This is a genomic window from Motilibacter deserti (genome assembly GCF_011250635.1).
In the GTDB taxonomy this organism is placed as follows: Bacteria; Actinomycetota; Actinomycetes; order Motilibacterales; family Motilibacteraceae; genus Motilibacter_A; species Motilibacter_A deserti.
The window spans coordinates 668,324-725,994 of sequence record NZ_JAANNP010000002.1; the positions used below are offsets into that span (position 1 = coordinate 668,324).

A 57,671-nucleotide genomic window follows, 5' to 3' on the forward strand; every position below is an offset into this window, starting at 1 on the left:
GGTCCCAGCCGGCCCGGAAGCCGTCGGCGGCACCTGACGACTATCGCCGACGGCACTGACAAGCGGCGGACGCTGCCTGAGCCGGCCAGAGCGGACCGAAAGCGAGCAGGGGGAATGGCCCGCCGTCTGACACGCTTGTCACAACTTCGGACAAGGGTGTCCGTGCCGAGCCGTGCCCCGGCGCGCCCCGACCCGGGGTGCCCGTGCCGGCCGGACCGACCGCCCGAGCCGGGCAGACCCTCTGCGAAGGACGACGCGCATGACCACCACGCTGGGCCCCGCCACGCAGCCGGGGGACCCGACGCAGGAGCGGGATGTCGTCGCCCCGCGCGAGCGGCTCCGCCTGGTCGCCGTGCTCGGGCTGCTCGTAGCGCTCGGGCCGTTCACTATCGACCTCTACCTCCCGGCGCTGCCCACGATCACCGACGACCTGGACACGACCGAGTCGGCGGTGCAGCTGACCCTGACCGGGACGATGTTCGGCCTCGCCGTCGGCCAGCTCGTGCTCGGGCCGCTGTCCGACGCGCTCGGGCGTCGCCGCCCGCTGCTGGCCGGGATGGCGCTGCACGTCCTCGCGTCGGTCCTCTGCGTCGTGGCGCCCAACGCCGCGGTCCTCGGTGTGCTGCGCGTGGCCCAGGGGCTCGGCGCCGCCGCAGCGACGGTGATCGCGCTCGCCGTCGTCCGCGACCTCTTCTCCGGCCTCGCGGCCGCCACGATGTTCTCCCGGCTCATGCTCGTGCTGGGCACGTCCCCGGTGCTCGCCCCGACGATCGGCGGCGAGCTGCTGCGCTGGACCGAGTGGCGCGGCGTGTTCGTCGCGCTGGCCGGTCTCGGCTTCGCCCTGATCGTCCTGGCCGGCCTCGCGCTGCCCGAGACGCTGCCGCCGGAGCGCCGCCGCCGAGGGGGAGTGCGCGACACGGCGGCGGCCTATCGCGGGCTGCTGCGCGACCGGCCCTACGTCGGCCTGGTCCTCGTCGTCGGCCTGTCCATGGCGTCGCTGCTGGCGTACGTCGCCGGCTCCTCGTTCGTCCTGCAGGACGAGTTCGGGCTGTCCGAGCAGGAGTTCGGGCTGGCGTTCGCGGTCAACGCGGTCGCGGTCATCGGCGCCACCCAGCTGAACGTCCGGCTGCTCCGCCGCTGGGGGCCGCAGCAGCTGCTGGTCTTCGCCCTCCTGCTCGGCACAGGTGCAGGCCTGGTCATGCTCGCGCTGGCGGTCGCCGGCGTCGGCGGGCTGCTCGGCGTCCTCGTCCCGCTGTTCGTCGCGCTGGCCGGCTTCGGCCTGGCCGGGCCCAACGCGCAGGCGCTCGCCCTGATGCGTCACGGCGAGGCGGCCGGGACCGCCGCCGCCCTGCTCGGCGCCGCGCAGTTCGGGATCGGGTCGCTCGCGTCGCCGCTCGTCGGCGCCCTCGGCAACGATGCCGCCGCGATGGCCGCCCTGGTCGCCGGCGGCATGGTCGCCGCACTGCTCGTGCTCGCGACCGTCGTACGCCCCTGGCAGCTGGGCGGCTTCGAGGCCGCGGAGCGGGCCGGTCGCTGACGGGACGCCGGCCGAGCGCACCGCCGCAGCCGAGCGCACCGCCGCAGCCGAGCGCACCGCCGCAGTCGAGCGCACCGCCGCAGTCGAGCGCACCGCCGCAGTCGAGCGCACCGCCGCAGCGGAGCGCACCGCCGCAGTCGAGCGCACCGCCGCAGCCGGGCGCACCCGTCAGCGCGGCGCCACCAGCTCGCCTGCGGCGTCGACGAGCTGGCCGTCGGGCACCCCGGCGTCCAGCCGGTGCGCGGCCCGCTCTCCGCGGCGGGCGAGAGGCGCGACGCCCAGCGCCCGCCCCAGCCCGTAGGCCGGCATCCCGACGTAGACCGCCTCCCGCTGCCCGCCGGGCACGACGTAGGTCTCGTGGAAGATCCCGGCGGCCGGTCCCGCCGAGCGCAGCCGCTTGTTAGAAGGCGCGCCAGGCCGGCAGGTGCTCACGGTCGGAGGCCCGGGCGTACGCGTCGAGGTGCTCGAACGAGCTCCAGTACTGCACGACGAGGACGACGCGCCCGGACACGTACGACCGGGCGTCGAGCAACCCGAGCGACGGGTCCTTCGCCAGCTCGCGGAGCATCCGCGGCATGGCCGTGACGGCGGGCAGCCAGGCGCGGACCGCGCGCAGCCGGTTGATCCGCATCCCGATCAGGAAGACCACGAGGTCGTCGTCGCTCGCCGCCGTCATCCGCCCCGGAACCACCTGCGCGCTCATGCCCGTCCTTCCCTCCGTTGATGTGTACGCTGTCAACATGACAGCCGATGTTGACGGTGTCAACACGCGCGCCAAGCGGCCCTACCACCACGGCCGGCTCCGGGAGGCGCTCCTGGAGGGCGCGCTCGAGCTCGCCCGCGACGGCGGCCCGGGTGCTGTGGGCGTGCGCGAGGTCGCCCGGCGGGCCGGCGTGTCGCCCACCGCGGCGTACCGGCACTTCGCCGACCGCGACGGGCTCCTGGGCGCGGTGCGGGACGCCGCGATGGGGAGGCTTGCGGACCGGATGCGCGTCGAGATCGCGGGTGCGGACCGCTCGCCCGCCGGCGCCTTCCGGGCCACCGGGGCGGCGTACGTCCGCTTCGCCCTCGAGGAGCCCGGGCTCTTCCGCGCGGCCTTCGCCCCGTGCCCGGCCCCGCCGCAGGGCGGGCCGGAGGACAACCCGTACGCGCTGCTGGGCGCCGCCCTCGATGCCCTCGTGCAGGCCGGGGAGCTGTCGCCCGACGCCCGGCTGGGCGCCGAGGACGTGGCGTGGGCGTGCGTCCACGGCGTCGCGCAGCTCGTGCTCGAGGGGCAGCTGGGCCCGGAGGGGGGAGAGGCCATCCGCGAGCGGGCCGTGGACAGCCTCCTGGACCGGGTGCTCGACGTCGTTCGCGACGGGCTGGCCGCCGGGCCTGCGGTCAGGCCGGAGCGACCGACAGCGTGAGGCCGGCGGCGCGCAGCCGGTCGGCCAGCCGCCCGCCCAGCGCCGTGGCCGGTGTGAGCACGCCGGCGCGGTCGGGCAGCTCGTCCCGGTCGAGGGCCAGGCACAGGGCGCTCTGCGCGAGCATGCGGGCCGTCGCGGCGTAGCCGGGGTCGTACGGGCCACCGACGACCGCCGCGTAGCGCGCGCCCTCCGTCGTCACGGTGCGGGTCGTCGTCCGGAAGTGCCCGGGGCGCCCGTCGTGCAGCGACGGCCCCTCGCCCGGAGCGGGCAGCGCGCGGTCCACCACCCGCCGGGTCGCCGGGGCCGCCAGGAGCAGCCCGAGCGCCCCGAGCCCGAGCGCCGTGGCCGCGGCGAGCGGGGGCCCGGCCGGCCCCTCGGCCACCCGGAGCGCCTCTGAGTAGTCGAGCCCGCGGCCGTACGCGAACCCGAGCAGGGCGTTGCTGCGCCGCACGACTCTGCTGTTGAACGGAGCCATCGGGAAGGGCGCCGTCCAGGCCCCGCCGAGGCGGTCGACGACCGGGCGCCCGCGCGGGTCGGGCGGCTCGCTCCGGCGGTCGGGGCTCAGGGCGTACGGGTCGCGCAGCACCGCGCGCGCCCGCGGGTCCCGTCGTGCTGCGTCGAGCTGCTCGCGCAGGCTCTCGTAGGTGCCGCCGCCGATGCCCCCGCGCATCGGGCCGGCGACGAGCACCGTGCGGGTCAGCGTGCCGGCGCCGTCGGCACGGGCGCGCTCGGCCAGCAGCAGCACGGCAAGGTCGGACGGGACCGAGTCGAAGCCGGCCGCGTGCACGATGCGCGCCCCGCTCCGGACGGCAGCGCCGTGGGCGGCGTCGATGCTGCGTCGCACGAAGAGCGTCTCGCCGGTGAGGTCGACGTAGTCCGTGCGGGACCTGGCACAGGCCACGACGAGCGGCAGCCCGTGCCGGGCGTACGGACCGACGGTCGTGGCGACCACGCGGGTGCGCGCGACGAGCCGCGAGAGCGCCTCGTCGTCCCCGACGTCGACCACCAGCAACGGCCAGCTCGCGGCCGCGTCGGGCAGGCCGTCCCGGACGGCGTGCAGCCGGTCGCGGGAGCGGCCGGCCAGCCCGACCCGCGTGCCCGGGGGCGCGGCGCCGGCGAGGTACGCGGCGGTGGCCCGCCCGACGAGCCCGGTGGCGCCGAGCAGCACGACGTCCAACAGGCCCTCCGGGCGGTCCGGAAGATCAGCGGGGGACGGCACGCCGGGAGTATGCGTTCGCGGCCGACGCTCGAACCCTTCGGCACGGGCCGGGGCGGCACGTCGGAAGCGCCCTTCGCCCGACCGCGTCGACGATCTTCTCGGGCTGTGACGGAGCGCTGCCTCGGCGTCGCCACGCCGAGCGATGGATGGCACTATGCGGCACTATGGACGTTGAGGCCGAGACCCGACGCGGAGGCCCCGAGGCGGGCCCGTCCGACGTCATCGACCTCAGCGCGAGCGGGCAAGCCGCGCGGCTCCTCGTGACCGCGCAGCGGCAGGCGGACATGGTGCGCGCACAGGCCGAGCGGGACGCCGCGGCCGCTCTCGCGGACGTCGAGAGCCAGCGCGAGGAGACGCGTGCCCTGCACGAGCAGGCCGCGCGGGCAGCGGCCGTGGTGGAGGAGGCCGAAGCGCGGGCCGCGGCCCGCCTGGCCGCCGCCACCGAGCAGGCCGAGGCCCTGACGCGGGAGAGCCGGGCCGAGGCCGATGCCCGCCGCGCCGACGCGCGGACCGAGGCCGCGCAGCTGCTGACCGACGCCGCCGACCAGAGCGCGCTGCTCGTGGAGGCGACGGACCGGCAGTCGGCCCAGCTGCTCGAGACGGCCGAGCAGGAGGCGGCCCGCCTCCGCGAGGAGGCCGCCGACGCGGCGCGCGCCGCGCGCTCCGAGGCGCAGGCGGTGCTGGAGCAGGCCCGCGCGGAGGCCGTGCGGCTCGTCGAGGACGCCGCGCGGGAGGCCGCTGCCGAGCGGGCCGCGTCCGCGCAGGACGCCGAGCGGGCCCGCGCCGAGGCCGAGGAAGCGGCGGCTGCCGCGCGGACGGCGGCCGACGCGTACGCCGGCCAGACCCGGCAGGAGGCCGAGCGGGTCGCCCTGGAGTGGCGGGCGGAAGCGCGCTCGGAGCTCGACGCCGCGCGCTCGGAGAGCGCCCAGGTGCGGGAGTCGGCGGCCGCCGAGGCCGCACGGGTCCTCGACGAGGCCCTGGCCACGAGCGACGAGCAGCTCGCCGAGGCGGCGGAGCAGACGGCGTGGGCGCAGCGCACCGTCGAGTCGCTGCTCGCCGCGGCCGAGACCGAGGCGGCCATGGCCCGGTCGAAGGCGCACGCGGAGGCGGCGCACGTCGTGCGGCAGGCGCGCGAGAACGTCGACCGGCTGCTGGGGCAGGCGCGCACCTCGGCACGGCAGCACACCGAGCGGGCCGAGCGCGAGGTCGCCGACCTGCACGCGCGCAGTGCAGGTGTGCTCGAGCGGGCCGAGGAGCAGGCGGCCGGCCTGGTCGCGCGGGCCGAGCAGCGTGCCGCGGAGGAGCTCGGCGCCGCGCGGCGGGCGGCGGAGGCGCTGGAGGAGCGGGCCGAGCGCCGCATGGCCGAGGCCGACGCCGGTGCCCGCGCGCTGCGCGAGCGGGTGGCCGAGCAGACCGCCCGCGCCCAGCGCGAGACGCAGGACCTGCGGCGGGCCGCCCGGGCCGAGGCCACCGACCTCGTCGCGGACGCCCGCCAGGAGGCCGACGCGCTGCGCTCGGAGGCGCACGAGATCCTCGACCGGGCCCGCAGCGAGGTCGCCGTCCTGACCCGCCGTCGGGACGAGATCGCGACCGAGCTGTCCTCGCTCTCCGGCGTCATCGAGGCGCTCGCGGTCCCCGGCCCGCCGGCCGCGGCGCCGGCGCCCGCCGACGCCTCGCTCGTGGGCCTTCCGCACACCGAGGGCCCGCACGCCGAGGGCCCGCAGGTCGACGGCCTGCCCGACGTCTCCCCGGGTGCCCGCGCCGAGGCCGGCGCGCTGCCCGCTGCCGCCCCGGAGACCGACCCCTCGCAGGCCGGCGACGCACAGCCCCTCGAGCCCGCGCACGAGCCCGACCCATCCCGCACTTCCGAGGACAGGACGCCGGTATGACCGACAGCGCTCCCCAGTTCGCCATCTCCCGGCGGGGCTACGAGCCGGCCCAGGTCGACAGCTTCGTCACGCAGCTGCGCAGCCAGCTGGAGTACGCCCAGAGCCAGGCCGCGGACCTCGCGCGCACCGTCGACCAGCTCCAGCGGGCGGCGGAGGAGGCGCGGGCGTCGAGCGACACGTCGGCCCCGACGACGCGCTACGAAGGGCTCGGGGCGCGCATCGAGCAGATCCTGACGCTCGCCGAGGAAGAAGCCGCGCAGCTGCGCGACGCGGCGGCCGAGGACGCGCGGCGGCAGCGTGAGCTCACCGAGCAGGCGGCCCAGAAGCAGCGCACCGAGGCCGAGAGGTACGCCACCGAGCTGCGCGCGGACGCCGACGCCCAGTCGGCGCGCACGCTGGAGGACGCCCGGCGCCAGGCCGACACGATCCGCGACGAAGCCGACCGCGAGGCCGCCGCCCGGCGCGAGGAGGCCGAGGCGCTCTTCGAGTCCCAGCGGGCGCGGGCCGCCGAGGCCGCCGCGGACTTCGAGACGACCCTCGCCGAGCGGCGCCGGCGCGCGGAGGCCGAGTTCGCCGAGCGGACGGCCGCGGCCGAGCGCCAGTTCGCCGAGGCGCAGGAGCGTGCGGAGCAGCTGCGCGTCGAGTCCGAGAAGCTGCGCCAGGACGCCGAGCGCAAGGCGGCCCGGACCGTGGAGGAGTCCGAGCGGCAGGCCGAGGAGCTCGTCGGCGAGGCGAAGACCCGGGCGGCGCAGATCCGGGCCGAGTCCGAGCGGGAGCTCATCGCCGCGACTCAGCGCCGCGACAGCATCAACGCCCAGCTGACGAACGTACGCCGCATGCTCGCGACGCTCGGCGGCGCCGCGATGCCCAACCCGCTCGGCGACCTCGGGCCGGAGGGCTCCGCGCAGAGCAGCGGCACGGGAGCCGAGCCCGCGGCGGCTGGCCCGGAGGTCGTGGACCTGACGGTTCTCGAGGCGCAGGAGGCCGGCGCCGGGGACCGCGGCCAGGAGGCCGAGCATGTGCTGGGGGAGGAGTCCGAGAGCGTCGGCGCACCGCCGCGCTGACGCTCACCCTGCGCGTGATCTTGCCCTCTTGAAGCGAGCCCGGGCGGGGTAGGCCTCAGGGCGACTCGCGCCGGCGACTCGGGAGGCACGTCATGGTCAGCAGCGGTGTCGGTAGCGGGAGCGTCACCCCTGAGCGGCTGCGCGGCGCCGGCCGGCAGGCGGCGGGATCGGCCCGCGAGGCGGCCGACAGCGTCTGGGTCGAGCGGCTCGCCCGCGTCGGGCTGGCTGCGCGCGGGCTGGTCTGGGCGCTCATCGGGGTGCTCGCGGCGCAGATCGCCCTCGGCGACCGGCAGGGGCAGGCGGACCAGCAGGGCGCCTTCTCGACCCTGGCCCAGAACGGGCTGGGCAAGGCGCTGCTGTGGCTCGCTGTCGCCGGGTTCCTCGGCTACGCAGCATGGCAGGTGACGGAAGCCGGGTGGGGCCACCGCGACGCCGACGACGCGAAGTCCCGCACCTTCGAGCGGATCGGCTCGCTGGCCCAGGCCGTGCTCTACGCCGCGCTCGCCTTCGTTGCGGCCCGGACCGCGACTGGCAGCGGCGGTGGCCAGGGCAGCGAGGACGCGACCGCCCGGCTGCTCGGCACCTCGTTCGGCCGTCCGCTCGTCGTCCTCGCAGGCCTCGTCATCATCGCCGTGGCCGTCGGCCTCACCTGGAAGGGCCTCACCACGTCCTTCGAGGAGCGGCTCGACCTGGCACGGCTGCGACCTGCGGCGCGCGCGGGGGTGCGCAGGCTGGGGCAGGCGGGCTACGTCTCGCGCGGCGCCGTCCTGGGGCTCGTCGGCGTGCTCGTGATCGCGGCGGCGGTGACGTTCGACCCCGACAAGGCCCGCGGGCTCGACGCGGCCCTCACCGAGCTCGCCGGCCAGCCGTACGGCGCCTACCTGCTGCTGCTCGCTGCCGCGGGGCTGCTCTGCTTCGGCGCCTACTCCTTCGTCGAGGCGCGGTACCGCCGGCTGTGACCAGCGTCGGGGGAGCGAGTCGCACCGAGTCGGCCCGCACCGTCGAGGTCGAGCCCCGCTCGCTCGTGCTGCTCTGCGGCGTCGTGGTCGCGGTCGTGGTGGCCGTCGACGTGGGGCGCGGCGTGCGCGGGACGCTGGTCCAGCTGCTCGTGGCGCTGGTGCTGGCGCTCGCGCTCGACCGCGTCGTGCGCGCAGCCCAGCGCCGGCTCCACCTCGGCCGGGGCGCCGCCGTCGCCGTCGTCGTCGGTGCGGCCGCCGCGCTGACGCTCGGGGCGCTCACCCTGCTCGCCCGGGCCATGGTCCGCCAGGCGACGCAGGGCAGCCTGGACGCCAGCGCGGTCGCCGCAGACCTGGAGGAGGCCCCGGTCGTGGGGGAGCTGCTGCGCCGCTACGAGGTCGCCGACCGGGTGCAGGCCTGGCTGGCGGGCCTGCCCGACCGGCTCGACGCCGACCTCGGCGCGATCGGCGGCACCGTCCGGCTGATGCTCGACGCGGCGACCGGCGCCACCCTGACGTTCCTGCTGGTCGTGCTGCTGCTGCTCGAGGGCCCCCGGCTCGTGGGAGCGGCCCGCCTCGCCCTGCCGCCGGAGCGCCGGGAGGTCGCCGCGCGGCTGGGGGCCAGCCTCTACGTCGCGATCGGCAGGTACGCCGTCGGCTCGCTCCTGCTCGCCCTGCTCGCCGGGTCGGCCGCGCTCGCGATCGGCCTGGCGCTCAGCGTCCCGTTGGCGGTCGCCGCCGGCCTCTGGGCGCTGCTGTGGAACTTCGTCCCGCAGCTCGGCGGCATCGTCGGAGGTGCCGCCCTGGTCGTGCTCGCGGCGACCCGCAGTGTCGGCACCGCGCTGCTCGCGCTCGCGCTCTGGCTCGCCTACTCCCAGCTCGAGAACCGGCTCGTCCAGCCGATCATCATCGGAAGGGCCGTGCAGCTGTCGCCGATGACGACGATGCTGGGGGCCCTCGGCGGCGCGGCGGTGGCCGGGCTCGTGGGCGCCGTCCTCGCCGTCCCGCTGGCCGCGGCGGCCAAGGTCGCCTACGCCGAGCTGCGACCTCGTGCCGCTCCACTTCCATGAACTCGAACTCGCGCATCCGACTGCAGCTCGATCTGCCGGCCGCTGTCCGCGTGGTCGCCGCCGGCCTCGCCACGCTCGCGCTCCTGCTCGCCCTGGACCGGGCCCGGCACGTCGTGGCGTGGACGCTGACCGCGGCTGCGGTCGCATTCCTGCTGGACGGGCCGGTCCGCGCCCTTACCCGTGTCATGCGGCGCGGTGTCGCGGTCGGTCTCGTCACCCTCGTGACGCTCGCCGCCCTCGCCGGGGTCGCCTACGAGGTCGGCAACACCCTCGTCCGGCAGTACCAGCGGCTGCAGGACGCCGTGCCGCGCGCGACCTCGGACCTGCTCACGGACTGGGGCGTACGCGACCGGGAGCAGCGCGACGAGCTGGTCGAGCGGGTGCGGCGGCTCGTCGACGAGGCTCCGACCCGGCTGCTCGGGGCGCCGCGCGAGGTCGCGGAGGGGACCCTGTCGCGGCTGGCGATCTTCGCGGTCGTCGCGACGCTCGCGGTCTTCATGCTCGGCGGCGGAGCGCGGGCCCTGCACCGGCTGGCTCGGCTCGTCGCGACGGCGAGCGGCGACCGGCTCTCGACCGTCCAGGCAGGTCGGGGGCTCGTACGCGGCGCCGCGGCCGCCCGGGGCGCCGTGCTGCACGCCGGCGTCGCCGGTCTCGTCGTCGCCACCCTCGGGGCGCTGGTCGACCTGCCTGGTGCCCAGCCGGTGGGGCTGTGGGTCGCGATGTGGCGCCTGCTGCCCTTCCTGGGGCTGGTGATGGCGTACGTCCCGTCCTTCGCGCTGCTCTGGCTCACCGTCGCCCGGGACCAGGCGCTGCTGGTGGCCGGCGGCGTGCTGGTCGTCGAGGCCGGGCTGGCGTGGGCCATGCACCGCCGGGCGCGGCGCGAGCGGCCGCCGACCCGGCTCGTCGCCGCGCTCGCCCTGCTCGGCGGGTTCGAGATGTACGGCGTCGTCGGCGCGGTCGTGTGCTTCGTGCTCGGGCACGTGGTGGCCGGTGTCGTCAACGAGCTGGCCCGCGGCCGGCAGGAAGGCCCGGGTCTCGCGCCGGCGGGGGTGGCGGAGGCCGGGGTGGGGGAGGACGAGGCGGCGGCGGACGCGATGCCACCGGACGAGGCGGAGCGGGACGGGTCGGCGCCGGACGAGGCGGCGGCCGGCCCGGTGCGGAGGGTCACGACGACGAGCAGCCGTGGCGAGCCGTAGGAGGGACGCGACACGAACGTTGCACGCAATGACGTTTCTGGCAACATCGCAGGCGCACCATAGGGCGATGGACGACCTCGACGCGGTGGCCCTGCGCTACGACGAGCACCTCGACGACCGTGACCTCCTCGCCCTCACCGGCGGGCGCGCCGACCAGGTGCCGGCGCTGCGCAGACAGCCAGCCCTGATCCTCGACCTGCTCGACCGGCCCGCCGTCACGGACGCGATCCTCGACGACAGCCACGCCGACGCCGAACGGTTCCGCTACGTCTCTCCGTTCCTCGTGTTCGCCGCCGCGGTGCACAGCGTCAGCGGCGCGCTCGTCGGGTCCGCGTACGTCGCCGACCGCACCGGCCCGCGGTCGCGCCTCCCGGTCTTCGACGGGCCGGTGCTCGCCGCCTTCGCGACCGACCCGCACCACCGCTTGTTCCTCATCGAGCTGCTGACGTCGTACTCCCGGATCGCCTCCGGCGTCTCCTACCGGCAGACCGACCGCGGCTGGCGGCGCCAGCGGTGGAACGAGCTGGACCTGCCGCGCCTGGCGGGCGTGCTCCAGGCGCTGCCGTCGCACCAGCGCGCCGCGGTGTGGCGGCGGCTCGGCGACGGAGCGCTGTTCCTCGCCGGGGTGTTCCCCGAGCACGCAGAGCGGGCGCTGGGGCTGGTGGAGGTGGAGCGGCTGCAGCGGGCGACCGGGCTCCGGCTCAGCGGCTGGGACGGGCCCGTCACCCCGCTGCTCGAGGAGCTGGCGGCCCGCGCGTACGGCCACCACGGCGTGCAGGTCCCCATGGGGGTCCTCGAGGCGCCTGCTGCGGCCCGGCGGGTCCTCACGCTCGTCGCCGACCGCCACCTGTTCCCGGCCGGCCCGGGCTGGCCCTCAGCGCCCGCGGGCTGAGCCCCCGCCGGGACGGTCCAACGTGCGGCGGCCCGGGGTTCAGATCCGCGCGGGACGGTTCAGCGTGCGGCGGCCCGGCCTTCAGCAATCGCAAGGTCGCTGAAGGCCGGGTCGTCCGTGATCTCGCGTCCGCACCACGACGGGACGCGCAACACGCTCATGTCGGGGGCGAAACGGCCGACCGCGACGGCGAGGCCCTCGTTCTGCAGGTGGTAGACGTCGAGCGACCACTGGTCGTCGAGCGCGTACCGGCTGCGGAACGCCTTCGCCGGCGCGGCCGCGAACAGCGCCGCCCCCACGGCCGGGTCGAGCGGGCCGGAGTACTGCAGCGCCTCGGGTGCCCCGTGCGGGCCGCGTACGTCCATGGTGAGCCGCCCCGGCCCGGGGTTGCCCCGCTCGTCGAGCTCGTACGCCCGGCAGAGCGTCACGGTCCAGCCGGGGGCTCCGACGAGATAGGCGGTGTTGAGCAGGGTCGCCCGACGGCCCGCCAGGTCGGGCACGGACGGGACGAGGAACCTGCGCTGGCGCACCCACGCCTCCCCGTTCGCTGCCGACTCTCGCGGTGCTTGCTGCGCACAGCATGCCGGGTCGGGGACGGAGGCGGGAGCACGGGCTCCCTGGGGCGCACTGGGGGAGATAGCACGAAGGCCGGCGCCATCTGCTTGGCGGCCGGCCGCTGGCCCAGATCGGGGACGCTGGAGGTCAGTCGTCCCAGGGACCGTAGTCGTCGAACATGACGAGTCCTTCCTGCTGAAGCATGCCCTGCGGCGTCTCTGCTGCAGAGCATCGGCGCCGGTGGCCAGGGCTTGAGCCCATGGTCACCGGCGCCGCTTACCCCGATTCAGACGGGGCGAACCTGCTCGGCCTGCGGGCCCTTCTGGCCCTGCGTGACCTCGAACTCCACGCGCTGGTTCTCCTCGAGCGAGCGGTAGCCGCTCGTCGCGATCGCCGAGTAGTGGACGAAGACGTCCGGGCCGCCGCCGTCCTGGGCGATGAAGCCGAAGCCCTTCTCGGCGTTGAACCACTTCACGGTGCCCTGAGCCATCTGGCTCTCCTTTGCTCCGGTTGTCACCCGCTCGCGGACGCGGCGGGGAGCGGTCGCGACGAGCCGTCGTGTTCGACCGAAGACCGGAGAACGAATGACGCCCGCTGTGTCAACTTCGCGGCGTCTTTGAACGAGCGTGAAGCACAACTGCAACCACTAGCGACACTACGCGGCCCCTCCGAGGGCGTCAACCATGCCCGTGCCGTCGGCGTGGTGCGCCTCGGCCCGGCCCCCCGCCTGTCCGAGCAGCGCCATCACGTCCCGTGCGGCCTGGCGGCCCGCCCGGCTCGCCCCGATCGTGCTCGCCGACGGCCCGTAGCCGACCAGGTGGAGCCGCGGGTCGGCCGCTGGGTGCGTCCCCTCCATCACGATGCCGCCGCCAGCTCCGCGCAGCCGCAGCGGCGCCAGGTGGTCGAGGGCCGCGCGGAACCCGGTGCACCACAGGATCACATCGGCGGCGAGCGTCCGGCCGTCGGCCCACGCCACCCCGTCGGGAGTGATGCGCTCGAACATCGGCAGCCGTTCCAGCGCCCCGCGCTCGCGGGCGGCGGCCACCGCGGGCGTCATGGCCAGCCCCGTGACGCTCACGACGCTGGCCGGAGGGCGGCCGGCGCGTACGGCCTCCTCGACCAGGGCGACCGCCGCCCGGCCCGCCTGCTCGTCGAAGGGCGCGTCGCGCCAGACCGGCGGCCGGCGGGTCACCCACGCCGTGTCGGCCACGGCCGAGACCTCGGCCAGCAGCTGCACCGCGGACGCCCCGCCGCCGACCACCACCACGCGGCGGCCGGCGAGCTCCGCGGGGCCGCGATAGTCGGCTGTGTGGAGCTGGCGGCCGCGGAAGGACTCCCGGCCGGGGTAGTAGGGCCAGAAGGGCCGCGTCCAGGTGCCTGTCGCGTTGACGACGGCCCGGGCAGACCAGGCTCCCGCGTCGGTGACGACGTCCAGCCGCCCGTCCCGTCCCTCGCGGACGGCCGAGACGCGCACCGGCCGGTGCACCGGCAGCCCGAACCGGGCCTCGTAGGCGGCGAAGTAGCGGGGGACGACGTCGGCCGCGGCTGCGTCGTCGTCGGGCTGGAGGAGCTCCATCCCGGGCAGGTCGGCGATGCGGTGCACCGTGCGCATCCGCAGCGAGCGCCACCGGTGCTGCCAGGCCCCGCCGGGGCCGGCGTCCGCGTCGAGCACGACCAGCTCCGCCTCCGGGCGGAGCCCGAGCTTCAGCAGGAAGTACGCCGACGACAGGCCCGCCTGCCCGGCCCCGACCACGACGACGTCGATCTCCTGCGTCCTGCCCGTGCTCGTCACGAGGACGGCAACGCCGCGGCCGTGGCCGGGCTTCCGCGGGCCGCGAAGGTCAGTGCGGGCGGTGACCGGCCGGGAACAGGTGGCTGGCCACCGGCGGCGGGTCCGACAGCGCGTGCGCCCGCTCCTCGGCCGCCTGGTCCGACCCGGTGAGCCGGCCCTCGTGCTGGCGCAGGTGCTCGCCCCACGACGGGACGAGGTACGCCTCGAGGAAGCGGCGCGGGTCCGCCCCGTCGCGGTAGACCTGCCAGCGGACCGCTCCCGTGCGCTGGGTGGCCCGGCGTACGCGCTCCATCGCGAGGAGGAACTCCTCCTCGTCCTGCTCGGCGATCGTGTAGAGCCGGGTCACCAGGACGGGGCCGTCGTCGGGGGCCGGCTCGAAGGCGAGCTCCGGCTCGGGCCAGAAGACCGCCGGGCTGCGGTCGAGGCCGTGGGTCTCGCGCAGGGGCCAGACCAGCACGCTCGCCGCTCCCAGCGCCATCGCAGCCGCGGCGGCGAGGTAGGCGGCGCGCAGGCCGAGGTGCTCGGCGACGAGGCCCCACCCGAAGGCACCGACGGCCTGCCCCCCGAAGAGCACGATCTGGTAGACCGCGAGCCCGCGGGCACGCACCCAGCCGGGGAGGAAGAGCTGCAGCGACGCGTTCATCGTCGACAGCACGCCGATCCAGCCCGCGCCTGCGGGCAGCAGCGCGAGCAGGACCAGCGGCAGCACGTCCCCGGCCACGACGACGGCCATGGCGGCTGCGTAGAGGCACGACGCGCCGGCTACGAGCGCGTTGGCCGAGAGCCGGGCCCGGGCCCGGGGCAGGAGGAACGCGCCGCCGACCGCGCCCACGCCCAGCGCGCCGAGCAGCACGCCGTAGCCGCTCGCGCCCATGTCGAGCCGGCGCGTCGCGACGAGCGGGAGCAGCGCCCACACCGCCATGGCCGGCACCACGAACAGCACGACCCGCAGCAGCAGCCGACGGACGACGGGGGAGTGGCGCACGTAGCGGCCGCCGGCCCGCAGCGCGAAGGCGAAGGGCTCGCGGTCCCGGGGGTCGTCCGGTGCCCGGCGCCAGCCGAGCAGGACCGCGGCGAACACCGCGAACGTGAGCGCGTTGAGCCCGAAGACCGCGGCGACGCCCACGTGCGAGATGAGCAGCCCGGCGACCGCGGGCCCGACCGCCCGGGCGAGGTTGACGCTGATCGAGCCCAGCGCCGCGGCCGAGGTGATCTGCGCCCGCGGGACGAGCTCCGGGATGAGCGCCTGGTAGGCCGGCGCCGTGACCGCCGCCCCGGCCCCGAGGGCGAAGGTGAGGGTGAGCAGGAGCGCGGGGCGCATCTGCCCGGCCGCGGTCAGCGCGGTCAGCACGGCGCCCACCGCGACCTGGAAGCCCTGCACGGCGAGCAGCAGCCGCCGCCGGTCGAACGAGTCGGCCAGCACGCCCGCCGGCAGCGCCAGCGCCACTACCGGGAGCGTCGAGGCGGTCTGGACGAGCGCGACCAGGGTGGAGGCGTTCGGCTCGTCGACGAGCAGCCACTGGGCGCCGACGGTCTGCATCCACGTGCCGATGTTGCTGACCAGGACGGCGATCCAGAGCGCGCGATACACCGGCACCGCGAGCGGGGCCCACGGCCCGGCCGGACCAGCCGGCCCCGCGGGCCCTGCCGGTGCGCCGGTCGTGCCGCCGGCCTGCAGGGCGCCGGTCTGGCCGACACCGGGAGTTGCTTCCACGGGCCTCGTTCTCCCCTCCTCCTCGAGCTTCGACCCTGCCGCCTTCGCGGGCCGATGTGGGCCACTATCCACAGCCTGGCGGGCCGTCCGGTGCCGTCCACAGATGAGCTCGGGCGGCCCCACGGGCATGCACGGCAGCACGAGGCTGTCGCGCATGGAACAGACCGTCGTACGCATGAACTGCCCCGCCGACCTGGTGTCGGCCCTCCCGCACCTCATCGGGTTCACCCCCGAGGAGAGCCTGGTCGTCGGCTGCCTGCACGGGCCGCGCAAGCGGCTCGGGGTGGTGATGCGCTTCGACCTGCCCGACCCCGAGGACGAGGAGCAGCTCGCCCTCGAGACCGTCGAGCGGGTGGCCGAGGAGGAGGCGGACGCGGTCTTCGTGGTGTGCGTGACCGGTGCTCCGGGCGGGGAGGCCGACCGCGACGGGCTGCCGCGCCGGCACCTCGTGGACCACCTGCTGGCCGAGGCGGCCTTCCTCGGCATCGGGTGGGCCGAGGTGCTGCTGGCCCGCGGTGGGCGCTGGTGGTCCTACGACTGCGAGGGGCCCTGCTGCCCGCCCGAGGGCACCCCGCTGCCCGCCGGGGGCACGCCTGCGGCGCTTCACTACGCCTCCGAGTCCGCGCTGAACGGGCGGGCGCCGCTGCCGGACCGCGCGGCGCTCGTCGCGTCGATCGAGCCGGACCTGCGCCCGCACCGGGCTGCCGGCCTGATGCTCGCGTCCGTTGCGGCCGGGCGGGCCGTGGACGAGGCGCTGCGCGCAGGCGGGCCCGAGCGGCTGCGGCGCGAGACCCTGGAGCTGCTGCGTGAGGCAGCCTCGCGCTACGCGTCGGGACGGCCCGGGGTCGACGACGTCGTCGCCGGCCGGATCGTCGGCGGCCTGGCGGACCTGACCACACGCGACCACGCCATGACCCTCGTGCTCGACGTGCCCGCGGCCGCGCTGATCGCGCTCTGGACCGATCTCGCCCGCACGACCGTCGGCCCGGACGCCGCGCCCGTGTGCACGCTGCTCGGGGCGGTGGCCTACGTGCGGGGCGACGGGGCGCTGGCGAACGTCGCGTTCGAGCGCGCGCTCGCCAACGACCCCGACTACTCGCTCGCCCGCCTGCTCAGCTCGGCCCTGCAGGACCAGGTCCCGCCACGGAGGCTCCGCGAGGTGTGCGTGGGCACCCGGGCCGACCTGCTCCGCAGCGGTGGCGGTCCAGCCCCGCGGCGTGCGAAGGGTGGGGCGGCTAGAAGGTCGCGGTCTCGGGGTCGGGCCCGAGCCGGCGGCCGGACGCGAGGCCGCTGATCGCGGCCATGTCGGCCTCGCCGAGCTCGAAGTCGAAGACCTCGAAGTTCGACCGGATCCGCTCCGGCGTCACGGACTTGGGGATCACGACGGTCCCGCGCTGGACGTGCCAGCGGAGCACGGCCTGGGCCGGCGTACGCCCGAGCCGCGTCGCGACGTCGACGACGGCGGGGTTCTCCAGCAGCCCCTTGCCGGCGCCGATCGGGCTCCACGCCTCGGTGACGATGCCGTGCTCGTCGTGGAAGGCGCGCAGCTCGTCCTGCGGGAGCTCGGGGTGCAGCTCGACCTGGTTCGTCGCGGGGACGACGCCGGTCTCGTCGAAGAGCCGCTGCAGATGGGCGACCGTGAAGTTGGAGACGCCGATGGCGCGCGCACGGCCCTCGGCGTAGATCCGCTCCAGGGCCTTCCACGACTCGACGTAGAGCCCACGCCGCGGGCTCGGCCAGTGGATGAGGTAGAGGTCGACGGTGTCGAGGCCGAGCTTGTCCAGGCTGGTGTCGAAGGCGCGCAGCGTGGCGTCGAAGCCCTGGTCCTCGTTCCAGACCTTGGTGGTGACGAAGAGCTCGTCGCGGGCGATGCCGCTGTCCGCGAGCGCCTTGCCCACGCCCTCCTCGTTGCCGTAGACCGCGGCCGTGTCGATCAGCCGGTAGCCCGCCTCGAGCGCCGTCGCCACCGGTGCGACCACCTCGTCCGGCGGGATCTGGAACACCCCGAAGCCGAGCATCGGGATCTCGACGCCGTTGTTCAGGGCTCGGGTGGGTACGCCGGTCATGGGGCCTCCATCGTGCGGTTCCGTGCTCTTCCCAGCCTCGCTCACCGGGCGGGGCCGGCCGCGTCCGGGTCCTGCGGCGCGGCCGGCGCGAGGACGTTGCCCGGGGTCGGCGGCACGTGGCCGGGGGCCAGCCCGAGCACGCGCAGCAGCGGCCCGACGAGGGCGTCGTAGACGGGAGGAAGGGCGACGAAGCCCAGCTGCACGACCCGGCTGGCCGGGCCCACCACGAGCTGCCGCCGCGGGCGGTCGAGGCAGGCGACCACGGCTGCGGCGACGGTCTCGGGGGAGTCGGCGGGGGGCGGCGGCGAGCCGAGCCGCCCGGCGTAGGTCGCGGCGCTCCGATAGATGGGCGTGTCGACCCCGGCCGGGGCGACGCTGCACACCGCGACCCCCGGTGCGTCGCGCGTCTCCTGCCGCAGCACCCGGGCCAGCCCGCGGACGGCCCACTTGGAGGAGACGTAGGACCCCATCAGGGGCGCCGTCGCCTTGTCCAGCACGGAGCCGAGGACGACGAACGTGCCGCCGTGCTGGGCGCGCATCCGGGGAAGGACGGCCTGCGCCGCGTGGACGACGCCGAGCACGTTGGTCTCGAGCACGGCGCGGAACACCTGCGCCGGCACGTCCTCGACCCGGCCGTACGCGATGACCCCCGCGGCGTGCACCCAGCCGTCGATGCGGCCGAAGGCCTCCTCGGCAGCCGTGGCGAGCCGCTCCATGTCCGCGGCGGAGCGCACGTCGGCCGGCACGACGAGCGCCCGGCCCGGGAGGGCGGCGCACTCGGCCGCCACGTCCCGCAGCCGCTGTGCCCCCCGGGCCGACAGCACGACCGAGTCGCCCCTCGCGAGGAGGGCCAGGGCGGTCGCGCGGCCGATACCGCTCGACGCCCCCACGACGACGACGGTGCGCGGCTCGGGCGGGGAGGGCGCGTGCCGGGCGGCGCGGGCGCGCAGCGGGACTCGCGGCCGGAGCGTGATCTTCGCCGGGTTGCGCCGGGCTCCCACCGACCGCCTCCTTCTCGCTCGTGCCCGCCGGGTCGTCGGCGCGACGGGACCGACCCTTGCACGGGCCGAGGGGGCGTGCATGTCGGGCGCGCGGGCCGGGGCCCGGCGCGGAGCCGCGGTCGGCGTGTGGTCCTCTGGGACCAGGTCGGTCGACAGGCTGCCGAGACCGTGCAGCGGTCGCCCGGGCCTGCAGGCACAGCGGGAGGGTCCGTGCGGGCAGGGCAGGCGGCGCACCGCGTTCGAGCGCGGCTGCGGCGGTCTCCCGCACGCAAGCTGGCCGCGGAGGCCCTCGTGGCGACGGCCCTGCGCCAGGTCACCTCGCTCGGCTACGTCCGGCTCGAGGACCGGCGGTGGCCCGACGCCGTGCCGCTCGGGCCGGGAGCCGTGCTCGTCGGGCCGGCGGGCGTCTTCGCCGTGGACGTGCTCCGGACGGGCCGGCCGCGACCGGGCGGGGCGGAGCGGCTGCTCGAGCGGCACTCCGTACGCCGCCGGCGTGCGCGGGCCGCGGGCGCGGCGGCCGCGATCGCCGGCCTGCTGCACCCGGCCCTCGGCCGGCACGTCTGTGCCGTGGTCGCCCTCGTCGGGGCCGACCCGCTGCCGGTGCGCTCGCTGCCCGAGGACGTACGCGCCGGCGACGTCGCCTCGCTGGTGGCCTGGCTCGCGGCCGAGCCGCAGCGGCTGAAGCCGCACGTCGCCGACCTCGTCGTCGACAGCCTGCGCCGGGGGCTGCCGCCCGCGCTGCCGATCGCCACTCCCTCGGTGCGCCAGGTGTCCGGGGTGGTGAACCCCCGGCCTCTCGCCGGGCTCTACGACCGCATCCGGAGGGGTTGAGCGTGCCGAAGCGGAGCGCGGGGCTGCTGCTGTGGCGCCGGCGCGAGGGGGTCGTCGAGGTGCTCCTGGCCCATCCGGGCGGGCCGCTGTTCGCCCGGCGCGACGACGGGGCGTGGAGCGTCCCCAAGGGGGAGTACACCGACGACGAGGAGCCGCTGGCCGCCGCACGCCGGGAGTTCCTGGAGGAGATCGGCACCGCGGCGCCGGACGGGGAGCCGTTCCCGCTCGGCGAGGCGCGCCAGTCCAGCGGCAAGGTGAACGTCGTCTGGGCGCTGCGCGGCGACCTCGACGTCACCGAGGTGCACAGCAACCTGTTCAGCATGGAGTGGCCGCCCCGCTCGGGCCGGCACCAGGAGTTCCCCGAGATCGACCGCGCCGCGTGGTTCGACCTGGAGACGGCTCGCCGCAAGATCTTCGCCAGCCAGCTGCCGTTCCTCGACCGGCTCGCGGAGCATGCGCACGACGACCGCTGAGGCGACGCCACAGGGCATCGGGCTCGAGGTGACGGGCGCGGCTCCCTTCTGGCAGCCCGGTCCCTACAGTGGGCGCATGCCCGAGCTCAACGAGGAAGAGCTGGCGTTCGCCGGCCGGATGTTCGACCTCGCGCGCGGCGGCGCGACGGACCAGCTGGCCGAGTACGTCGACGCGGGCCTTCCGGTGAACCTCACGAACAGCAAGGGCGACACCCTTCTGCTGCTGGCGGCCTACCACGACCACCCGGACACGGTGCGGGCCCTGCTCGAGCGCGGCGCGGACCACGCCCGCGTCAACGACAACGGCCAGACCGCCCTTGCCGCCGCAGTGTTCCGCCGTTCCGAGCAGACGGTGCGCGTGCTGCTCGACGCCGGTGCCGACCCTGCCCTGGGGCCTAAGTCCGCGCTGGTGATCGCAGAGTTCTTCGACCTGCCCGAGATGGCGGCGCTGCTCCGTCCGGCGCGGCCCACGCAGGGCTGAGGGGTACGCCGTGGCGGCGCTTCCGCCGCGAGTGGCACGATCGAGGCCTGCTCGTCCCCGTACGCCGTAGCCCCTGGAGGTTGCCATGGCCGACGAAGCCAACAAGCCCGCCGCCGACGACACCGAGGACACCGGCGCCAGGGACGCCGGCGCCAGGGACACCGGCACCAAGGACACCGGCGAGAGCGCCGGCAGTGCTGCGGACGACATGAAGGCGCGGTTCCGCGAGGCCCTCGCCCACAAGCAGGGTCACGGCGCCCCGGGCCGCCCGGGCAGCGGGCAGCCGCACCTGGGCGGGCACGCCAACGAGAAGGTCCAGCGCCAGTTCCGCCGCAAGTCCGGCTGAGCGGCGTACCGTCTGCGCAGCTTCAGGTCGAGGAAGACCGAGGCCGACACCCCTGGGGAGTCGGTCGTCCCGGCAGGGGCGGCACCGGTACGACGTGGAGCTCTGCGTGCGCTTGTGCAACACCCGTCGGCGGCACGCCCGCCCGGCGATCCTCGCCCTGCTGACGGCAATGGCCGCGACCGTGCTCGGTACGGCTTCCGCGCCGCCCGCGGAGGCGGCGACCACGGTCTACGGCAAGGTGACCTACGTCGCTGACGGCGACACGGTCGACGTCGACGTGGCCGGCGACGGCACGGCGAAGCCGGTGCGCGTCCGCGTCACGGGCATCAACGCCATGGAGCTCAGCGTCTACAGCACCAAGCTGTCGAGGCTGCGCGGGGACTGCCACGCGGTCGACGCGACGCGGCGGATGCACTCCCTCGTCATGGGCAAGCGGGTTCGGCTGCACGCTCGCGACCGGTCCGCGCGCAGCGGGAGCCGGCTGCGGCGCGACGTCGCTGTCAAGGTCAACGGCACGTGGCGCGACGTCGGCTCGATCCTGCTCGACGAGGGCCTCGCGCTCTGGCTGCCGAGCGGGGACGAGTACGAGCACAACGCCGACTATCTCGGGCGCGCGCAGCGGGCTGCGGCGAAGGGCATCGGCATCTGGGACACCGACGCCTGCGGCGGCGCCGGCGGGGGCGACCTGTCCCTGTCGGTGCAGTGGGACGCCCCCGGCCAGGACGCGGTCAACCTCAACGGCGAGCTCGTGGAGGTCTTCAACCCCAGCGCGGTGGCCGTGCCTCTGGGCAGCTGGCTCGTCCGCGACAGCGCGCTGCGGCACTACACGATCCCGAAGCACGTCGTCCTGCAGCCCTACTCCTCGCTGCGCATCCACGTCGGCAGCGGCCGCAACACCGCCACCGACCTCTACTGGGGCCTGCGGGCGCCGGTCTTCGAGAACGCCACGGCGGAGCCCACCTCGATGGGGGACGGCGGCTACCTGTTCGACCCGCGGGGCAACCTGCGCGCCTGGCAGATGTACCCCTGCGGCGACTACTGCCCGACTGCCGGCCTCGCCGGCCTCGTCGACGTCTCCGCCGTCGGCTTCGACCCCCCGGGGTTCGACGACGGCAAGGAGTACGTCCGGGTGCGCAACCTCAGCCCCGAGCCGGTGAGCCTCGACGGCTACGTCCTGCGCGCCGGGGCGCAGCTGTGGACCTTCCCGCCCGGTAGCGAGGTCGCTGCCGGCCGCGAGCTGACCGTGGTGTTCGGCAGCGGCGACCAGCGGGCGCTGACGCAGTTCACGGACACCTACGGCGCGGTGCTCGCGAACGCCGGTGGGACGGCGCGGGTGGCGAGCCCGGACGGGGTGGTCGTGGCGTGCTCGGCGTGGGGGACCGGCGCCTGCTGAGCCGGCGGCGGCCGAGCCGGGGCGTGCCTCGTGACGGTTGCCGAGCCGGCGCGTGCTCGGCTACGCGGGCAACGGGTGGGCCGTACGCAGCACCCCCGGCCCGCGTCGGAGGAGCCCGGACGTCTCGGGCCGGGCCCGCACCCCGCCGCGTCGCCGCATCGCGCGGAAGGCGCCCGGAGCGTAGACGACGTCCATCCAGGCGCACGGGTTGGCCGGGCGGCCGCCGGCGAACAGAACCGGCGGCCCGCCCGCCTCGAGGCTGAAGGCCCGCCGCGTCAGGGCGTCGACCGGTGCCCCGCGCAGGACGACGTTGCGCCGGGCCAGCAACGGGTCCAGCGCCGGGACGCCGAGCTCGTCGGCTACCGCCTCGAGCCCCTCGACCGCGAGCAGGGTGACCGACGCGTCGGCGTGAGCCGCCCGGCCGAAGTAGCGGTCCCCGCGGATGCCCTTGCCCGCGACGACCTCCACCTCCTCCGCGTCTCGGGTCGCCACCGCCAGCGGGCCGTCGGCCGGCCTGCCCTCGTAGGCGTGACCCGCCGAGACCAGCAGGTGCAGCACCTCGACCGGGTAGGCGTACGGCAGCTCCACCTGCGCGTCAGTCGCCCTTGACGTTGACCAGCTGGCGCAGCACGTGGCGCACCTCCACGAGATCCGCCGCGTCGGCCATCACCTGGTCGATGTCCTTGTAGGCCTGCGGGATCTCGTCGAGGAACGCGTCCGTGTCGCGGAACTCGATGCCCTTCATCGCCTCACGCAGCTGCGCGCGGGTGAAGGTGCGCCGCGCCGCGGACCGCGAGTAGACGCGGCCGGCGCCGTGTGGAGAGGAGTTCAGGGAATCGGCGTTCCCCTTTCCCTTCACGACGTAGCTCGCAGTCCCCATCGACCCGGGGATCAGCCCGTCCTGGCCCGTGCGTGCCTCGATGGCACCCTTGCGGCTCAGCCACACCTGCTTGCCGAAGTGCTCCTCGAGCTGGGTGAAGTTGTGGTGGCAGTTGATGCGCTCGACCTCCCGCACCGGCTCGCCCATCTCCCTGGCCAGGCAGCCGACGACGCGGTCCATCATCTCCTCGCGGTTGAGCAGCGCGAAGTGCTGCGCCCACCGCAGGTCGGTGATGTAGTCCTCGAACTCGGGCGTCCCCTCCTCGAGGTAGGCGAGGTCGCGGTCCGGCAGCCTGATGCCCTGCCGGTCCATGCTCGTCCTTGCCGCGCCGATGTGGTGCTGCGCGATGCGGTTGCCCACGCCGCGCGACCCGGAGTGGAGGAAGAGCCACACGGCACCGGTCTCGTCGGCGGTCACCTCGATGAAGTGGTTGCCGGAGCCGAGCGTCCCGAGCTGGAGCTCCCACCGCTTCGCGTAGGTGGAGGGGTCCTGGGTGACCGGCAGCGCCTTCAGCTCGTCGATGCGCGTCGCCGCGGTGTCCGTCAGGCGCCGGTTGTAGTTGCCGGCCGACAGCGGGATGGCCCGCTCGATCGAGGCACGAAGCGCCCCGAGCGGCCGGCGCAGGTCCTCGCGGCCGAACTGCGTACGCACCGCGATCATGCCGCAGCCGATGTCCACCCCTACGGCGGCCGGGATGATCGCCCCGAGCGTCGGGATCACCGAGCCGACCGTCGCACCCTTGCCGAGGTGGGCGTCGGGCATCAGCGCCAGGTGTGGGTAGATGAAGGGGAGTTCGCTGGTCCGCTGCGCCTGCTCCATGGTCTGCGGGTCGATCACTGAGGCCCAGTTGAGGAGCTTCGCCGTCAGCTGCTGCACTGCACTTCACCCTTTCCCATCCGTGGCACGCCTGCGGCCGCCGCACACGGTGCCACGGGTAGGGCGCGTCGTCCCACGTGTTTTCCCCCTGGACGGGCGTCGTACCGCACCGGGGGAGGCGGGCTGGCGGAAGCAGCCGGCGAGGCACTGCCCCTTGGATGCGTCAGGCGGCGAGCAGCGACCGGACGCGGGCGCCTTCGCTGCCGGCGGCGGGCTCGTACGCGCCGCGGCCCGCCCACAGCGGGAGCCCGGCGGCGACGCTCGCGTACGTCGCCAGCACCACTGCCTGCGTGCGGGCGTGCTCGACGGGCCAGCCGGCGAGCTCGCCACGGTCGTAGAGCCCACGTCGCCGGTGCCAGCGGAACACGAGCGACAGCGCCGGGAGCGCGCCGTCCCGATCGGCCGCGCAGCGCTCGTCGACCGCCACCAGGTTGGCCACCGCGTCCAGCGGGAAGCGCGACCACGGGACGAAGTGCTCGACCCGTGCCCGCCCGAGCGGCCCTCCGCAGGAGAAGCAGCGCCCGCCCTGCAGGTCGGCGAGGGGCTCGGCGAGCGGGCGGAGCCGGTCGACGTCGGGGCCGAAGAGGAAGCCCTCGACGGCGCCCAGTGCCTCCACCCGGTTGACCCGGGCGACGTGCTCGGCCCAGGACCGCTCGACGAGCGGGCGCACCAGCGGGCCGAGGCGTACCAGGGCCGACGCGACGCCGGGCAGCAGCACGACCGCGCGGTCATGGGCGTCGAGGTCGGCCTGGGTCGCCTTCCGGCCGAGCCACGAGTCGTCGTAGAGGAACGGCGGGACGCTCCCGCGGCGCAGTCCCGCGGGCGTCTGCAGGTCGGTCAGCGGCTGTTGCGCCAGGGTCAGCGCGATACGCCGCCGGGCCGCCGCGTACCTGGCCGGCAGCCGCACCGCCGCCTGGTGCGCGGTCTCGCTCCCGCCGGCCCGGGCGTCGGCCGCCAACGCCGCGACCTCCTCCAGCACCGCGAGGCGCGCTCCCGCGGCCTTGCCCTGGCCGAGCAGCACGCCGCCGGCGTACGGCCGCGTCTGCCGCCAGTAGAGCTCGACCACGCGGTCCGCGAGCGCGTCGATCGACACGGGCAACGCCGGGCCCGGGCTGCCCCGCCCCGACTCCGCAGCCGCGTCCAACAGCGCGAGGGCGCACGCGAGCCGGAGCGTGCTGTCCCGCCGCCCGGCCGACAGCAGCGCGACGAGGCGCTGCCCGACCGCGAGCTCGTCCAGCAACGGCGGGGACACGGGACCAAGGGTGCCACTCGGGCGTGCTCGACCTCGCGGAGCGCTCGAACCCGCCGGACAACGGCTCGGTCCCCCGACGCGGCGCCAGAGCTCGGCTTGCCTGGACGACGCGCCGTCGCGGCAGTTGCCCGCGGCGAGAATGCGCCATTGCGACGGCTCGGCGTTGCGACGATGCGCCATTGCGACGAACCTATCGGCAGAGTGCCGCATTCTTGCGGACCCTGCCCAGACAGCACACCGCCTGCTGGGCTCTCTCCACCCCCGCCACGCGGCACCCCGCGAGCTCGTCTCACGCCCGGCCAGCGGGCGGAAGTCAGCCCGCCAGCGCGTCGAGCGCCCGGTAGACCCGCTTCTCCGAGACCGGGTACGCGGTCCGCATCGTCTGCGCGAAGTAGCTGACCCGCAGCTCCTCGATCATCCAGCGCACGTCACGCAGCTCCTCGGGGACGGGACGGCCGGCGGGGACGGCGGCGAGCGCCTCGGCGTACGCGTCCTGGACCTGCTCGACCTTGGCCAGCTGGACCAGGTCGCGGCCGGGGTCCTGCGGGAGCTTGTCCAGTCGGCGGCCGATGGCCTGCAGGTAGCGCGCCACGTCGGGCAGCCGTCGGCGGCCGGTCTCGGTGACGAAGCCGGGGTGGACGAGGGCGGAGAGCTGGGCCCGCATGTCGGCGAGGGAGTGCTGCAGCGTCTGGCTGGTGACCCCCTCGAGCCGCTTGCCGACGTCGGCGGCAGCGCCGAGGATGCGCTCGACGTCGCCCAGCACCTCCATGACGACCGGGAAGAGGTCGGCCCGCACCGCGTCGCGGAGCTTCTCGAAGCCGGCCTCGTCCCACGTCGGCCCGCCGTGCTCGGCCATGAGCGAGTCCACCGCGCAGGCGATGCAGTCGTCGAGCAGGGCGGCGACGCTTCCATGCGGGTTGGCGCTGAGTGTGAGCTTCGAGGCGTTCGACAGGCCGCGGACGATCGACCGCACCGGGGACGGGATCGTGAGCACGAGCAGCCGCCGGGTGCCCGCCCACATCGCGGCCGCCTGCTCCGCCTCGTTGCCCAGCAGGCGCACCGCAACCGACTCGCCCTCGTCGACGAGCGCGGGGAACGCCTTGACGCGGTGGCCGCCCCGCTGCTGCTGCTCGTAGACGCGGGGGAGCGCGCCGACCTCCCAGTCGGTGAGCCCGGCGCGCTCCACGCGGGGCGCCGCCTTGGAGATGGCCTGCCGCATGCGGCCACCTAGCGTGAGCTTGAGCGCCTCGAGGTCCTTGCCCTCGGCGACCTTCTTCTTGCGCTCGTCCTCCACCCGGAACGTGACCTTGAGGTGGTCGGGCACCCGGTCCAGGTCGAACGCGTCCGGCGGCACGATGACCCCGGTCATCAGCCGTAGCCGGCGCGCGAGCGCCTCGGTCAGCGGGACGTCCTGCACAGGGAGGTCGCGCAGCGCGTCCTTGGCGTAGTTCGGGGCCGGCACGAAGCTGGTCCGGATCTGCTTGGGCAGGGCGCGGATCAGCGCGGTGACGACGTCCTCGCGCAGGCCGGGGATCTGCCAGTCGAAGCCGGCGGGGGAGACCCGGTTGAGCACCGGCAGGGGTACGTGCACCGTGACGCCGTCGGCCTCGGTCCCGGGCTCGAACTGGTACGTCAGCGGCAGCACGAGATCGCCCTGCCGCCACACGTCGGGGTAGTCGCCCTCGGAGATGCCGCTCGCCGCCTCGTTGACGAGCATGGACTTCTCGAAGCTCAGCAGGTCAGGGGAGTCGCGTCGGGCCTTCTTCCACCAGCTGTCGAAGTGCGCCCCCGACACCACGTGCGGCGGGATGCGCGCGTCGTAGAAGTCGAAGAGCGTCTCGTCGTCGACGAGGATGTCGCGCCGGCGCGCGCGGTTCTCCAGCTCCTCGACGTCCTCGAGCAGCCGGCGGTTCTCCTCGAAGAACGCGTGGTGGGTGCGCCAGTCGCCCTCGACGAGCGCGTTGCGGATGAACAGCTCGCGCGACATCGCCGGGTCGATGCGGCCGTAGTTGACCTTCCGCGCCGCGACCAGCGGCACGCCGTAGAGCGTGACCTTCTCGAACGCCATGACGGCCGCGCGGTCCTTCTCCCAGTGCGGCTCGCTGTAGGTGCGCTTGACCAGGTGCTGCGCGAGCTTCTCGGCCCACTCGGGCTCGATGCGCGCGTTGACCCGGGCCCAGAGCCGCGTCGTCTCGACGAGCTCGGCCGACATCACCCAGCGCGGCGGCTTCTTGAAGAGGCCCGAGCCCGGGAAGACCGCGAACTTCGCGCCGCGCGCTCCGAGGTACTCGTGCTTGTCGGTGTCCTTGAGCCCGATGTGCGAGAGCAGCCCCGCGAGCAGCGCGGTGTGCACGAAGTCCGGAGCGGCGTCGGTCGCGTTCGCCGTCAGGCCGAGCGACTTGGCGACCTGGCGCAGCTGCGTGTGGACGTCCTGCCACTCGCGGATGCGCAGGTAGTTGAGGAACTCGTTCTTGCACAACCGGCGGAACTGGCTGGAGGACAGCGCCTTCTGCTGCTCCTGCAGGTAGTTCCAGAGATTGAGGTACGCCAGGAAGTCCGACGTCGGGTCCGTGAACCGGGCGTGCTTCTCCGTCGCCGCCTGCTGCTTGTCCACCGGCCGCTCGCGCGGGTCCTGGATCGACAGCGCCGCCGCGATGACGAGGACCTCGCGGACGCAGCCGTTGTTGCCCGCCTCGAGCACCATGCGGCCGAGCCGGGGATCGACGGGGAGCTGCGCGAGCTGGCGCCCGACGGTCGTGAGCCGCTTCTTCGGGTCCTTCTCGTCCGGGTCCAGCGCGCCGAGCTCCTGCAGCAGCAGCACGCCGTCCTTGACGTTGCGGGCGTCCGGCGGGTCGACGAACGGGAAGGCCGCGATGTCGCCCAGGCCGAGCGCCGTCATCTGCAGGATGACCGAAGCAAGATTCGTGCGAAGGATCTCAGGGTCCGTGAACTCCGGGCGGGACAGGAAGTCGTCCTCGGAGTAGAGCCGGATGCAGATGCCCTCGGACACACGGCCGCAGCGGCCCTTGCGCTGGTTCGCGGACGCCTGCGAGACCGGCTCGATCGGCAGCCGCTGCACCTTGGTGCGGAAGCTGTAGCGGGAGACGCGTGCGGTGCCGGGGTCCACGACGTACTTGATCCCGGGGACGGTGAGCGACGTCTCGGCGACGTTGGTCGCCAGCACCACACGCCGGCCGGGGTGCGGCGCGAACACCCGGTGCTGCTCCGCCGCGGACAGCCGGGCGTACAACGGCAGGATCTCGACGTCCGGCAGCGCCTTGGCCAGGGCGTCCGCGGTGTCGCGGATCTCGCGCTCGCCGCTGAGGAAGACGAGGATGTCGCCCGGCCCCTCGAGGCACAGCTCCTCGACCGCGTCCTGGATCGCAGCGACCTGGTCGCGCGGCTCGGCGGCCGCAGCGTCCCCGTCGTCGCCGTCGTCCCCGCCGTCCACGAGCGGCCGGTAGCGCACCTCGACCGGGTAGGTACGGCCGGACACCTCGACGACCGGCGCGTCGCCGAAGTGGCGGGAGAACCGCTCGACCTCGATCGTCGCGGACGTGATGACGAGCTTGAGGTCGGGGCGCCGCTGCAGCAGCTGCTTGAGGTAGCCGAGCAGGAAGTCGATGTTGAGGCTCCGCTCGTGGGCCTCGTCGATGATGATCGTGTCGTACTCGTTGAGGAAGCGGTCGTTCTGCATCTCCGCGAGGAGGATGCCGTCGGTCATGACCTTGACGAAGGTGTCCTCGCCGACCGAGTCGTTGAACCGGACCTTGTAGCCGACCGCCTCGCCCAGCTCGCTGCCGAGCTCCTCGGCGACGCGCTCGGCGACCGAGCGGGCGGCCAGCCGGCGCGGCTGGGTGTGGCCGATGCGGCCGCGGACACCGCGCCCGAGCTCGAGGCAGATCTTGGGCAGCTGCGTCGTCTTGCCCGAGCCGGTCTCGCCCGCGACGACCACGACCTGGGAGTCGCGCAGCGCCTCGAGGATGTCGTCCTTGCGCCGGCTGACCGGCAGCTCCTCCGGGTAGCGCAGCTGCGGCACCTTCGCCCGGCGCTCCTCCAGCCGGGCATGGGCGGCGTCGACGTCGGCGGAGATCTCCTGCAGCACGGCCTGGCGCGCGGCCTCGTCACGGATGCGGCGAGCGCCCTGGATCCGCCGTGACAGCCGCCGCTCGTCGCGCAGCGTCACGTCGGCCAGGCGCTCCTGCAGCTCGGCCAGTCGGCCGGTGACGCTCGTTCCCATACCGCCTCCAGCCTAGGCGGCTCCGCGAGGAGACGTCGTCGGGATATGCGTCGGGCGGATGTGCCGCTGCCCGGCCACGCCCGGGCAGCCGCGCGGGGGCGGCTACGGCTTCGGGCGGGGGACCCGCAGCCGGGGCGCCCGCGGCCGGGCCACGACGTCGGACCAGATCGCGGAGTACGCCGCCGCCATCGCGTCCGCCGTGAGGCCCGCGAGCGCGCGCTCGCGCCCCGCCTTGCCCAGCCGGTCGCGCAGACCGACGTCGTCGCGCAGCGCGCGCAGCGCTCCGGCCAGCGCGTCGACGTCGTCGCGCGGCACGACCAGGCCGGTCCGGCCGTCCAGCACCGCCTCCGGCACGCCCCCGACCGCGGTGGCGACGACCGGCAGCCCGGCGAGCATCGCCTCGACGATCGAGAGCGGGAAGCCCTCGGCCCGGCTGGGCAGGCAGAAGACGTCGAAGCCGGCCAGCGCGTCGCGCGAGCGCTCCGACCAGCCCGGCAGCCGCACCCGGCCCTGCAGGCCGAGCTCGCCGGCGAGGGCCTCGAGCCGCTCCCGCTCCGCCCCCTCGCCCACGACCTCGACGTCCACGCCCTCGACGCGGGCCGCGGCGCGCAGCAGCACGTCGTACGCCTTCTGCCCGTCGAGCCGGCCCAGGCTCCCGACCACGAGCCGCTCGCGCGGCGCCCGCGCGGGCAGCTCGACGTCCGGCACGCCGTTGGGGACCGAGCGCACGCTGCCCCGGCCCAGCGCGTAGAAGTCCTCCATGCGCCGGGCGCTGCCCTCGCCGACCGCGACGTGCGCGTCGGCCCGGAGCAGCAGCGCGCGGGTGCGCGCCCACTCCGGCAGCGCGGTCGTACGCAGCGGGAGCTGCTGGACGACCACGGTCCGCAGCCCCGGGAGCGCGTGCGCCGCCGTGAGCGCGGGCGCCCCGGCCCACGGCACGCTGAGGTTCGCGTGGAGCACGTCGGGGCGCACCGCGCGCAACAGCCGCAGGTGGTCGCGGAACCCCGCGCCGACGACATGGGTTGGCGTTCCCGGCCGGCGGGCCGCCACCCACTCGACGACCTCGGCGCCGGGCCCGGCGACGGCGAGGTCGAGCGTGTCGGGAGCGGCGGCGAGCAGGTTGCCCAGGCTGATCTCGGCGCCCCCGCGGCCAAGGCCGTCGGTGTAGAGCAGGACGCGCACCCGTGCCGTCAGCTCTCGGGCCGGTCGCGCCGGGCCTGCTCGGCGAGGAAGCGCTCGAGCTCGGCGCCGAGCTCGTCACCGCTCGGCAGGTCGGCGACGTCCGCCGCGAGCGGGGTGTCCCCACGGCGTGCCGCGAGGAACGCGTCGTACTGCTGCTCCAGCCGCGACACCACGGCGCTCACCTCGGTAGACCCCTCCACCTCGGCGTCGATCCGCGTGCGCACCTCGCGCGCCGACTGCTCCAAGGCGTCGGTGGGCAACGACAGCTTCGTGAGGTCCTGCAGGGCCTGCACCAGCCGGACCGCGGCGGAGGGGTACTCGGCCTGCGCGAGGTACTGCGGCACGTGCACGGCGAAGCCGGCCGTGTCGAGGCCGGACTGGGCGAGCCGGAACTCCAGGACGTGCCCGATGCTCCCGGGGACGGTGACGTCCTCGAACCAGGCCGGGTACGCCGCCACGAGCTCGCGCCGCGAGGCGTGGGCGGTCACGCCGACCGGCCGCGTGTGCGGCACGCCCATCGGGATCGAGTCGAGGCCGACGACGAGCCGGACCCCGAGCCGCTCGACGAGCAGCGAGATCGCCGCGGTGAAGCGCTCCCACTGGGTGTCGGGCTCCGGCCCGGCGAGCAGGAGGTACGGCGCGCCCTCCGCGTCGGCCAGCACCTGCAGCTCCAGCGTGGGGACCTCGCACGACGCCCAGTGGTCGCGGGCGAAGGTCATGACCGGGCGCCGGGCGCGGTAGTCGAGCAGCGGGTCGACGTCGAAGGACGCCACCGTCCGCGGCCCGCCCACCGCACGCAGGTGCTCGCGGGTCAGCCGGACGCCGGCGCCGGCGTCGAGGAAGCCGTCGAGGGCGCACACGAGCACCAGCCCGGCCGGCAGCCCCTCCGCCGCCGGCGTCAGCTCGAAGAGCTCCTGCGGGTCCAGCACGCTGCTGCGCCTCCTCCGTGCCCGGGGCCTGCCGGCCCGCGGGAAACCGTCCTGTCGACACCGTCCCACACCCCGCCGGCGGCTCCACCGAGCCTCCCGGGTGCGGTCCGGCCGCACGTCCTTCGTGTCCCCCTCGCCCGTGCAAGCTGCGAGGCCGGGCGCCCATTCCCGCCCCCACGCGGGCCCCGTCCCGGCCGTCGTCAGGGTCGCGTGCGTCCTGTCCCGGCCACGCCATCCCTGCCCGATGTGCCCGGCGAGTCCACTCTTGTGGCAGCGAGTCCGACGGAATACGTGTCCCGGCCCGGGGACAAGACGCTAGATTTGCGGATGCGAGCCGCCGGCTCGTCAGCGCGGCGACCCCGAAAAGGTGACGGCGTGGCGTTACATCGCGGCAGGACAGCCAGCGCTGTGCCGCCGTGTGCCGTCCTCGCCCACGCTGGCCGCGCCTTCCGAGGCGCCCGTCCCGGCCTCCCTACGCCGTCCGCCGCGCCGGTCGTCCCGCCGCCCGCCTCTCTGCTCGTCGGGGCTCTCGCCCGGCTCGCCCTTCTCGTCCTCGCCCTCGGCGGGGCCTGGCTGCTGGGCACGGGCAGCGCCTCGGCAGAGTCCTCGAGCGCGTCCGCGAGCGCATCGGCGGGCGCCTCCTCGAGCGGTACGGCCGTCGCGACGCTGAGCGCGGCCACGTCCGCGGCGTCGGAGTCCGCAGCGGCTGAGTCCTCCGCCGCATCCGAGTCCGAGGCGGCGGCCGAGGAGTCCTCCGGCTCCAGCTCCGGCTCGAAGGGGTCTTCCGGGTCATCGGGGTCTTCCGGGTCTTCCGCGTCCTCGAGCGCCGCGGGCGACGGCGGCTCCGCCGCCGAAGAGCCCACCCCGTCGGGATCGGGGTCAGGCGCCGGCACGTCGACGCCGCGGCCGACCCAACCGCCCGCCTCGCCGCCGGCGGGCACGCCTGCGCCCGCGGCGTCCGAGCCGGCGCGCCCGGCGCCCGCGGCGAGCCCCGCGGCTTCGGCGGAGCCCAGTGGCGGGTCGGCTCCGTCCGGTTCCGGCTCGGCGGGCTCTGGCTCGGCCAGCTCCGGCTCGAGCGCGGGCTCCGGGTCGGCCAGCTCCGGCTCCAGCGCGGTCTCCGGGTCGGCAGGCTCTGGCTCGAGCGCAGGCGCAGGCGCCGGCGCGGCGCCGGACCCGTCCACGTCCGCGGCACCCGCCCCCAAGCCGTCCGCCGGTACCGGCTCGGCGGGGGCTGGCTCCGCCGGCGCGGGCACGGCGGGAGCGGGCTCCGCCGGTGCGGGCTCGGGCGGTGGCACGGCTCCTGCCACTCCGGCCAAGACCCCCGCCCCCGCCGCCGGTGCGACGAAGGCGTCCGACACCGCGCCGCGCGCAGCGGAGGCGAAGGCGGCCGAGCGGCCGTCCACGGAGAGCGCCGACTCCCGCAAGCCGCTGACCGCAACGCTGCCGGCGGCGACCGACACCGCGGCCGCGACGACCACGACCACGGCCACGGCCCCTACGTCCGGCGCGTCGTCGGCCGGCGCCACCGCCACCACCGGGACGGCCGGGACGGCGGCCGCGACTGGCCTCGCGCCGGGCACCGTCTCCCCGACGGGCTCGTCGGCCGCCAAGAAGGACGCCGCCGCGGCTCCGCAGCCCCGGCAGGTCGGCATCGTGGAGCCGCACTCATCCTCGCCGACCCCGTCCGGGCCGGGGGTGGAGAACGTCGAGCCCTGCGACCCGGCCGTCGGCGGACAGACCCTGTCGAGACCGGACGCGTCCCAGCCCCCGACCCTGGCCCGCCCCGGCGCCAGGCCGTCGCGGGCCTCACCGGCGCCCGATCCGCCCGCCCCCAAGGCGTCCGCACGCCTGCTCGACCTACCCGACGACGCCGGCCGCCCCAGCGCGCCGCTGGCACCGCTCGGCTCGTCCACCCCCACCGCCCCGACACCGGCGACGCCCGCACCGCCCGCTCCGGCCGGCCCGCCCGGCGTCTCCGCGTCCGGCGGCTCGGCAGGCTGCTCGGGCGCCGGTGGCGGCAGCTACGGCAACTGGGGCGCGACGCCCGCGGTCCTGCAGGGCGACGTCGTCGTCATCGAGCCCTCGGCCGTCTCCGCCCGCCGCCTATCGGCGGCCTCCGTGCGGCTTCCCCGCTACGCCGTCACCCCCTCGGTCCCACCCGCTTAAGCCGGCCCTCCCGCCGCAGCCGCGACGGCTCGCTCATATCTGAGCGCCGTCCCGGCCCGTCTCTGGACCCTCGGGAGGGCAGTTCGATGATCGATTGGAAGAAGCGGGCGCCGCGGGCGCTCCCCTTCGTCAACCCCGGCGCCGTGCGCGGCATCCTTCCGCTCGAGCGGAAGCCGGCCGATGCCGCGGCTCCGGATGGCCGTGGGCCGGTCTCGGCCCTCCCTGCCCGGTGGGCGGCCTCCCGCCCCTGGCCGCCGGCCAGGACCCGGGCGGCACCACCTGGGGCAGTCGCGAGATCCGCACCATGCGGGTGCTCGCGACGCTCCACGCCCCGGCCCAGGCCCGCCAGCGCGTCGACGCCGCGCTGGTCGAGTGGGGGTACGACGCCCGCCGCCGCGCGGACGTCGTGCTCGTGGTGAGCGAGCTCGTCAGCGACGCCGTGAGGTACCCGCTGGCCGGCCACATCGACGTACGGCTCGACTGGCACAGGGGAGCAGTCGAGCTGACGGTCACCGATGCGTGCCCGGCCCCACCGCTGTGCACCGAGCAGCGCAACGGTGGCGGGATGCTCGCGCGAGTCGTGCTCGACGAGTGCAGCGCGCGCTGGTCCTGGTCGGTGTCGCCCCTCGGGCGCACCGTCTCGGCCTCCTTCGCGTGCTGAGGCCGGCGTCCGGCACGCCGGGAGGGGACGTGCCGGGCGTCGGAGGGGCTGCGGGCCGCGAGGGCCGCAGCTCGGACAACCGCAGGGCGTGCACGCAGCGGTCCGGGCACCGGTGCCCGGACCGCGAGGTGCACGCCCTGCCGGTGGCGCGGGGACGTGACGTGCCGTCGCGGCCCGCCGAGAGATGGAATCGTTACTGACTTCGCAAGGACCCGCGCTTGCCGGTCCCTGCAGGGGACGTTTTCATGGCGTCCACGTCATCGGCGCCGCGGCCGGGGCGCCGACTGCGGGGAGGACGACCTCATGGCCCAGCACCGCCCTCGCCGCGCCCTCGTCGCGCGGACGGCTGTGCTCGCGTCGGTCCTCGCGCTTGTACTGGCCGCCTGCGGCGGGGACGGGAGCTCGGCCACTGCGGACGGCGGCGCCAGCACCCCCGCCGACTGTGCGGCCTTTGCCGACTACGGCACGTTCGACGGGGCGACGGTCACGGTCTACGCGAGCATCCGCGACGCCGAGGGGGAGGTGCTGCAGCGGGCCTGGGCGGCGTACGCCGAGTGCACCGACACCGAGATCGACTACGAGGGGACCGGCGCGTTCGAGGCCCAGCTGCGGGTCAAGGTGAAGGGGGGCAACGCCCCCGACATCGCGCTGCTGCCCCAGCCGGGGCTCATCCGCGAGCTCGCGGCCCAGGGCGCCCTGCAGCCGGTGTCCGCGCAGACCGAGTCCAACGTCGACGCGAACTGGGACGCGACGTGGAAGGGCTACGGGTCGGTCGACGGCACGCTCTACGCCGTCCCGCACGGCGCCTACGTCAAGTCCTACGTCTGGTACTCCCCGTCGCGCTTCGCCGACGCGGGCTACGAGGTGCCCACGACCCTCGAGGAGATGAAGGCGCTGTCGGACCGCATCGTCGCCGACGGCGACGGCAAGCCCTGGTGCGCGGGGATCGAGTCCGGTGAGGCCACCGGCTGGCCGGCGACCGACTGGGTGGAGGACTTCGTCCTGCGGATGGCCGGCCCGGAGGTCTACGACCAGTGGGTCGACCACGAGATCGCCTTCGACGACCCGCGCATCCGGGCGGCGGCGGACGCGGTCGCGGGCTACCTGAAGAACGAGGACTACGTGAACGGCGGCTTCGGTGACGTCCGCACCATCACGGGCACCGCGTTCCAGGAGGCCGGCTACCCGATCCTCGACGGCGCCTGCTGGATGCACCGTCAGGCCTCGTTCTATGCGAACCAGTGGGAGGACGGGACGACGGTCGGACCCGACGGCGACGTGTTCGCGTTCTACCTTCCGGCGGCGTCGGCGGACGGGGAGCAGCCCGTGCTCGGCTCCGGCGAGTTCGTCGGCGCCTTCTCCGAACGGCCCGAGGTGCAGGCCTTCCAGCGCTACACCTCGACCATGGACTACGTCCGCTCGCGCGCCGTGCTGTCGCCGGGCAGCTGGGTGACAGCGGCCAAGGGCCTGGACCCGGCCGTCTTCTCCAGCCCGATCGACCGCAGCTCCTACGAGATCCTGCAGAACCCCGAAGCCGTCTTCCGCTTCGACGGGTCCGACCAGATGCCGGCGGCCGTCGGCACCGGCAGCTTCTGGCGCGGGATGAGCGACTGGCTCAACGGCAAGGACACCGGCCCGGTCCTCGACCAGATCGAGGCCTCCTGGGGCTGACAGCGCCCTAGGGTGGCCGGGGCCACCGGCTTCCCGGCGGCGCGCGAGGGCCCGAGGGGAGACCGGGATGGAGGACTGGCAGGCGAAGGCCGCGCAGCTGGGCGTCGCGGTAGCCGGCTTCCTGGCCGTCGTGGCGCTCGTGCTGCTCGTCGCCGAGCGCGGCCCGCGGGCGGTCCGCGACCGGCTCGCGATCGCGCTCTTCGCCGGCCCGGCCCTCGTGCTGGTCGGGGTCGGGCTGGTCTACCCGGCCGTACGCACCGCGGTCCTGTCGCTCTTCGACGCCGACGGCACGAGCTTCGTCGGCGTCGACAACTACGAGTGGGTCTTCACCGACCCGCAGGCCCTCGTCACGGTGCGCAACACGCTGGTGTGGGTCGTGCTCGTGCCGGTCTTCGCCACGGGCATCGGGCTGCTCTACGCCGTGCTCATCGACCGCTCGCGGTTCGAGGCCGTGGCCAAGTCGCTGCTGTTCCTGCCGATGGCGATCTCCTTCGTGGGCGCGAGCATCATCTGGCGGTTCGTCTACGCCTACCGCCCGCCGGAGTCCGGGCAGATCGGCCTGCTCAACCAGCTGGTGGTGTGGGCCGGCCTCCCTCCTCAGCAGTTCCTCAACGACCCGCCGTGGAACACCTTCTTCCTCGTCGTCGTGATGGTCTGGATCCAGGCCGGGTTCGCGATGGTGGTGCTGTCGGCCGCGATCAAGGCCGTCCCCGCCGAGCTCACCGAGGCGGCGAGGCTGGACGGGGCCTCGCCGTGGCAGCTCTTCCGCAACGTGACGCTGCCGTGCATCCGCCCGTCGCTGGTCGTCGTCCTGACCACGGTCGTCATCGGCGTGCTGAAGGTGTTCGACATCGTGCGGACCACGACCGGGGGCCAGTTCGACACGTCCGTGCTCGCCAACGAGATGTACGTCCAGTCCTTCACCGCCGGTGAGTACGGCCGCGGTGCCGCCCTGGCGGTGCTCATCTTCGTGCTGGTCGTCCCCGTGGTGGCCTACAACGTGCGCCAGCTGCGGCGTACGCGGGAGGTGCGGTGACCACGGAGACCGGCGGCGCCGGCCCGGCCGGGGCGGCGGCGACGAGCACGCCGCCCGCGCTCCTGTCGGCCCCGCTGCCGCCCACGCTGCCGGGGCGCGCCCGCCGCAGGCTCACGTCGCGGACGGCGTCGGCCGTCGCGCTGGGCATCGCGCTGCTCTGGACGCTGCCGACGTTCGGGCTGCTCGTCTCCTCCTTCCGGGAACGGGGCGACATCCGCACGAGCGGCTGGTGGACGACGCCGGCGAACCCGTCCTTCACGCTGCAGAACTACCGGGACGTGCTGTTCGGGCGGACCAACGGCCGGCTGGTCGACTTCCTGCTCAACTCGGTCGTGATCGTGGTCCCGAGCGTGCTGTTCACGGTGGTGCTCGCGGCGCTGGCGGCCTACGCCTTCGCGTGGATGCGCTTCCCCGGCCGGGACTGGCTCTTCGTCGTCGTGTTCGCGCTGCAGATCGTCCCGCTGCAGATGTGCCTCATCCCGCTGCTGCAGCTCTTCACGTCCAGCGCGTTCGAGCCGGTCAAGGAAGCGTCGCCGTACGCCGCGGTCTGGATCGCGCACACCTGCTTCGGCCTGCCGCTCGCGGTGTTCCTGCTGCACAACTTCCTCGCCGAGGTCCCCGGCGAGCTCGTCGAGGCCGCGCAGGTCGACGGTGCCGGCCACGGCACGATCTTCCGCCGCATCATGCTGCCGCTGCTGCTGCCGGCACTGGCGTCCTTCACGATCTTCCAGTTCCTCTGGGTCTGGAACGACCTGCTGGTGGCGCTCGTGTTCACCGACGACGACCAGGCGCCGTTGACCCGCCGCGTCGCCGACCTCGCGGGCACCCGGGGCAACGAGTGGCAGCGGCTCACCGCAGGGGCGTTCGTGTCGATGGTCGTCCCGCTCGCCGTGTTCCTCGGGCTGCAGCGCTTCTTCGTCCGCGGGCTGCTCGCCGGAAGCGTGAAGGGCTGAAGGCGCCCGCCCGTCCTGCGCGCGGGGCTCCCAGCCCCGGGGGTGAGGATGGGGGAGCACCTGGAGACGCCGGAAGGGACCCGATGAGCACTGCGGCCGCAAGGAACGAGCACGACGGGCGGGAGGCCGGGCCGCCCGCCGACGGCTCCGGCCACCGGCGCCGCGGGCCGGCCCTGCTCGTGCTGAGCGCGGCGCAGCTCCTGGTCGTGCTCACGGCGACCTCCCCCTCCATCGCACTGCCAGCCCTCCGGGCCGACCTCGACCTCGGCGAGTCCGGGCTCTCCTGGGTGCTGAACGCCTACACGCTGGCCTTCGCGGGCCTGCTGCTGCTCGGCGGCCACGTGGGCGACCTGGTCGGCCGGCGGAAGGCCTTCGTCACCGGCGTCGGCGTCTTCGCCGTGGCCTCGCTCGCCGCCGCCCTCGCGCAGAGCGAGGGGCAGCTTCTCGTCGCCCGCGCCCTGCAAGGCGTCGGGGCCGCCGTCGTGTCGCCGGCGGCGCTGGCGCTGGTCGCCGACGCGTACCCGCGTGGCCCGGGCCGCACCCGCGCCTTCGCCGTGTTCGCCGCCATGACCGCAGCGGGCGCGCCCGCCGGTCTCGTGCTTGGCGGCGCTCTCGGTGAGGCGGGCTGGCGGTGGCCGTTCCTCGTCGCGGTGGCGGCCGGGCTGCTGATCGTGGCCGCCGCGCCGTACGTCGTGGCGGAGTCGCGGCCGCGGAGCGCGCCGGCGGACGTGCCCGGCGCCGTCGCGGGGACCGTCGGCCTGGGGGCGGTGGTGTACGGCCTGCTGAACGCCGCCGCGGACGGATGGGGGAGCGGCGAGACGGTCGCCGCGCTGGCCGTCGGCGTCCTCGTGCTGATCGTCTTCCTGGGGGTCGAGAACCGTCGGGCCCACCCCCTGCTGCCCCTGCGGGTCCTGGCCCGGCGCGGCCGCAGTGTCGCGTACGCCGTGGTGCTGACGGTCTGGGCGGCGCTGACGGCGACCGTCTTCTTCCTGGGCCTCTACGTCCAGCGCGTGCTCGGCTACGAGCCGCTCGAGGCCGGCCTGGCGTTCCTGCCGTTCCCGGTCGGCATCGTCGTCGCGGCGCAGCTCGCCGCCGTCCTGGCGCCGCGCCTCGCCCCGCGGGCGATCGCGGCCCTCGGCGGCGCGCTCGCCGCCGGCGGGCTGATGTGGCTGGCGCAGCTGGAGCTGGACTCGGCGTACGTCCCGGCCCTGCTGCTGCCGATGCTGGTCCTGTCCCTCGGGGCCGGCCTCGTCGCCGTCCCGCTCACGGTCACGGCGATGGCCGGCACGGAAGACTCGGGCCGCGCCGAAGCCGGTGACGACCAGGGCCGTGCCGAGTCCGAGGATGACGCGGCGGCCGCCGCCGTGCTGACCGCCGTGCAGCAGGTGGGCGGTGCGCTCGGGCTCGCGGCGCTGACCGCGGTGTCGACCGCCGCGTTCACGGACCGGATGCGGGACCTCGGGGAGACGCTGCAGCGGCAGGTCGACGCCGGGCAGCTCACGGGGGACCAGGCCGACGCGCTCACGGTGGGGCTTCCGCTCTACGGGCTCACCACGGGCTACACGCAGGCGTTCGCCGTCGCGGCGTTGATCGCGGTGGGCGGGACCGTCGCCTCGTTGCTGCTCGACCGACGTGCGGCCGAGGCGGGTGAATAGCCGAAGAAGGCTTCGCACGAGCTCCCGGTGTGCTCACAGGAGCTTGGATGACGGCCGGTCCGCAGACGGGGGATGCAGCGGACCGGCCATCTGACGTCAAGGTTACGTGCCGGCGACGAGGCGACAAAGGGCCGGGTGCACGGACGTCTGCCGCGCCGATGTACTACCCCGAATGGGCTACACCGGCCGTGCGTCGCCAGAACGGCGCACCGTGCACGGGCCGGCCAGGCGTCCTGGCCGGGTCCTCGAGCCGTCGCCGCGCGGCCCACTTGCGCCGGACATCGGGGCCGAAGCCGGTCAGACCTCCGTGACCGATCCGTTCGCAACGACCCACTGGCGCGTCGTCGCCACGGCGTCCAGCATCCGACGGTCGTGCGTCACCAGCAGCAGAGTTCCGGGATAGGACTCGAGCGCCGACTCGAGCTGCTCGATCGCCGGCAGGTCCAGATGGTTCGTCGGCTCGTCGAGCACGAGGAGGTTGACGCCGCGGGCCTGCAGCAGCGCGAGCCCGGCGCGGGTGCGCTCGCCCGGCGACAGCGTCTCGCACGCCCGCAGCGCGATGTCGCCGCGCAGCCCGAACTTCGCCAGCAGCGTGCGCGTCGGCTCCGGCCCGAGGTCGGGCGCGGCCTCGGTGAAGACGTCGACGAGCGGCTGCGGCCCGGCGAAGAGCGCGCGCGCCTGGTCCACCTCGCCCACCACGACTCCCGGGCCGAGCGACGCGGTGCCGGCGTCCAGCGGGAGACGTCCGAGCAGGGCGCCCAGCAGCGTGGTCTTGCCGGAGCCGTTCGCCCCGGTGATCGCGATGCGGTCCGCCCAGTCGACCTGCAGGTCCACCGGGCCGAAGCGGAACGAGCCGCGCTCGACGACCGCTCCGCGCAGCGACGCCACGACCGCTCCGGCGCGCGGGGCGACGGCGATGGTCATGCGCAGCTCCCACTCCTTGCGCGGCTCCTCGACCACCTCCAGCCGCTCGATGGCGCGCTCGGTCTGCCGCGCCTTCGCGGCCTGCTTCTCGCTCGTCTCGCCCTTGATGTGGCGGCCGATCTTGTCGTTGTCCTTCGCCTTCTTGCGCGCGTTGCGCACGCCCTTGTCGGCCCACTGCCGCTGCGTCTGCGCGCGGGCCAGCAGCCCGGACCGGGTGTCGGCGTACTCCTCGTAGGCGTCGCGCGCGTGCTGGCGCGCGATCGCCCGCTCCTCGAGGTAGGACGTGTAGCCACCGCCGTAGACGTTGACCTGGCGCTGGACGAGGTCCAGCTCGACCACGCGGTTGACGACCCGCGCCAGGAACTCACGGTCGTGGCTCACGAGGACCGTGCCCGCCCGCAGGCCGCCGACGAAGCGCTCGAGCCGGTCGAGCCCGTCGAGGTCCAGGTCGTTCGTCGGCTCGTCGAGCAGGAAGACGTCGTAGCGGCTCAGCAGCAGCGACGCGAGGCCCGCTCGCGCGGCCTGGCCGCCGGACAGCGCGGTCATCGGGGCGTCCAGGTCGACCGCGAGCCCCAGGTCCGCGGCCACCGCGTCCGCGCGCTCGTCCAGGTCCGCCCCGCCGAGCCCGAGCCACCGCTCGAGCGCCGTCGCGTACGTGTCGTCGGCGCCGGGCTCCTCGCGCCCCAGCGCCTCGGCCGCCGCGTCCATCGCCGCCGTCGCGGCGGTGACGCCGGTCCGGCGCCCGAGGAAGGCGCGGACGGTCTCCCCGGGCCGGCGCTCGGGCTCCTGCGGCAGGTGCCCCACCGAAGCGTGCGGCGGGGTCAGCGAGACCGACCCCTCCTCGGCGGGCAGCAGCCCGGCGAGGATGCGCAGCAGCGTCGACTTGCCGGCACCGTTGGCCCCCACGAGGCCGACGACGTCCCCGGGGGCGACGACGAGGTCGAGGCCGGCGAACAGGACGCGGTCCCCGTGGCCGGCGGCGAGGTCCTTGGCTACGAGGGTCGCGCTCACGTCCGGCAGGGTCGCATATGGTGCCGCACGTGCCTACGACCGGGAACTTCACGCCGGAGCAGCTGCTGGACCACGAGCGGGAGCTGGTGCTGCCGTCGCTGTCCAACGACGACGCCATCGACCTCGGGCTGACCGTGCTGCGGCTCGCCCGCGAGCGGTCGCTGCCGGTGCTCGTCGAGGTACGCCGCTGGCCGCAGACGCTCTTCCGCGCCGCCCTGCCAGGCACCGCGCCCGACAACGACGCGTGGGTGGACGGCAAGGCCCGGGTCGTGCAGCGCTTCGGCCACTCCAGCCTGCACGAGCGGGTCCGGCACGAGGCCGCGGGCACGACGTTCGCGGACAAGACGGGCCTGCCGGCCGACCGCTACGCCGCGCACGGCGGCGGGTTCCCGCTCGCCGTGCAGGGGACCGGGGTCGTCGGCGTGCTCTTGGTGTCGGGGCTTCCCCAGGTCGAGGACCACGCGCTGGCCGTCGAGGCGCTGCGCGAGTTCCTGGCCGCGCGGCGCGGCTGACCGCTTCCGCGCCGCGGGTTGCCCGCTGCCGCGGCGGGAGACGTTCCGCAGCCGGCGTGGCGCTGGGGCGAGGCCACCCGCGCCGGACATGGGGCACGACAAGCCAACCGCTGGCCATCGGCCCTGTCGATGACAAGTGCCGAGGGCCACTGTGGGGGTGCAGGAGCAGTCCACCCCCAGCCCGGAGGCTTCCCATGGCCATGCTCGTCGTCCTCACGTTCTTCGTCCTGCTCGCCGCCCTCGCTCCGGTGTTCGGCGTCGACAGCAGGGACCACCAAAGCTCACATCAGCAATTCGCGGTTCGCTGAAACGCAGGTCAGTCGCGCGGCGGCCCCGCCGCCCAGAACGGGCGGCGGGGCCGACGAGGACCTTCGCGTGTCGGGCGGGTGGAAGGCCGGCTCACACGAGCGCGGGCTCATCGTCCTTGGCGGGCGTGCGCGGCGCGGGGACGAGCACGGTGCCGCCGTGCAGGTCGGCGCGGGGGAGCACCCGGTCCAGCCAGCCCGGAAGCCACCAGTTGCGGCTGCCCAGCAGCACCATCGTGGCGGGCACGAGCACGAGCCGGACGACGGTCGCGTCGACCAGGATCGCGACCGCCATGCCGACGCCCATCATCTTGATCGACAGGGTCGGCGTGGCCGCGAAGGCGACGAACACGGCCACCATGATCGCGGCCGCCGAGCTGATGACGCGGCCGGTGCTCGACAGGCCCTCGACGACGCTGCGGGTCGAGTCGCCGGTGCGCAGGAACTCCTCGCGGACCCGGCTGAGCAGGAACACCTCGTAGTCCATGCTGAGGCCGAAGAGGATCGCGAACATGAACACCGGGACGAACGCGTTCACCGGGACCGGCCCGTCGAGGCCGAGGAACGACTGGCCCCAGCCCCACTGGAAGAGGGCGACGATCGCGCCGAACGCCGCGCCCACGGAGAGCAGGTTCATCAGCGCGGCCTTCAGCGGGGCGACGACCGAGCGGAACACCAGCACGAGCAGCAGGAAGGCGGCGCCGACGACGGCGCCGACGACGAGGTAGAGGCGGTCCTGCAGCCGCTGGTTGAAGTCCATGAACGCCGCCGTCGCCCCACCGACCGCGACCGCGTCCGAGCCGACGGACGTGCGCAGGTGCGAGACGAGGGCGTCGGTCGCCTCGTCCTGCGGCCCGCTGGCCGGCGTGACGGTGAGGACGGCGGTGTCGCGCGCCTCGTTGAGCAGGACGGGCGACACAGCGGCCACACCCGGGGTCGACCCGACCGTCTCCCGCAGCGTGTCCACGTCGGGCGCACCCGCCTTCGTCAGGTCCACCGCGAGCAGCAGCGGGCCGTTGGCGCCGGGCCCGAAGCCCTGGCTGACCAGGTCGTAGGCACGCCGCGCGGTGCTGGACGTCGGCTCGCTGCCCGCGTCGCTCTGACCGAGCTGCATCGCGAACACCGGCGCCGCAAGGATCGCGAGCAGCAGGAAGCTCGCCACGGCGTACGGCCACGGGTGCGCGGCGGCGTGAGCGCCCCACCGCCCGGCCAACGGCTGCTTCGTCGAAGCCGGCTTCGGCGAAGCGCCCTTCGCCATCGCGCGGCGCGTCCGCTTCGGCAGCACGCGGGTCCCGGCGAGGCCGAGCAGCGCGGGCAGCAGCGTCACCGCAGCCGTCATGCAGACGGCGACGCAGATGCCGGTCGCGACGCCCATCATCACGAAGTTCGGCACTCCGGAGAGGGCGAGGCCGCAGATCGAGAGCAGGACTGTGGATCCGGCGAACACCACCGAGCGGCCCGCCGTCGCGTTCGCGCGGCCGACGGACTCCACGACGGGTAGGCCGTCGAGCAGCTGCTGACGGTGGCGGGAGACGATGAAGAGGGCGTAGTCGATGCCCACGCCGATGCCGACCATCGACGCGATCATCGGCGCGATGGTGCTGACGTCGGTGAAGCGGGCGGTCACCGTCACCAGGGCCATCCCGACGGCGAGCCCGACTCCCGCGACGGCGAGGGGGAGCCCCGCGGCCAGCAGCGAGCCGAAGGCCGCGAGCAGGATCACGCCTGCCAACAGGAAGCCCACGAGCTCGGCCGTCCCCTGCTCGTAGACCTGGTCCAGCACTTCGCCGCCGTACTCGGTCGCCAGCCCGGCATCGCGGGCCGGAGCGGCAGCCTCCTCGAAGGCCTCGGCCGTCGCCACCGCGTCGACCCCGGTCACCGGGACGTCGAAGCGCACCGTGAGCACGGCGGTCGCACCGTCGGGGCTCACGGCGGCCGGCTCGACAGCCTCGACGTGCTCGACCGCCGCGACGCGGCGGCTGACCTCGGCGGCCACCCCCGGCGCCACGTCGCCCGAGCCCGCGTGCAGCACCACCCGCGCGGTGGCGCCGGCATGGTCGGGGAACTTGTCGCGGAGCAGGGACGTGGCTCTTGTCGAGTCCGTCCCCGGGATGTCGTAGTTGTCGTTCAAGGACCCGCCGAGGCCGGCGGCAAGCCCGACGGCGAGGACGGCGGCCAGCAGCCACGCGCCGAAGGTCCGCCACGGGTGCCGGGCGGCGCCGCTACCGACGCGGTACAGCAGTGTGCTCACGGGGATTGCCCTCCAGCGCAGGAAGTCGCCACCGCGGTGGCGGAGCGCCGGGTCGCGGCGCCGGGTTCGTGCTGACCGGCCCACCGTCGCGCGGCCCGCTTGGAAGGACCCTGCGGCGGGCTTGCGGTGCGCTTGCACCTGACGGATGGCCTGGGGTCCGGAGGGGGTAGGGGAAGCTGCGGATACATCGACGCAGGAAGGGTGACGGGATGCACAAGCGCACGCTGGGCAGAGGGGAGGCCGCGCTGGAGGTCTCCGCGCAGGGCCTCGGCTGCATGGGGATGAGCGAGTTCTACGGCACCGGCGACGAGGGCGAGGCGCTCGCGACCATCCGGGCTGCCCTGGACGCCGGCGTGACCCTGCTCGACACGGCTGACATGTACGGCCCGTTCACGAACGAGCAGCTGGTGGGCAAGGCGATCGCCGGGCGCCGGGACGAGGTCGTCGTCGCCACGAAGTTCGGCAACGAGCGGCGTCCGGACGGGAGCCGGGTGGGGATCAACGGCTCGCCCGACTACGTCCGGCGGGCGTGCGACGCCTCGCTCCAGCGCCTGGGGGTCGACGTCATCGACCTCTACTACCAGCACCGGGTGGACCGCAGCGTGCCGGTCGAGGAGACGTGGGGCGCGCTGCACGAGCTGGTCGAGGCGGGCAAGGTCCGCCGGCTCGGCATCAGCGAGGCTGCGCCGGAGACCCTGCGCAAGGCGCACACGGTGCACCCCGTGACGGCGCTGCAGACCGAGTGGTCGCTGTGGACGCGCGACCCGGAGCAGAACGGCGTGCTCGACACGGTGCGCGAGCTCGGCATCGGGTTCGTCGCCTACTCGCCGCTCGGCCGCGGGTTCCTGTCCGGGCAGATCCGCTCGCTCGACGACTTGGCCGAAGACGACTTCAGGCGTCACAACCCCCGGTTCCAGGGCGAGAACTTCGCCCGCAACCTGGAGCTGCTCGACGCGGTGCGCGCGATCGCCGAGGAGAAGGGCGTCACTCCGAGCCAGCTGGCCCTCGCATGGGTGCTCGCCCAGGGCGAGGACGTGGTGCCCATCCCCGGGACGAAGCGGCGGGCGTACCTCCAGGAGAACATCGGTGCGGACGACGTGGCGCTGACCGACGAGGAGCTGCGCCGGATCGACGCCGCCTTCCCGCTGGGGGCGACGGCCGGGGACCGCTACCCGGACATGTCCAGCGTCCACGTCTGACCCGCGTGCAGGTACGCCCGCTCACCCCGGAGGGGCTCGTCGACCGGCTCGCCGGCCTGCTGGCGGCCCAGCGGCCGGGCGAGCACCTCCGGGTGGCGCTCGACGGGGCGCCGCCCACCGAGCCCGAGCGGCTCGCCGACGCGCTCGTGGGGCCGCTGCGGGCGCAGGGGCGGCCGGCGCTGCGGGTCAGCGCGCGGGCGTTCCTGCGCCCGGCCTCGCTCCGCTTCGAGCACGGGCGGGAGGACCCGGACGCGTACTACGAGGACTGGCTCGACGTGGCGGCCCTGGACCGCGAGGTGCTGTCACCGCTGGCCCCGGGCGGGCGCGGGCGCTACCTGCCCACGTTGTGGGACCCGGTCACCGACCGGGCGACGCGCGCGGAGTACGCCACCGCCCCGCCCGGCGCGGTGCTGCTGCTCGACGGCTCGCTCCTGCTCGGCCGCTGGCTGGACCTCGACGTGACCGTCCACCTGGCGGTGCGCCCGGCGACGCTCGCCCGACGGCTGCCGCCGGATGAGCGATGGACGCTGCCGGCGTACGAGAGGTACCGGCAGGAGGCGGAGCCGGAGGAGTCAGCGGACGTCGTGGTGCGCGTCGACGACCCGCGTCACCCCGCGCTGGTCGAGCGCTCCGGCGAGGAGCTGCCGGGCTGAGCGTCCGGGGCCGGCCCGCCGGGCCCGTCCTCCGGGTCGAGGTAGGGCTCGGCCCCGGCCACGAAGCCCACCAGCCGCTCGTCGAAGAGCATGCGCGCCGGCGCCGCGCCCGAGGACGTGCGGCGCAGCAGGGCGTCGATCGGCAGCGGAGCGGCGGACGCGACCAGCACGACGTTGCCGTTGCGCCGGCCGCGCAGCACCGACGGCTCGCTGATGAGCGCGACGTGCGGCCACACGGCGAGCGCGCTGGCCGCCTCGCGGCGGGCGAGCGGGAGCGGGGGGCGGTCGGCAAGGTTGGCGACGTACGTGCCGCCCGGCCGCAGCACCCGGGCGGCGTCCCGCAGGAACTGCACGGTCAGCAGGTGGTCGGGGACGTCCACGCCGGCGAACGCGTCCCGGATGACGACGTCGAAGCTGGCGTCGCGCTCCTTCGCCAGCCCCGCCCGGGCCTCGCGCGCCTTCGTGCGCAGCAGCGGCCCGGTGTGCAGGCCGAGGACGTCGCGGGCCAGCTCGAGCAGGCGCGGGTCGCGCTCGAGGACGAGCTGGCGCGAGCGCGGCCGGGTCGCAGCGACGTAGCGGGCCAGCGAGCAGGCCCCTCCGCCGAGGTGCACGGTGTCGAGGGGCAGCCCGTCCGGCGCCAGGCCGTCGAGCACCGAGCCGATCCAGTCCATGTACTCGAACCCCAGCCGCGTGGGGTCCTCGAGGTCCACGTAGGAGCTGGGGACGCCGTCGATGAGCAGCACCCACCCCTCGTCGACGTCCAGGTCGCGCAGCAGCTCGGCGGTGGCGCCGGTCAGCTCGTGCCGGCCGGGCTCGGGGAAGACGTCGGGCCGGGTCGCTCCGACGATGCGCGGGCGGGCGGGCGGCCGGCGGTCCGGGCTCATCGCTTCCTCGCGGGGATCGGGAATCGGGGGTCGGTGGCAAGGCAGTGTGCCGGGCCCGGGCCGGCGAGCCCTTCGCCCGGATCGGCCCGGATCGGCGCGGACACGACGACGGCGGGCCCCCGTCGAGGGGAGCCCGCCGTCGGTGCGCGGCTGGGGTCAGCTGTGCGTCGCGCCCGGCTCGCCGGCCGGACGGCCGGACGCGCGCCGGTGCGGCGCCGGGCCGCGCTCGGGACGGCCGCTCTCCGGGTGACGGGCACGGTCGTAGCCACGCTCGCCGCGCGGGCGGCCGGCACCCCGGCCCTCGCCACGGCCCCGGCCGTAGCCCGGGCGGCCGGACGAGGTGCGCGGGCGCTCCTCGCGAACCGGCTCGGGCACGACGACGACCGGCTCGCCGGACTCGGCCACGGCGCGGACCGCGTCCGAGCCGGGGGAGACGTGAACGAGCTCGGCGCTCACGCCGGCGCGGCGCCAGATCTGGTCGACCGTGCGCCGCTCGCCGGGGACGAGGATCGACAGCACCAGGCCCGAGGCCCCCGCGCGGGCCGTGCGGCCGGAGCGGTGCAGGTAGTCCTTGGAGTCGTTCGGCGGGTCGACGTGCACGACCAGGTCGACGTCGTCGACGTGGATCCCGCGGGCGGCGACGTCGGTGGCGACGAGCACGCGAGTGCGCCCCGCGGCGAACGAGTCGAGCGCCTTCTGGCGGGCGTTCTGGCGCAGATCGCCGTGGATCGCGGCGGCGTCGATGCCGGAGCGCACGAGCCTGGTCGCGAGCCGGTCGGCGCCGTGCTTGGTGCGGACGAAGAGGATCGAGCGCGCGGGGCGCGACGCGATCTCGGTCAGGACCGCGAGCTTCTCCTCGGCGTCGCGCACGACCCACCCGCGGTGGTCCATGGTCTCGACCGAGGCCTCGGCGGACGCCACAGCGTGCAGCGCCGGGTCCTTGAGGAAGCGCTCGACGAGCGTGCTGACGGCACCGTCGAGCGTGGCGGAGAAGAGCAGGCGCTGCCCCTCGGGCCGGGTCAGCTCGAGCAGCTTGACGACGACGGGCAGGAAGCCGAGGTCGGACATGTGGTCCGCCTCGTCGATCGCGGTGACCTCGACCTCGGCGAGCGAGCACGCCCCGCGGTCGATGAGGTCCTGCAGCCGGCCCGGCGTGGCGACGACGAGGTCGACGCCGCGCTCGAGCGCGTTGATCTGGCGGCCGATGCTCGCCCCGCCGAAGACGGCCAGCGTGCGCAGCCGGACGCCGTGCGCCAGCGGCTGCAGCGCGTCCTGCACCTGCACGGCGAGCTCACGGGTCGGCACGAGGATGAGCCCGCGCGGGTGGCCGGCGAGCGGGCCGGAGACCTCGCGCAGCGTGGCCAGGCGCGAGAGCAGCGGCAGGCCGAAGGCGAGCGTCTTGCCCGAGCCGGTGCGCGCGCGCCCGAGCACGTCGCGGCCGGCCGCGGCGTCGACGAAGGTGGCGGCCTGGATCGGGAACGGCGTGGTGATCCCGCGGCGCTCGAGGCCCGTGACGAGGCGCTGGTTCAGGCCGAGCGCCTGCCAGGTCGTGTCGACGTTCTCGGCGACGGGGGCGGCGGCGAAGGCCGCCTCGAGCGCGCTGACGGCGCGCGAGGAGGCGCGCGGCGCGGAGCTGCGCGGGCCGCCCGACGGGCGGCGGGTGTAGCGGGACTGGCCACCGGAGCGGCCGGAGTTGAAGCGGGACGAGCTGTGCTGCGGCGTACGGATGAGAGAGCTCCCTCGAGCAATCGTCGGCCGCCGAACCGGGCTGCGGCGCGCGACGGCACACGATGCCGGCAGGCGTTGACGAGCTACGGGAAGCGACCCGCGGGGCGATGCCCGCGAACGGTGAGCGGTAGCCCGTGCGGCCACCGACGGGATCAACGATAGCCGAGGTGAACTTTCTTCCCGGCGACAGCGAGACGACGGCCCCGAGACGGTCGAGCGACTCCCGGGGGCCGAAGGGGCAATCGCCGCGGAGCAGATTTAGCTGCCTCGACGTACCATCGGCACACGTGACCGTCCTGACCGAAGCCGCCCCGCAGCCCTCGCTCCACGCTCGCCGCGGCTACGTGGTCTGGGGCGTCGCGGTCCTGGCCTACCTCGTCGCGGTCTTCCACCGCTCCTCGCTCGGCGTCGCCGGCATCGAGGCCTCGGACCGGCTCGGCATCACAGCCGCGGTGCTGTCCCTCCTCTCGCTGGTGCAGCTCGCGGTCTACGCCGCCATGCAGGTCCCGGTGGGCCTGCTGCTCGACCGCTTCGGCTCGCGCCGCCTGATCGTCACCGGCGGCCTGCTCATGGCCGTCGGCCAGCTCGCGCTCGCCTCGACCGACTCGCTGGCCGCCGCCATCGCCGCGCGCGCCGTGCTCGGCTGCGGCGACGCGCTGACCTTCATCAGCGTGCTGCGGTTGGTCGCGGTGTGGCTGCCGCCCCGGCGCAACCCGGTGTTCGTCCAGCTGACCGGGCAGGTCGGCGCGCTCGGCGCGGTGCTCGCCTCCTATCCGCTCGTCGCGGCGCTGCACGGGCCCGGCTGGACCGCGGCGTTCGGCACGGCGGCGGCGGTCGGGGGGCTGGTCGCGCTGGTCGCCGCCCTCGTCGTGCACGACTCGCCCGCCGGCCGCGCGCCGCGCCGGACGGAGCCGGACGGTGCCGCCGTACGCCGCCAGCTCGCCGCCTCCTGGCGCGAGCCGGGCACGCGGCTGGGCTTCTGGACCCACCTGGTCACCCAGTTCTCGGCCACGGTCTTCACGCTGCTCTGGGGCTACCCCTTCCTAGTCATCGCCGAGGACCGGTCGCCCGGCACCGCCGCCGGCCTGCTGACCCTGCTCACGCTGACCAGCGTCGTCGTGGGACCGCTCATGGGCGCGCTCATCGGGCGGCACCCGTTCCACCGCTCCTTGGTCGTGCTGGCCGTCGTCGGCGCCACCGCAGCGGCGTGGGCGCTGGTGCTCGCCTGGCCCGGGCAGGCCCCGATCCCGCTGCTCGTCCTGCTCGTGCTCGTGCTCGGCGTCAACGGCCCCGGCGCGATGATCGGGTTCGACTACGCGCGGACGTTCAACCCCATGACGCGCATGGGCAGCGCGACCGGGATCGTCAACGTCGGCGGCTTCTTCTCCGCCCTCTGCGTCATCGTCGCCGTCGGCGTCGTCGTCAGCGCGCTCTCGCCGAGCGGCGGCTACGGGGCGTCGGCGCTGCGCTGGGGCCTGACCGTGCAGTACGTGGTCTGGGTCGTCGGCGCGGTCCAGGTGGTCCGGCTGCGCCGGCTGGCCCGCAGGAGCCTCGCGGCGAGCGACCCCGACGCGTACGCCGCCCTCCGCCGCGGCGAGGTGCGGCCGGTCGGCGTCTGACCGGCCGCGATCTTCCCCGACCGACCGCTCGGGACCGGCCCACGGTGGAGCGCCCTGCCTGCCGCTGTCGGTCGTCGTCCCAGCCCCTGTTAACGCCGCGTAAGGCTTGCATTTCGAGATTCACACGCGGGATGGACAATTGCGCGGACAGTGATTGGGTTGCGTCCGGCAACATGCCCACTTCCTGATCGAGGAGCGCAGCCCACCGTGTCTCTGCTGTCCCTTTCGCGGCGTCGACAGTTCGCGGCCCTCGGCGCCGCGTCCGTCCTCGCCGGCCTCGGAGCCACCCTCGCGACGACCGGCGACTCGGCCGTCGCCGACTCCCACCCGACCACCGACCTCTTCGACATCGAGACCGTGACGGTCCCGGAGCTGCAGAGCCTCCTGACGGCGAAGAAGATCGACGCCGTCGACCTCGCCGAGCTCTATCTCGAGCGCATCGAGCAGATCAACTCCAAGGGCCCGAGCATCAATGCGGTCCAGATCATCAACCCGAACTGGAAGCGCGAGGCCAAGGACACCGACCAGCTGCGCAAGAAGGGCGTGGACCTCGGCCCGATGATGGGCGTCCCGGTGTTGATCAAGGACAACATCGACCTCAAGGGCGTACCCAACACAGCTGGCTCCCTCGCGCTCGCCGACAACTTCCCGGTCGACGACTCCCCGCTCGTGAAGCAGCTGCGCAAGGCCGGCGCGGTGATCCTCGGCAAGACCAAGCTCAGCGAGTTCGCGAACTTCCTCACGTCAGGGATGCCCTCGGGCTACAGCTCGCTCGGCGGGCAGGTGCTCAACCCCTACGACACGAGCCAGACCCCGAGCGGGTCCAGCTCGGGCACGGGCGCGGGCATCGCGGCCGCCATGGGCCCGGTCGGCATCGGCACCGAGACCTCGGGGTCGATCCTCAGCCCCTCGAACGCGAACTCCCTCGCCGGCGTCAAGCCGACCCTCGGCCTGGTGAGCCGCACCGGGATCATCCCGATCTCCGGCGCCCAGGACACCGCAGGGCCGATGGGCCGCCACGTCGCCGACGTCGCCGCGCTCCTGTCGGCGATGACCGGGGTCGACCCGGCCGACCCGGCGACGGCCTCGTCGGCCTCGCTCGTCGGGCACGACTTCACGAAGGACCTCTCGACGACCGCACTGCAGGGCACGCGGATCGGCGTCCTCACCAACGGCGCGCCGACCGGGGACTCGCTCGCGTTGTGGAACGGCGCGCTCGCGACGCTGCAGGCAGAGGGCGCCACGCTGGTCCCGATCACGCTCTCGACGGCAGGGCCCGCCTCGACGGTGCTGACCTATGACTTCAAGGCCGACCTCAACACCTACCTGCAGACGCGCACCCAGCCGAACTACGTGATGAAGGACATCACCAAGGTCGCCGACTACTACCGCGCGCACCCGAAGGAGACGCAGAAGTTCGGCGCGACCCAGCTGTTCGCCTCCGAGGCCGTGGACCTCGCCGGCGCCAGGGCCCGCCGCGACGCGGACCGGGCGGCGGACCTGGTCGCGAGCAAGGACCGCATCGACGCCGTCATGGCGGCGAACGACCTCGACACGATCCTCTTCCAGTCCAGCGCCTCGGCCGGGATCGGCGCCAAGGCCGGCTACCCCACCGTCATCGTGCCTGCGGGCTACCAGGCCAGCACCCGTCGCCCGTTCGGCATCGGCTTCCTCGGCAAGGCCTACACCGAGCCGGCGCTGCTCGGCTTCGCCTACGACTACGAGCAGGCCTCGAAGCTCTGGGCCCCGCCCTCGGAGGTCAACCCGGCCAGCTTCCGCTGCGTGGGGATCGACGAGAAGGCCGCGCCGGCGTACGGGTGCGCGCCCTGACCAGCACCTGACCTGGATCCAGCGGGCCGGCCCTGCACGCCGGCACCAGATCGACCAGCGACGGCACGTCCGGGACTCCCGGACGTGCCGTCCTGCTTCTCGGGCGTGTCGGCCGGAAGTTTCACTCGTGCTACCGGTTAGCAACGCATCGTTACGATCCTGAGACTTCGGGGGGCTTGTCCGCGGCGGCGCCGCTCGGCTTGTATTGCCGCCGGCGGGCGCAACGAGGCGCCCGCCCCCCTGGCTCGCGCCGAGACCCACAGGGTCGGCGCCGAACGTCCCTCCCGCTCTCCAACCCACTGCCGCCGGGCACCGGCGCCGCCGAGACGGCTGGCCTCGGCAGGCGCACCCCGCTGGTCGGCCTGCGCCGACTGCCCGACGCGCCGGTCGCGCTGCCCCCGGCGGGCAGGTCCCGCGGTTACGGTGCTGCGGTGGGAGAGCCCGTGCGCGCCGAGGAGCGCCTCGGCCCGTACCGCCTGCTCGGGCGCGTCGGCGAAGGCGGCATGGGCGTCGTCCACCTCGCTCTGGACCCCGACGGCCGAGCCGTGGCCGTCAAGGTGCTCCGACCCCATCTCGTCGGCGACCCGGACGGCCGCGCCCGCCTGCGCCGCGAGGCCGAGGCCCTCCAGCTCGTCGTCGGGGAGCACGTGGCCGCTGTGGTCGACGTCGACGTCGACGGCCCGACGCCGTACCTCGCCATGCGCTACGTGCAGGGGCGCTCGCTGCCCGAGCACGTCGGAGCCCACGGCCCGCTGCGCGGCGACGCGCTGCGCGAGGTCGTGGTCGGGCTCGCGCGCGCGCTCGTCGCGATCCACTCGGTCGGCGTCGTCCACCGCGACCTCAAGCCCGGCAACGTCCTGCTGGCTGACGGCTCGCCCGTGGTCGTCGACTTCGGGGTCGCGCTGCTCGCCGACGACGTACGGCTGACCTCGACCGGCCTGCTGCTCGGGACCCCGGGCTACGTCGCGCCCGAGGTCCTCGGCGGGCAGCGGGCGACCCCGGCCTCCGACATCTCCTCCTGGGGCGCCACGGTCACGTACGCCGCCACGGGGCGCCCGCCGTACGGCACCGGCCACCTCGAGGGCGTGCTGCACCGCGTGCTGACCGGCGCCCTCGACCTCGAGGGCGTGCCCGCCTGGCTGCTGCCGCTCGTCCGTGCCGCCTGCACCCTCGACCCGGCCGAGCGCCCGACGGCGCAGGCGCTCCTGGCCGCCGCCGAGGACGGGCTGCCGCTGGTGCCCGTCCGGGCCGAGCCCGTCCCCCGGCCGGCGCCTGGCGTGCGGGCCTGGGCGGTCGACGCCGGGCACCGGCCGGCCGCCCCGCAGGAGGGCGACCCCGATCACGAGGGCGACCCCGATCACGAGGGCTACGCCGAGCACGAGGGCTACGCCGAGCACGAGGGCCACGCCGAGCACGAGGGCTACGCCGAGCACGCTGGCCACGCCGAGCCATGGCAGGGCGCCGGACCCGCTGGGACGGGCTGGAGGGCGCATCCTGCGGGCGCCGGCCTCGAGACCGCCCTGCTCGACCTGCCCGGCGAGCTCGCCGAGCCCGCGGCCGACGGGCCGCCGGCACCTCCTGCGCACCAGCGCCCGCACCCGGTGCTGGGGCTGCTCCTCGGGCTGGCCCTGGTGGCCGCCGCCGTCGCGGCCCCGGTCCTCGCGGCGGTGGCCGCGCTCGCCCTGAGCGTCGTGTTCCGGGCGGTCGACGCCGCCGGCTGTGCGCGCCGACGCCGGCTCGCGGCGTACGGGCCACGGCGCAGCGACTCCGTCGTCGCCGCGGCGAGCCTGCCGTGGCACCTGCTGCGCGGGGCGCTGGGCGCGCTCGCGTCGCTCCCGCTCGCACTGCTGGCGGGCGCACTGGCGGTGGTCCCCCTCCTCGCGTCCGGTGCCGTGCCCCTCGACGGGCTGCCCGACCGCCTCACCGACCCGGCGGACCACCCGGACGACCAAGCGCTGCTGGACCCGCTGCTGGCCGGCGCCGCGGCGCTTGCGCTGGCCGGGACCCTGCTCGGCCCGGGCCGGCGCGCCGTACGCCGCGGCTTCTCCCGCACGGTCGACGCCCTGGTGCCTGAGCTCCGTGGCCGGGTGGCGGCGGGGATGCTGCTCGCCCTCGGCGGCCTCGCGCTCGCCGCGGCGGCGGCCGCCGCGTACCCCGTGCTCTGGCCGTTCTCCCGGTAGGAACCGGGAAAATCTGGCGCGCTCGAGCGTGTGAACCTCCCGCCTGCGGGTGAGCCTGGGACGGTGACCTCGGCACCCTCGCGCGCAGCACAGCCGGACCCGAGCCCGCCGGGGGAGGGGGAGGACCCGCACCGGTGGCGGGCACTGGCCGTCTGCCTCGTCGCGGCGTTCATGACGCTGCTCGACGTCAGCATCGTCAACGTCGCGCTGCCCTCGATCGAGGAGGGGCTCGACGCCAGCGAGAGCGACCTGCAGTGGATCCTGTCCGGGTACGCCGTGGCGTTCGGCCTGCTGCTCGTCCCGGCCGGCCGGCTCGGCGACGCGAAGGGCCGACGGCTGCTGCTCGTCGTCGGCATCGCCTCCTTCACGGCCGCGAGCGTGCTCTGCGGCCTCGCGACGAACTCCGCGTTCCTCGCGATCGCCCGGCTGCTGCAGGGCGCGGCCGCCGGCCTGGTGATCCCGCAGAACGCCGGCGTGATCCAGCAGATGTTCCGCGGCAAGGAGCGCGGCCAGGCGTTCGGGCTGCTCGGCGCGGTGATCGGGCTGTCGACCGCGATCGGCCCGCTCGCCGGCGGGCTGCTCATCCAGGCCTTCGGCGAGGAGAACGGCTGGCGCTACGTCTTCCTCGTGAACCTGCCGATCGGCCTGGTGCTGCTCCCGTTCGCCTGGAAGCTGCTGCCGGGACGCACGCGAGGGAAGGGCGACGACAGCCTCGACCCGGTGGGCGTCGTCCTGCTCGGGGCGGCCGTCGTGCTCGTGCTGCTGCCGCTCGTCGAGGAGCGCGAGTGGGAGACGGCGGCGAAGTGGCTGCTGCTGCCCCTGGCGGCGCTGGTCCTCGCAGCGTTCGTGCTGTGGGAGCGCAGGTACGGCCGTACCGGCCGGTCGCCCGTCGTGGACCTCGCGCTCTTCCGCCGCAGGTCCTACACGCTCGGCAACGCGATCGGGACGGTCTACTTCGCCGGGTTCACCGGGATCTTCTTCGTCTACACCCTCTTCCTGCAGCAGGGGCGCGGCTACTCCGCCTTGGAGGCCGGCCTGGCACAGATCCCCTTCGCCATCGGCTCCGGCATCGCGAGCGGGATCGGCGGACGGCTCGTGCACCGGGCGGGCCGCCGGCTCGTCGTCGTCGGGCTGGCGCTCGTCGCCGTCGGCCTGATCGCGTGCGACGTCCTCGTCAGCGAGGTCGAAGGAGGGGGCATCGGCTGGGCGCTCGCGCTGCCGCTCTTCGTCGCCGGTGCCGGCAGCGGCTTCGTCATCGCGCCGAACACGTCGATCGCACTGTCGGAGGTGCCGCCCGCCGAGAGCGGGAGCGCGTCCGGCGTGCTGCAGACCGGACAGCGAGTGGGCACGGCGCTGGGCATCGCGGTCGTCGGCGTCGCGTTCTTCGGCGCGCTCGAGGGCTCACGCGGGCAGGACTGGGCCGGCGCGCTCGAGGACGGGTTCCGCATCTCCACGGCCTTCGTCGTGCTGGCGCTGCTGCTGGGGCTGGCCGACCTGCTCAGCGGGCGGCGGCGGCGTACGCCCGACCGAGCACCCGCCTCCCCGCGCTGATCATGCACATGTGGCGAGTTGTCCACAGCTCGCGCTGTGGGCAACTCGCCACTTGCGCTTGATCGCTGGGGAGGGTGGAACAGACGGCGACGGCCGCCGTACCCGTCGGGGTACGGCGGCCGTCGGTGTTGCCGAAGCGTGCGTCAGCGGGTGACGACCACGTGCTCATTCGGGACGCAGTGCGTCATCTTCAGGCCGGTGACGTCTCGCGGGCCGTTCTTGCCGAGGTTGGACAGGCGCTCCCGGTCCTCGTCGGTCAGCGTCTGCGACTGCAGCGGCTCGAGGTGGCGGACGTCATCCGGGGAGATGCCGAGGCCCTCACCCACGCGCAGGCCGAGCTCGTCGTCGACGAGAAGGAAGTGCCACACCATGCGCTCCTGCACCTCGCGGACCGCCTGGCCGATGTTCTCGACGAAGTTCTTGACCAGGTCGTCCTTCTCCCACTGCTCCATGAGCTGGTAGCGCTGCCCGGCCTGCTTGTAGTCGTTGGTCCGGGGGATGCGCTTGCGGGTGAGGCGGCCGGTGATGACCGGGCCCTGCTCGTCGTGCGTCGGGTACTGCGCCTCGCGCAGGCCGCCCGTGATCGACGGCTCGTAGTTGACGTGCGGGTTCTGGCCGGCGCCGAGGTCCACGCCGTAGGACATCTGGCCGCCGCGCTGGTTGGTGTGCACCTTCGCGTTCTTCGCCGAGTTGATCGGCAGCTGAAGGTAGTTCGGGCCCACCCGGTAGCGCTGGGTGTCGCTGTAGGAGAACGTGCGGCCGACGAGCATCTTGTCGTCAGAGAAGTCCATGCCGTCAACGAGGACGCCGGTGCCGAACGCGCTCTGCTCGTTCTCGTTGTGGTGGTCATCGACGTTGCGGTTCAGCGTCATCGTGCCGACGAGCTTGGGCTCGAACTCGTTCTCCGGCCAGACCTTGGTGTCGTCCAGCGGGTCGAAGTCCAGCTCGGGGTGCTCGTCGTCGCTCATCAGCTGGACGTAGAGGTCCCACTGGGGGTAGTTGCCCGACTCGATGGCCTCGTAGAGGTCCTTCGTGGCGTGGCCCAGGTCGTTGGCCTGGATGTTCGCCGCGTCGTCGGCCGTCAGCGACTTGACGCCCTGCTTGGGGATCCAGTGGTACTTGACCAGGTGCGTCTCGCCCTCGGCGTTGACCCACTTGTAGGTGTTGACGCCGAAGCCCTGCATGTGGCGGTAGTCCGCCGGGATGCCGCGCGGGCTGAAAAGGTTCACCAGCATGTGCATGGCCTCCGGCGTCTGCGACATGAAGTCGAAGATGCGGGCCGGCTCCTGGCGGAACGTGATGGGGTCGGGCTTGAGCGAGTGGATGACGTCGGGGAACTTGATGGCGTCGCGGATGAAGAAGACGGCGAGGTTGTTGCCGACGATGTCCCAGTTGCCGTCCTCGGTGTAGAACTTCACCGCGAAGCCGCGCGGGTCACGCGCCGCCTCGGAGGAGTCCCGGCCACCGATGACCGTGGAGAAGCGGATCGCGAGGTCGGTCTTCTTGCCGGCGGTGTTGAAGAGCTTGGCGCGGGTGTAGCGCTCGATGGGCTCGTCACCCCACTTGCCGGTGGCCTCGAACTCGCCGTACGCCACGAACCCGCGCGCGTGGACGACGCGCTCGGGGATGCGCTCGCGGTCGA

Annotated in this window: 45 protein-coding genes and 1 pseudogene (1 of these 46 cut by a window edge); 27 read left to right on the top strand and 19 right to left on the bottom strand. The window is 74.9% G+C overall.

Annotated features, from left to right (window positions below):
- The first annotated feature begins 259 nt into the window (after positions 1–259).
- Entirely contained in the window at positions 260–1,537 is a 1,278-nt protein-coding gene (locus G9H71_RS07955; RefSeq protein WP_166280403.1) for a multidrug effflux MFS transporter, read from the top strand.
- A gap of 168 nt (positions 1,538–1,705) precedes the next feature.
- On the opposite strand, the pseudogene G9H71_RS25480 reads toward G9H71_RS07955, so the two are convergent.
- Positions 1,706–2,240 (bottom strand): annotated as a pseudogene (locus tag G9H71_RS25480) (DUF4188 domain-containing protein).
- A 37-nt stretch (positions 2,241–2,277) separates the two neighbouring features.
- Here G9H71_RS25480 and G9H71_RS07965 point away from each other — a divergent pair.
- Complete coding sequence (locus G9H71_RS07965; protein ID WP_166280404.1) at positions 2,278–2,943, top strand: TetR/AcrR family transcriptional regulator; 666 nt, start codon at positions 2,278–2,280, stop codon at positions 2,941–2,943.
- Here the strand turns inward: G9H71_RS07965 and G9H71_RS07970 are convergent.
- Positions 2,918–4,162: a saccharopine dehydrogenase family protein gene (locus G9H71_RS07970; protein WP_331272829.1), complete on the bottom strand. Its 1,245-nt coding sequence runs from the start codon at positions 4,160–4,162 to the stop codon at positions 2,918–2,920. The genes G9H71_RS07965 and G9H71_RS07970 overlap by 26 nt on opposite strands.
- Before the next feature lie 164 nt (positions 4,163–4,326).
- On the opposite strand from G9H71_RS07970, the gene G9H71_RS07975 reads away from it, so the two are divergent.
- The 6 genes from G9H71_RS07975 to G9H71_RS08000 all read left to right on the top strand — a co-directional run bounded on the left by G9H71_RS07975 (position 4,327) and on the right by G9H71_RS08000 (position 11,229).
- On the top strand, positions 4,327–6,051 hold the full coding sequence (locus tag G9H71_RS07975; protein WP_166280405.1) for a coiled-coil domain-containing protein: 1,725 nt from the start codon (positions 4,327–4,329) through the stop codon (positions 6,049–6,051).
- The gene (locus G9H71_RS07980; RefSeq protein WP_166280406.1) at positions 6,048–7,115 is read left to right on the top strand and encodes a coiled-coil domain-containing protein; all 1,068 of its coding nucleotides are present in this window, start codon (positions 6,048–6,050) and stop codon (positions 7,113–7,115) included. Before G9H71_RS07975 ends, G9H71_RS07980 begins: the two co-directional genes overlap by 4 nt.
- Positions 7,116–7,207: 92 nt before the next feature.
- Positions 7,208–8,074, top strand: a complete 867-nt coding sequence (locus G9H71_RS07985) for a DUF1206 domain-containing protein (protein ID WP_166280407.1) — start codon at positions 7,208–7,210, stop codon at positions 8,072–8,074.
- Positions 8,071–9,141, top strand: coding sequence for an AI-2E family transporter (locus G9H71_RS07990; RefSeq protein ID WP_166280408.1), 1,071 nt, complete (start codon positions 8,071–8,073; stop codon positions 9,139–9,141). Before G9H71_RS07985 ends, G9H71_RS07990 begins: the two co-directional genes overlap by 4 nt.
- Positions 9,138–10,337 (top strand): AI-2E family transporter, encoded by a 1,200-nt coding sequence (locus G9H71_RS07995; protein WP_166280409.1) that lies wholly within the window; start codon positions 9,138–9,140, stop codon positions 10,335–10,337. The genes G9H71_RS07990 and G9H71_RS07995 overlap by 4 nt, the downstream gene beginning before the upstream one ends.
- Positions 10,338–10,404: 67 nt before the next feature.
- On the top strand, positions 10,405–11,229 hold the full coding sequence (locus G9H71_RS08000) for a hypothetical protein (protein WP_166280410.1): 825 nt from the start codon (positions 10,405–10,407) through the stop codon (positions 11,227–11,229).
- A 59-nt stretch (positions 11,230–11,288) separates the two neighbouring features.
- Here G9H71_RS08000 and G9H71_RS08005 read toward each other — a convergent pair whose 3' ends face one another.
- From G9H71_RS08005 to G9H71_RS08020, 4 genes are all read right to left on the bottom strand, one after another.
- Entirely contained in the window at positions 11,289–11,759 is a 471-nt protein-coding gene (locus tag G9H71_RS08005; RefSeq protein WP_166280411.1) for a CYTH domain-containing protein, read from the bottom strand.
- A 311-nt stretch (positions 11,760–12,070) separates the two neighbouring features.
- A complete protein-coding gene (locus tag G9H71_RS08010; protein ID WP_166280412.1) occupies positions 12,071–12,274 on the bottom strand; it encodes a cold-shock protein in 204 nt (67 codons plus the stop codon).
- A 165-nt stretch (positions 12,275–12,439) separates the two neighbouring features.
- Complete coding sequence (locus G9H71_RS08015) at positions 12,440–13,576, bottom strand: NAD(P)-binding domain-containing protein (protein WP_166280413.1); 1,137 nt, start codon at positions 13,574–13,576, stop codon at positions 12,440–12,442.
- Between the two features lie 49 nt (positions 13,577–13,625).
- On the bottom strand, positions 13,626–15,290 hold the full coding sequence (locus G9H71_RS08020) for an MFS transporter (protein ID WP_331272830.1): 1,665 nt from the start codon (positions 15,288–15,290) through the stop codon (positions 13,626–13,628).
- A 154-nt stretch (positions 15,291–15,444) separates the two neighbouring features.
- Here G9H71_RS08020 and G9H71_RS08025 point away from each other — a divergent pair, with 154 nt between their 5' ends.
- Entirely contained in the window at positions 15,445–16,584 is a 1,140-nt protein-coding gene (locus G9H71_RS08025; RefSeq protein WP_166280414.1) for a DUF4192 domain-containing protein, read from the top strand.
- Here the strand turns inward: G9H71_RS08025 and G9H71_RS08030 are convergent.
- Together G9H71_RS08030 and G9H71_RS08035 are read right to left on the bottom strand one after the other, a co-directional pair.
- The gene (locus tag G9H71_RS08030) at positions 16,526–17,356 is read right to left on the bottom strand and encodes an aldo/keto reductase (protein WP_166280415.1); all 831 of its coding nucleotides are present in this window, start codon (positions 17,354–17,356) and stop codon (positions 16,526–16,528) included. The genes G9H71_RS08025 and G9H71_RS08030 overlap by 59 nt on opposite strands.
- Before the next feature lie 41 nt (positions 17,357–17,397).
- A complete protein-coding gene (locus tag G9H71_RS08035) occupies positions 17,398–18,357 on the bottom strand; it encodes an SDR family NAD(P)-dependent oxidoreductase (protein WP_331272831.1) in 960 nt (319 codons plus the stop codon).
- Between the two features lie 291 nt (positions 18,358–18,648).
- Here G9H71_RS08035 and G9H71_RS08040 point away from each other — a divergent pair, with 291 nt between their 5' ends.
- The 5 genes from G9H71_RS08040 (at position 18,649) to G9H71_RS08060 (ending at position 21,881) form a co-directional block, all read left to right on the top strand.
- On the top strand, positions 18,649–19,188 hold the full coding sequence (locus G9H71_RS08040; protein WP_166280416.1) for a hypothetical protein: 540 nt from the start codon (positions 18,649–18,651) through the stop codon (positions 19,186–19,188).
- Positions 19,189–19,190: 2 nt separating this feature from the next.
- Positions 19,191–19,661, top strand: a complete 471-nt coding sequence (locus G9H71_RS08045) for an NUDIX domain-containing protein (RefSeq protein ID WP_166280417.1) — start codon at positions 19,191–19,193, stop codon at positions 19,659–19,661.
- A 76-nt stretch (positions 19,662–19,737) separates the two neighbouring features.
- The gene (locus G9H71_RS08050; protein ID WP_166280418.1) at positions 19,738–20,142 is read left to right on the top strand and encodes an ankyrin repeat domain-containing protein; all 405 of its coding nucleotides are present in this window, start codon (positions 19,738–19,740) and stop codon (positions 20,140–20,142) included.
- 85 nt (positions 20,143–20,227) lie between these two features.
- Positions 20,228–20,488: a DUF5302 domain-containing protein gene (locus tag G9H71_RS08055; protein ID WP_166280419.1), complete on the top strand. Its 261-nt coding sequence runs from the start codon at positions 20,228–20,230 to the stop codon at positions 20,486–20,488.
- Positions 20,489–20,594: 106 nt separating this feature from the next.
- Positions 20,595–21,881 carry a lamin tail domain-containing protein gene (locus G9H71_RS08060; RefSeq protein WP_166280420.1) on the top strand — a complete coding sequence of 429 codons (1,287 nt, stop codon included), beginning with the start codon at positions 20,595–20,597 and terminating at the stop codon, positions 21,879–21,881.
- 60 nt (positions 21,882–21,941) lie between these two features.
- Here the strand turns inward: G9H71_RS08060 and G9H71_RS08065 are convergent, their stop codons facing one another.
- The 6 genes from G9H71_RS08065 to G9H71_RS08090 form a co-directional block, all read right to left on the bottom strand.
- Positions 21,942–22,469, bottom strand: a complete 528-nt coding sequence (locus G9H71_RS08065) for a molybdenum cofactor biosysynthesis protein (protein WP_166280421.1) — start codon at positions 22,467–22,469, stop codon at positions 21,942–21,944.
- 7 nt (positions 22,470–22,476) lie between these two features.
- Positions 22,477–23,637, bottom strand: a complete 1,161-nt coding sequence (locus G9H71_RS08070) for an RtcB family protein (RefSeq protein WP_166280422.1) — start codon at positions 23,635–23,637, stop codon at positions 22,477–22,479.
- A gap of 163 nt (positions 23,638–23,800) precedes the next feature.
- The gene (locus tag G9H71_RS08075; protein ID WP_166280423.1) at positions 23,801–24,889 is read right to left on the bottom strand and encodes an HNH endonuclease; all 1,089 of its coding nucleotides are present in this window, start codon (positions 24,887–24,889) and stop codon (positions 23,801–23,803) included.
- A 313-nt stretch (positions 24,890–25,202) separates the two neighbouring features.
- A complete protein-coding gene (gene hrpA / locus G9H71_RS08080; RefSeq protein WP_166280425.1) occupies positions 25,203–29,129 on the bottom strand; it encodes an ATP-dependent RNA helicase HrpA in 3,927 nt (1,308 codons plus the stop codon).
- Between the two features lie 102 nt (positions 29,130–29,231).
- Positions 29,232–30,311: a glycosyltransferase gene (locus G9H71_RS08085; protein WP_166280427.1), complete on the bottom strand. Its 1,080-nt coding sequence runs from the start codon at positions 30,309–30,311 to the stop codon at positions 29,232–29,234.
- Positions 30,312–30,319: 8 nt separating this feature from the next.
- Positions 30,320–31,240, bottom strand: coding sequence for a proteasome assembly chaperone family protein (locus G9H71_RS08090; protein WP_166280429.1), 921 nt, complete (start codon positions 31,238–31,240; stop codon positions 30,320–30,322).
- 408 nt (positions 31,241–31,648) lie between these two features.
- Here G9H71_RS08090 and G9H71_RS08095 point away from each other — a divergent pair, with 408 nt between their 5' ends.
- The 6 genes from G9H71_RS08095 to G9H71_RS08120 all read left to right on the top strand — a co-directional run bounded on the left by G9H71_RS08095 (position 31,649) and on the right by G9H71_RS08120 (position 39,382).
- Positions 31,649–33,406 (top strand): hypothetical protein, encoded by a 1,758-nt coding sequence (locus G9H71_RS08095; RefSeq protein WP_166280431.1) that lies wholly within the window; start codon positions 31,649–31,651, stop codon positions 33,404–33,406.
- A gap of 229 nt (positions 33,407–33,635) precedes the next feature.
- A complete protein-coding gene (locus tag G9H71_RS08100) occupies positions 33,636–34,067 on the top strand; it encodes an ATP-binding protein (protein ID WP_166280433.1) in 432 nt (143 codons plus the stop codon).
- A 303-nt stretch (positions 34,068–34,370) separates the two neighbouring features.
- The gene (locus G9H71_RS08105) at positions 34,371–35,738 is read left to right on the top strand and encodes an ABC transporter substrate-binding protein (protein WP_166280435.1); all 1,368 of its coding nucleotides are present in this window, start codon (positions 34,371–34,373) and stop codon (positions 35,736–35,738) included.
- Positions 35,739–35,805: 67 nt separating this feature from the next.
- A complete protein-coding gene (locus G9H71_RS08110) occupies positions 35,806–36,774 on the top strand; it encodes a carbohydrate ABC transporter permease (protein WP_166280437.1) in 969 nt (322 codons plus the stop codon).
- A complete protein-coding gene (locus G9H71_RS24975; protein ID WP_331272832.1) occupies positions 36,771–37,727 on the top strand; it encodes a carbohydrate ABC transporter permease in 957 nt (318 codons plus the stop codon). Before G9H71_RS08110 ends, G9H71_RS24975 begins: the two co-directional genes overlap by 4 nt.
- A gap of 83 nt (positions 37,728–37,810) precedes the next feature.
- Positions 37,811–39,382, top strand: coding sequence for an MFS transporter (locus G9H71_RS08120; RefSeq protein WP_166280439.1), 1,572 nt, complete (start codon positions 37,811–37,813; stop codon positions 39,380–39,382).
- Positions 39,383–39,679: 297 nt separating this feature from the next.
- Here the strand turns inward: G9H71_RS08120 and G9H71_RS08125 are convergent, their stop codons facing one another.
- Complete coding sequence (locus tag G9H71_RS08125; protein ID WP_166280441.1) at positions 39,680–41,317, bottom strand: ABC-F family ATP-binding cassette domain-containing protein; 1,638 nt, start codon at positions 41,315–41,317, stop codon at positions 39,680–39,682.
- Positions 41,318–41,346: 29 nt separating this feature from the next.
- Between G9H71_RS08125 and G9H71_RS08130 the strand changes: the two genes are divergently transcribed.
- The gene (locus G9H71_RS08130) at positions 41,347–41,829 is read left to right on the top strand and encodes a heme-degrading domain-containing protein (protein WP_331272833.1); all 483 of its coding nucleotides are present in this window, start codon (positions 41,347–41,349) and stop codon (positions 41,827–41,829) included.
- Between the two features lie 399 nt (positions 41,830–42,228).
- Here the strand turns inward: G9H71_RS08130 and G9H71_RS08135 are convergent, their stop codons facing one another.
- The gene (locus G9H71_RS08135; protein WP_166280444.1) at positions 42,229–44,385 is read right to left on the bottom strand and encodes an MMPL family transporter; all 2,157 of its coding nucleotides are present in this window, start codon (positions 44,383–44,385) and stop codon (positions 42,229–42,231) included.
- A 209-nt stretch (positions 44,386–44,594) separates the two neighbouring features.
- Between G9H71_RS08135 and G9H71_RS08140 the strand changes: the two genes are divergently transcribed.
- Entirely contained in the window at positions 44,595–45,584 is a 990-nt protein-coding gene (locus G9H71_RS08140) for an aldo/keto reductase (protein WP_166280445.1), read from the top strand.
- Positions 45,585–45,589: 5 nt separating this feature from the next.
- Positions 45,590–46,237, top strand: a complete 648-nt coding sequence (locus tag G9H71_RS08145; protein WP_166280446.1) for a nucleoside/nucleotide kinase family protein — start codon at positions 45,590–45,592, stop codon at positions 46,235–46,237.
- On the opposite strand, the gene G9H71_RS08150 is transcribed toward G9H71_RS08145, so the two are convergent.
- Both G9H71_RS08150 and G9H71_RS08155 read right to left on the bottom strand, forming a co-directional pair.
- Complete coding sequence (locus tag G9H71_RS08150) at positions 46,192–47,121, bottom strand: spermidine synthase (RefSeq protein ID WP_166280447.1); 930 nt, start codon at positions 47,119–47,121, stop codon at positions 46,192–46,194. The genes G9H71_RS08145 and G9H71_RS08150 overlap by 46 nt on opposite strands.
- Before the next feature lie 156 nt (positions 47,122–47,277).
- Positions 47,278–48,993 carry a DEAD/DEAH box helicase gene (locus G9H71_RS08155; protein ID WP_331272834.1) on the bottom strand — a complete coding sequence of 572 codons (1,716 nt, stop codon included), beginning with the start codon at positions 48,991–48,993 and terminating at the stop codon, positions 47,278–47,280.
- A gap of 143 nt (positions 48,994–49,136) precedes the next feature.
- Here G9H71_RS08155 and G9H71_RS08160 point away from each other — a divergent pair, with 143 nt between their 5' ends.
- From G9H71_RS08160 to G9H71_RS08175, 4 genes are all read left to right on the top strand, one after another.
- Positions 49,137–50,468 carry an MFS transporter gene (locus G9H71_RS08160; protein ID WP_331272835.1) on the top strand — a complete coding sequence of 444 codons (1,332 nt, stop codon included), beginning with the start codon at positions 49,137–49,139 and terminating at the stop codon, positions 50,466–50,468.
- A gap of 207 nt (positions 50,469–50,675) precedes the next feature.
- Complete coding sequence (locus tag G9H71_RS08165) at positions 50,676–52,298, top strand: amidase family protein (protein ID WP_166280448.1); 1,623 nt, start codon at positions 50,676–50,678, stop codon at positions 52,296–52,298.
- A gap of 431 nt (positions 52,299–52,729) precedes the next feature.
- Positions 52,730–54,478 carry a serine/threonine-protein kinase gene (locus G9H71_RS08170; RefSeq protein WP_166280449.1) on the top strand — a complete coding sequence of 583 codons (1,749 nt, stop codon included), beginning with the start codon at positions 52,730–52,732 and terminating at the stop codon, positions 54,476–54,478.
- 63 nt (positions 54,479–54,541) lie between these two features.
- The gene (locus G9H71_RS08175; RefSeq protein WP_331272836.1) at positions 54,542–56,029 is read left to right on the top strand and encodes an MFS transporter; all 1,488 of its coding nucleotides are present in this window, start codon (positions 54,542–54,544) and stop codon (positions 56,027–56,029) included.
- Between the two features lie 143 nt (positions 56,030–56,172).
- Here the strand turns inward: G9H71_RS08175 and G9H71_RS08180 are convergent, their stop codons facing one another.
- Positions 56,173–57,671, bottom strand: partial view of a catalase gene (locus G9H71_RS08180; RefSeq protein WP_166280450.1) — the 3' portion only. 163 nt of this gene lie beyond the right edge of the window; 1,499 of the gene's 1,662 nt are visible here — the last part of the coding sequence; its start codon lies beyond the right edge, outside the window; the stop codon is at positions 56,173–56,175.

What these genes read in the sequence shown, in the direction of transcription:
- G9H71_RS08150 (WP_166280447.1), bottom strand. Translation starts at nt 47,121, where the DNA reads ATGAGCCCGGACCGCCGGCCGCCCGCCCGCCCGCGCATCGTCGGAGCG.
- G9H71_RS08105 (WP_166280435.1), top strand. Translation starts at nt 34,371, where the DNA reads ATGGCCCAGCACCGCCCTCGCCGCGCCCTCGTCGCGCGGACGGCTGTG.
- G9H71_RS08055 (WP_166280419.1), top strand. Translation starts at nt 20,228, where the DNA reads ATGGCCGACGAAGCCAACAAGCCCGCCGCCGACGACACCGAGGACACC.
- G9H71_RS07995 (WP_166280409.1), top strand. Translation starts at nt 9,138, where the DNA reads ATGAACTCGAACTCGCGCATCCGACTGCAGCTCGATCTGCCGGCCGCT.
- G9H71_RS07955 (WP_166280403.1), top strand. Translation starts at nt 260, where the DNA reads ATGACCACCACGCTGGGCCCCGCCACGCAGCCGGGGGACCCGACGCAG.
- G9H71_RS08000 (WP_166280410.1), top strand. Translation starts at nt 10,405, where the DNA reads ATGGACGACCTCGACGCGGTGGCCCTGCGCTACGACGAGCACCTCGAC.
- G9H71_RS07975 (WP_166280405.1), top strand. Translation starts at nt 4,327, where the DNA reads ATGGACGTTGAGGCCGAGACCCGACGCGGAGGCCCCGAGGCGGGCCCG.
- G9H71_RS08110 (WP_166280437.1), top strand. Translation starts at nt 35,806, where the DNA reads ATGGAGGACTGGCAGGCGAAGGCCGCGCAGCTGGGCGTCGCGGTAGCC.
- G9H71_RS07965 (WP_166280404.1), top strand. Translation starts at nt 2,278, where the DNA reads ATGACAGCCGATGTTGACGGTGTCAACACGCGCGCCAAGCGGCCCTAC.
- G9H71_RS08030 (WP_166280415.1), bottom strand. Translation starts at nt 17,356, where the DNA reads ATGACCGGCGTACCCACCCGAGCCCTGAACAACGGCGTCGAGATCCCG.
- G9H71_RS07980 (WP_166280406.1), top strand. Translation starts at nt 6,048, where the DNA reads ATGACCGACAGCGCTCCCCAGTTCGCCATCTCCCGGCGGGGCTACGAG.
- G9H71_RS08025 (WP_166280414.1), top strand. Translation starts at nt 15,445, where the DNA reads ATGGAACAGACCGTCGTACGCATGAACTGCCCCGCCGACCTGGTGTCG.
- G9H71_RS08010 (WP_166280412.1), bottom strand. Translation starts at nt 12,274, where the DNA reads ATGGCTCAGGGCACCGTGAAGTGGTTCAACGCCGAGAAGGGCTTCGGC.
- G9H71_RS08140 (WP_166280445.1), top strand. Translation starts at nt 44,595, where the DNA reads ATGCACAAGCGCACGCTGGGCAGAGGGGAGGCCGCGCTGGAGGTCTCC.
- G9H71_RS08050 (WP_166280418.1), top strand. Translation starts at nt 19,738, where the DNA reads ATGCCCGAGCTCAACGAGGAAGAGCTGGCGTTCGCCGGCCGGATGTTC.
- hrpA (WP_166280425.1), bottom strand. Translation starts at nt 29,129, where the DNA reads ATGGGAACGAGCGTCACCGGCCGACTGGCCGAGCTGCAGGAGCGCCTG.
- G9H71_RS08120 (WP_166280439.1), top strand. Translation starts at nt 37,811, where the DNA reads ATGAGCACTGCGGCCGCAAGGAACGAGCACGACGGGCGGGAGGCCGGG.
- G9H71_RS07985 (WP_166280407.1), top strand. Translation starts at nt 7,208, where the DNA reads ATGGTCAGCAGCGGTGTCGGTAGCGGGAGCGTCACCCCTGAGCGGCTG.